General features: G+C 65.4%; 43 protein-coding genes (1 of these 43 cut by a window edge). 20 read left to right on the forward strand and 23 right to left on the reverse strand.

Features of this window, described 5'->3' with window-relative positions:
• From GPL20_RS23185 to GPL20_RS23195, 3 genes are all read right to left on the reverse strand, one after another.
• Window positions 1-1,172 carry the 5' portion of a GGDEF domain-containing protein gene (locus GPL20_RS23185; protein ID WP_157331918.1) on the reverse strand. Its footprint begins 52 nt before the window's first position, so the window shows 1,172 of its 1,224 coding nt (coding positions 1-1,172); it begins with the start codon at window positions 1,170-1,172; its stop codon lies off the left edge, out of view.
• A gap of 85 nt (window positions 1,173-1,257) precedes the next feature.
• A complete protein-coding gene (locus GPL20_RS23190; protein WP_254125589.1) occupies window positions 1,258-2,760 on the reverse strand; it encodes a class I adenylate-forming enzyme family protein in 1,503 nt (500 codons plus the stop codon).
• Between the two features lie 4 nt (window positions 2,761-2,764).
• Window positions 2,765-4,621 (reverse strand): extracellular solute-binding protein, encoded by a 1,857-nt coding sequence (locus GPL20_RS23195; protein ID WP_157332011.1) that lies wholly within the window; start codon window positions 4,619-4,621, stop codon window positions 2,765-2,767.
• Window positions 4,622-4,882: 261 nt separating this feature from the next.
• Between GPL20_RS23195 and GPL20_RS23200 the strand changes: the two genes are divergently transcribed.
• Window positions 4,883-5,701: an invasion associated locus B family protein gene (locus GPL20_RS23200; RefSeq protein ID WP_157331920.1), complete on the forward strand. Its 819-nt coding sequence runs from the start codon at window positions 4,883-4,885 to the stop codon at window positions 5,699-5,701.
• Window positions 5,702-5,768: 67 nt separating this feature from the next.
• Here GPL20_RS23200 and hspQ read toward each other — a convergent pair whose 3' ends face one another.
• Window positions 5,769-6,101, reverse strand: coding sequence for a heat shock protein HspQ (gene hspQ / locus GPL20_RS23205; protein WP_157331922.1), 333 nt, complete (start codon window positions 6,099-6,101; stop codon window positions 5,769-5,771).
• A 106-nt stretch (window positions 6,102-6,207) separates the two neighbouring features.
• On the opposite strand from hspQ, the gene GPL20_RS23210 reads away from it, so the two are divergent.
• The gene (locus GPL20_RS23210; RefSeq protein ID WP_157331924.1) at window positions 6,208-7,161 is read left to right on the forward strand and encodes an AEC family transporter; all 954 of its coding nucleotides are present in this window, start codon (window positions 6,208-6,210) and stop codon (window positions 7,159-7,161) included.
• Between the two features lie 6 nt (window positions 7,162-7,167).
• Here GPL20_RS23210 and GPL20_RS23215 read toward each other — a convergent pair whose 3' ends face one another.
• Window positions 7,168-8,352, reverse strand: coding sequence for a UbiH/UbiF family hydroxylase (locus GPL20_RS23215; protein WP_157331926.1), 1,185 nt, complete (start codon window positions 8,350-8,352; stop codon window positions 7,168-7,170).
• 86 nt (window positions 8,353-8,438) lie between these two features.
• Between GPL20_RS23215 and pcsA the strand changes: the two genes are divergently transcribed.
• The 3 genes from pcsA to GPL20_RS23230 all read left to right on the forward strand — a co-directional run bounded on the left by pcsA (window position 8,439) and on the right by GPL20_RS23230 (window position 11,005).
• Window positions 8,439-9,206 (forward strand): phosphatidylcholine synthase, encoded by a 768-nt coding sequence (gene pcsA / locus GPL20_RS23220; protein ID WP_157331928.1) that lies wholly within the window; start codon window positions 8,439-8,441, stop codon window positions 9,204-9,206.
• Window positions 9,203-9,937 carry a TerC family protein gene (locus tag GPL20_RS23225; protein WP_157331930.1) on the forward strand — a complete coding sequence of 245 codons (735 nt, stop codon included), beginning with the start codon at window positions 9,203-9,205 and terminating at the stop codon, window positions 9,935-9,937. Before pcsA ends, GPL20_RS23225 begins: the two co-directional genes overlap by 4 nt.
• Before the next feature lie 93 nt (window positions 9,938-10,030).
• A complete protein-coding gene (locus GPL20_RS23230; RefSeq protein WP_157331932.1) occupies window positions 10,031-11,005 on the forward strand; it encodes a quinone oxidoreductase family protein in 975 nt (324 codons plus the stop codon).
• A gap of 127 nt (window positions 11,006-11,132) precedes the next feature.
• Here GPL20_RS23230 and GPL20_RS23235 read toward each other — a convergent pair whose 3' ends face one another.
• The 3 genes from GPL20_RS23235 to GPL20_RS23240 all read right to left on the reverse strand — a co-directional run bounded on the left by GPL20_RS23235 (window position 11,133) and on the right by GPL20_RS23240 (window position 13,969).
• Entirely contained in the window at window positions 11,133-12,329 is a 1,197-nt protein-coding gene (locus GPL20_RS23235; protein ID WP_157331934.1) for an acetylornithine transaminase, read from the reverse strand.
• A 267-nt stretch (window positions 12,330-12,596) separates the two neighbouring features.
• Window positions 12,597-12,773 carry a hypothetical protein gene (locus GPL20_RS38935; protein WP_167533154.1) on the reverse strand — a complete coding sequence of 59 codons (177 nt, stop codon included), beginning with the start codon at window positions 12,771-12,773 and terminating at the stop codon, window positions 12,597-12,599.
• A 41-nt stretch (window positions 12,774-12,814) separates the two neighbouring features.
• Window positions 12,815-13,969 carry a tetratricopeptide repeat protein gene (locus GPL20_RS23240; RefSeq protein ID WP_157331936.1) on the reverse strand — a complete coding sequence of 385 codons (1,155 nt, stop codon included), beginning with the start codon at window positions 13,967-13,969 and terminating at the stop codon, window positions 12,815-12,817.
• Window positions 13,970-14,095: 126 nt separating this feature from the next.
• Here GPL20_RS23240 and GPL20_RS23245 point away from each other — a divergent pair, with 126 nt between their 5' ends.
• The gene (locus GPL20_RS23245; RefSeq protein ID WP_157331938.1) at window positions 14,096-15,037 is read left to right on the forward strand and encodes a hypothetical protein; all 942 of its coding nucleotides are present in this window, start codon (window positions 14,096-14,098) and stop codon (window positions 15,035-15,037) included.
• A gap of 76 nt (window positions 15,038-15,113) precedes the next feature.
• Here GPL20_RS23245 and rimO read toward each other — a convergent pair whose 3' ends face one another.
• Complete coding sequence (gene rimO / locus GPL20_RS23250) at window positions 15,114-16,439, reverse strand: 30S ribosomal protein S12 methylthiotransferase RimO (protein WP_157331940.1); 1,326 nt, start codon at window positions 16,437-16,439, stop codon at window positions 15,114-15,116.
• 110 nt (window positions 16,440-16,549) lie between these two features.
• Here rimO and GPL20_RS23255 point away from each other — a divergent pair, with 110 nt between their 5' ends.
• The 5 genes from GPL20_RS23255 (at window position 16,550) to GPL20_RS23275 (ending at window position 22,445) form a co-directional block, all read left to right on the forward strand.
• Complete coding sequence (locus GPL20_RS23255; protein ID WP_008564898.1) at window positions 16,550-17,140, forward strand: ANTAR domain-containing response regulator; 591 nt, start codon at window positions 16,550-16,552, stop codon at window positions 17,138-17,140.
• Window positions 17,137-18,300, forward strand: coding sequence for a CmpA/NrtA family ABC transporter substrate-binding protein (locus GPL20_RS23260; RefSeq protein WP_157331942.1), 1,164 nt, complete (start codon window positions 17,137-17,139; stop codon window positions 18,298-18,300). The genes GPL20_RS23255 and GPL20_RS23260 overlap by 4 nt, the downstream gene beginning before the upstream one ends.
• Window positions 18,301-18,637: 337 nt before the next feature.
• On the forward strand, window positions 18,638-20,419 hold the full coding sequence (locus GPL20_RS23265; protein WP_167533165.1) for a NirA family protein: 1,782 nt from the start codon (window positions 18,638-18,640) through the stop codon (window positions 20,417-20,419).
• On the forward strand, window positions 20,416-22,029 hold the full coding sequence (locus GPL20_RS23270; RefSeq protein WP_157331946.1) for a sulfite reductase subunit alpha: 1,614 nt from the start codon (window positions 20,416-20,418) through the stop codon (window positions 22,027-22,029). Before GPL20_RS23265 ends, GPL20_RS23270 begins: the two co-directional genes overlap by 4 nt.
• A 263-nt stretch (window positions 22,030-22,292) precedes the next feature.
• On the forward strand, window positions 22,293-22,445 hold the full coding sequence (locus tag GPL20_RS23275; protein ID WP_035666020.1) for a hypothetical protein: 153 nt from the start codon (window positions 22,293-22,295) through the stop codon (window positions 22,443-22,445).
• Window positions 22,446-22,531: 86 nt separating this feature from the next.
• Here the strand turns inward: GPL20_RS23275 and GPL20_RS23280 are convergent, their stop codons facing one another.
• Genes GPL20_RS23280 through pxpB form a run of 3 tightly spaced genes read right to left on the reverse strand, consistent with a single transcriptional unit; the run spans window position 22,532 to window position 25,100 of the window.
• Window positions 22,532-23,302, reverse strand: coding sequence for a LamB/YcsF family protein (locus tag GPL20_RS23280; protein ID WP_157331948.1), 771 nt, complete (start codon window positions 23,300-23,302; stop codon window positions 22,532-22,534).
• Window positions 23,303-23,334: 32 nt separating this feature from the next.
• Complete coding sequence (locus tag GPL20_RS23285) at window positions 23,335-24,372, reverse strand: 5-oxoprolinase subunit C family protein (RefSeq protein ID WP_157331951.1); 1,038 nt, start codon at window positions 24,370-24,372, stop codon at window positions 23,335-23,337.
• A complete protein-coding gene (pxpB, locus tag GPL20_RS23290) occupies window positions 24,369-25,100 on the reverse strand; it encodes a 5-oxoprolinase subunit PxpB (RefSeq protein ID WP_157331953.1) in 732 nt (243 codons plus the stop codon). Before pxpB ends, GPL20_RS23285 begins: the two co-directional genes overlap by 4 nt.
• A gap of 250 nt (window positions 25,101-25,350) precedes the next feature.
• Here pxpB and GPL20_RS23295 point away from each other — a divergent pair, with 250 nt between their 5' ends.
• A complete protein-coding gene (locus GPL20_RS23295) occupies window positions 25,351-26,049 on the forward strand; it encodes a ribonuclease activity regulator RraA (RefSeq protein ID WP_036012452.1) in 699 nt (232 codons plus the stop codon).
• A gap of 16 nt (window positions 26,050-26,065) precedes the next feature.
• Window positions 26,066-26,470, forward strand: a complete 405-nt coding sequence (locus GPL20_RS23300) for a (R)-mandelonitrile lyase (protein ID WP_157331955.1) — start codon at window positions 26,066-26,068, stop codon at window positions 26,468-26,470.
• A gap of 62 nt (window positions 26,471-26,532) precedes the next feature.
• On the opposite strand, the gene GPL20_RS23305 is transcribed toward GPL20_RS23300, so the two are convergent.
• The 3 genes from GPL20_RS23305 to GPL20_RS23315 form a co-directional block, all read right to left on the reverse strand.
• A complete protein-coding gene (locus tag GPL20_RS23305) occupies window positions 26,533-26,889 on the reverse strand; it encodes a hypothetical protein (RefSeq protein WP_157331957.1) in 357 nt (118 codons plus the stop codon).
• Window positions 26,890-27,066: 177 nt separating this feature from the next.
• Window positions 27,067-27,942: a DUF2147 domain-containing protein gene (locus GPL20_RS23310; RefSeq protein WP_157331959.1), complete on the reverse strand. Its 876-nt coding sequence runs from the start codon at window positions 27,940-27,942 to the stop codon at window positions 27,067-27,069.
• 210 nt (window positions 27,943-28,152) lie between these two features.
• Window positions 28,153-28,932: a transporter substrate-binding domain-containing protein gene (locus GPL20_RS23315; RefSeq protein ID WP_157331961.1), complete on the reverse strand. Its 780-nt coding sequence runs from the start codon at window positions 28,930-28,932 to the stop codon at window positions 28,153-28,155.
• Window positions 28,933-29,046: 114 nt separating this feature from the next.
• Here GPL20_RS23315 and GPL20_RS23320 point away from each other — a divergent pair, with 114 nt between their 5' ends.
• The gene (locus tag GPL20_RS23320) at window positions 29,047-29,544 is read left to right on the forward strand and encodes a DUF1993 domain-containing protein (RefSeq protein WP_254126427.1); all 498 of its coding nucleotides are present in this window, start codon (window positions 29,047-29,049) and stop codon (window positions 29,542-29,544) included.
• A gap of 3 nt (window positions 29,545-29,547) precedes the next feature.
• Here the strand turns inward: GPL20_RS23320 and GPL20_RS38940 are convergent, their stop codons facing one another.
• The 6 genes from GPL20_RS38940 to GPL20_RS23350 all read right to left on the reverse strand — a co-directional run bounded on the left by GPL20_RS38940 (window position 29,548) and on the right by GPL20_RS23350 (window position 35,648).
• Window positions 29,548-30,027 (reverse strand): hypothetical protein, encoded by a 480-nt coding sequence (locus GPL20_RS38940; protein ID WP_167533166.1) that lies wholly within the window; start codon window positions 30,025-30,027, stop codon window positions 29,548-29,550.
• A gap of 170 nt (window positions 30,028-30,197) precedes the next feature.
• On the reverse strand, window positions 30,198-31,187 hold the full coding sequence (locus GPL20_RS23330) for a hydroxyacid dehydrogenase (protein ID WP_157331965.1): 990 nt from the start codon (window positions 31,185-31,187) through the stop codon (window positions 30,198-30,200).
• 34 nt (window positions 31,188-31,221) lie between these two features.
• Window positions 31,222-32,322, reverse strand: a complete 1,101-nt coding sequence (locus GPL20_RS23335) for an ABC transporter ATP-binding protein (protein WP_157331967.1) — start codon at window positions 32,320-32,322, stop codon at window positions 31,222-31,224.
• Between the two features lie 6 nt (window positions 32,323-32,328).
• A complete protein-coding gene (locus GPL20_RS23340; RefSeq protein ID WP_157331969.1) occupies window positions 32,329-33,240 on the reverse strand; it encodes a carbohydrate ABC transporter permease in 912 nt (303 codons plus the stop codon).
• A complete protein-coding gene (locus GPL20_RS23345; protein ID WP_157331971.1) occupies window positions 33,240-34,178 on the reverse strand; it encodes a carbohydrate ABC transporter permease in 939 nt (312 codons plus the stop codon). Before GPL20_RS23345 ends, GPL20_RS23340 begins: the two co-directional genes overlap by 1 nt.
• Before the next feature lie 129 nt (window positions 34,179-34,307).
• Window positions 34,308-35,648 carry an ABC transporter substrate-binding protein gene (locus GPL20_RS23350; protein WP_157331973.1) on the reverse strand — a complete coding sequence of 447 codons (1,341 nt, stop codon included), beginning with the start codon at window positions 35,646-35,648 and terminating at the stop codon, window positions 34,308-34,310.
• A gap of 498 nt (window positions 35,649-36,146) precedes the next feature.
• Here GPL20_RS23350 and GPL20_RS23355 point away from each other — a divergent pair, with 498 nt between their 5' ends.
• Window positions 36,147-36,929, forward strand: coding sequence for a Spy/CpxP family protein refolding chaperone (locus GPL20_RS23355; RefSeq protein ID WP_157331975.1), 783 nt, complete (start codon window positions 36,147-36,149; stop codon window positions 36,927-36,929).
• Between the two features lie 111 nt (window positions 36,930-37,040).
• Window positions 37,041-37,418 (forward strand): response regulator, encoded by a 378-nt coding sequence (locus tag GPL20_RS23360; RefSeq protein WP_157331977.1) that lies wholly within the window; start codon window positions 37,041-37,043, stop codon window positions 37,416-37,418.
• Window positions 37,419-37,512: 94 nt separating this feature from the next.
• Here GPL20_RS23360 and GPL20_RS23365 read toward each other — a convergent pair whose 3' ends face one another.
• Window positions 37,513-37,731: a hypothetical protein gene (locus GPL20_RS23365; RefSeq protein WP_157331979.1), complete on the reverse strand. Its 219-nt coding sequence runs from the start codon at window positions 37,729-37,731 to the stop codon at window positions 37,513-37,515.
• A gap of 137 nt (window positions 37,732-37,868) precedes the next feature.
• Complete coding sequence (glk, locus tag GPL20_RS23370; protein WP_157332015.1) at window positions 37,869-38,837, reverse strand: glucokinase; 969 nt, start codon at window positions 38,835-38,837, stop codon at window positions 37,869-37,871.
• 234 nt (window positions 38,838-39,071) lie between these two features.
• Here glk and pncA point away from each other — a divergent pair, with 234 nt between their 5' ends.
• From pncA to GPL20_RS23390, 4 genes are all read left to right on the forward strand, one after another.
• On the forward strand, window positions 39,072-39,716 hold the full coding sequence (gene pncA, locus GPL20_RS23375; protein WP_157332017.1) for a bifunctional nicotinamidase/pyrazinamidase: 645 nt from the start codon (window positions 39,072-39,074) through the stop codon (window positions 39,714-39,716).
• Between the two features lie 17 nt (window positions 39,717-39,733).
• Complete coding sequence (locus tag GPL20_RS23380) at window positions 39,734-40,849, forward strand: alpha/beta fold hydrolase (protein WP_254126424.1); 1,116 nt, start codon at window positions 39,734-39,736, stop codon at window positions 40,847-40,849.
• A gap of 148 nt (window positions 40,850-40,997) precedes the next feature.
• Complete coding sequence (locus GPL20_RS23385) at window positions 40,998-43,031, forward strand: NAD(+) synthase (protein WP_157331981.1); 2,034 nt, start codon at window positions 40,998-41,000, stop codon at window positions 43,029-43,031.
• An 88-nt stretch (window positions 43,032-43,119) separates the two neighbouring features.
• Window positions 43,120-44,355 carry a DUF1236 domain-containing protein gene (locus GPL20_RS23390; RefSeq protein ID WP_157331983.1) on the forward strand — a complete coding sequence of 412 codons (1,236 nt, stop codon included), beginning with the start codon at window positions 43,120-43,122 and terminating at the stop codon, window positions 44,353-44,355.
• Window positions 44,356-44,515 lie beyond the last annotated feature (160 nt).

Consider the following 44,515-nt stretch of genomic DNA (forward strand, 5'->3'; position numbering starts at 1 on the left):
GCCGTATCCGATGGCGACAGCGAATCCACGCTGACCACGGGATCGCTGCGCATCTCGTGCTTGCCGTTCGAGGTATGCCGCATCACCGCCGAGAGGCGGCGGGCGATCATGTGCGCGGTGCGGAAATCCGTCTCCGCGAACACGACGATGACCGAGCCGTCTTTCTGTGCCGCGCCAAAATCCATCTGCCGCATCAGGCGGCTCAGGATGCGTGCGGCGTCGAGCTGGGCGCGGGAATTGCCGGGGTCGAACGCGAAGCGGGCAACGGAAAGGCCGCCGCCGCGGGCGAGCGTCTGCTCGACCGCCTTGGCGAAATCGCGCGCGAAAGCTTCCACGGTGAGCAGGCCGCTGCGCGGATCGAGCCAGCCGCCGGCATCGATCGAGCGCAGCGTGCGGCTCAGTTGCGCTTCCATGGCGTGCTGGCGGATCAGGGGCAACGCGTTGGCTGCGACTTTCGCCGGCTCGCCCGGGATCAACTCGAGATTGGGCAGGTCGTAGGTCTGCGTCAACTGATGCGCGGTGACGACCACGGGCAGGCTACGGAATCGGGTGTCCTCGGCCAGCACCGTCAGGAAGGCATCGGTGACGCGGGCCGTAAAACCCTCGGCGAGCACGACGCCATCGAGGTCGCGGGAGTTGAGATGTTTTGCCGCGGCCTCGATCGAGAGCGCGCCGACCACGCCGACGCGTTCGCCGAGCGCGACGGAGAGCGCAGGATAGGCTGCGCCGCGGCCGATCAGGAGCACGGTGGCATCGCGGACCGGATCGGACTCGGGCAGCGAGACCTTCACCTCCGGCAGCCGGCGCAGCACCGTGGCGTGCAGGGTGCGCACGCGCAGCGCGGCGCGCAGCCGCGCGATCAGGCGGTCCGGATTGCCGCCACGCGACGAAAAGGGCAGGGCATTGGGGGGAAGTATGCCCGGCGCATCCAGCGCAACGAAGGGCAGATAGGGCAGCTGGTCGGCGATCTTCCGCGCAAAGGGCGCGATATGCGGCTCATGCCCACCGGACATCGCGGCGAGGACCGCGGCGGGCTGCACCTGCTCGACCGCGCGCGCCGCGCTGGCCCAGTCGGTGTCGACCACGGGAAAGAGCCGGGCCTCGTCCAGCGCCGCAACGAAAGCCGGCCGTTCGGCATTGGACACAAACAGGATCGGGCCCGCCTGGGACATCGAGAAACTCTGATCACGCAATGACTGCTGCGCAATCTAGTTTGGCTGCCTTAATGCAGCGTCAACGCAAGCGTTGAAACTGTGCTCAAACCGGGCCGGAGCGGTCGCGAAAAGCCTCGACCATCAGAGGGTTAAGCCCGAGTTCGCTGAGTGCCTCGCGGGCGCGGGCATTGTCCTGGGCGCGTCCGGCCAGCCGGTGGCCGGAGAGGCGGTCGGGCAGCGCGGTGAGCAGCGCGCCCTGGCCAAGCCGGCGTGCCCATTCCTGGAGGTCGTTGGACAGGAAGCGGTAGCCGCCGACGGCCATGATGCCGGACGGCGGGGCGGTGATGCAGATCGCGCCGCTCGGACGGTCGAGCCGCGCCGCATAGCCGGTGTCGACATAGTCGCGCGGCGGCTGCGCCGTCAGCGTCTCGCCGACCGGCTGCGGCGGAGCGTAGGCCGCGATCGGCACCATCGGGCCGCGCAGGCCCAGCGTGCCCTTCGGCGTCAGCAGGATCTCGCCTGCGATCGACGAGCCGGACTGTTCGCGCGGGGCGCCGTGCGGGCCGGGCATCACGGCCACCGGCATGCCGTCCTCGCCGCGACGGGCGCCGAACAATCCGGCCTCGCCGAACAGATAGACGTCGGTCAGCGGCGCATGCGGCGCGATCCAGGCATCGCTCGCCGCCACCTGCTCGGGCGCGCGCCACAGGCCGATGACGTTGCGCAAGGTCGGCATCCGCGCCGCCAGATCGGCATCGCCGAGCCGCAGCGCGAGCTGGGCGGGCGCGATCAGCACCTCGCAGTCCTGCTCGTTGATCTGCTGCTCCAGCACATCGTTCTCGAAGGGATGATGCAGCGCCAGCGTACCGCCCGACAGCAGCCACACCGCCAGCGATGAGGCGAGCCCCGCGAACGACATCGGTGTGAACGCCGCCATCAACGTCGCGCCCTGCTTGACGTCGGCTTCGAGCGACATCGCAAGGCCGCCGGCAATCAGGCTGAAATGCGGGCGCGGCACCGGGCGAAAGCCTTCCGCGGTGACGTCGAAGGAGATCATCGCCGCCTTGCGGCCGTCCTGGATCACGGCGCGCGTGGTGCCGGGCGGACGGGCCAGGACGTCGTCGAGCGAGGCCATGCCTTCGGGCAGGTCGGTGCCGAAGCCGCAGACGTGACGGATCGAGAAGGCCTCGGCCGCGGCGTGCATCGCAAGGTCGGAATAATTGACGCCGTCGACCCTGCTCATGGTGACGATGGCACGCGCCGCGGTGCGGTTGAGTGCGGCGGTCAGTTCCGCATGGCGCCAGAGCAGCGGCAGCACGGCGACGACGAGGCCGGCGCGGTGGGCGGCGAGCACGGTCAGCACGAACTCGACGGTGTTCGGCAGCTGGATCGCGATGACGGAATTGGCCGGCAGGCCCGATTCGACGAAATGCGCCGACAGCGCCTCGATGGCGGTATCGGCCTCGGCATAGGTCATCTGCCGCGGTTGATGGCCGGTCACGCGGGCCTTGTTGAGAGGATCGAGCAGGGCGGGGGCGTGCGGCTGCCGCATCAGCGTGCGCTGAAACAGCGTGTCGAGCGTCGGCGATACGGCTGGCTGGTTCACGGCGTCACTTTGCTTGCGTGGCTTGCGGCTGCCCCTTCGACCACCAGGTCTCCGGCAGGTAGCCGGACAGCGCGGTGGCCTTCGGCCGTTCTATCCGATTCCAGCGTGCGATCCATTGCTCGGATACGTTAAACAGGGGGATTGTGTAGAAGCCCGCGATCAGCGCCCGGTCGAGCGCGCGCACCGCCGACACGAAGTCCGTATGTCCACGGGCCTCCAGCAAAGCCGCGATCATCGCATCGACCGCGGGATCCCTGGCGCCCATGTAGTTGCGGGTGCCCGGATTGTCGGCGGCGGCGCTGCCCCAGTAGAAATATTGCTCGTTGCCGGGCGACAGCGACTGGTCCCAGCGGTTCTGGATCATGTCGAACTCGTAGCCGAGGCGGCGCTGGTCGAACTGCACGGGATCGACCGCCCGCACGGTCGGCTCGATGCCGGCGCGCTTGAGGTCGCGCTGGAACGCGAGCGCGATGCGCTCCTGGTCGCGGGTCGTGACCAGCATCTCGAAGGTGAAGGGCGCCTTGGTCGCGCGGTTGCGCAGCACGGTGCCATCGAGATCATAGCCGGCCTCCGACAGGAGCTTGAGCGCGGCGCGCAGCGTGGTGCGGTCGCGTCCTGAGCCGTCGGTCACCGGCAGGCGGTAGCTGCCATCCATGACGTCAGGCGGAATCTGCGCGGCAAAGGATTTCAGCAGCTCGCGCTCGCGCACATCCGCAGGGCGGCCATAGGCCGACAGCTCCGAGCCGGCGAAATAGCCGGCGACGCGCGAATAGAGATTGAAGAAGTAGTTGCGGTTGACCAGCTCGAAGTCGAACAGCAGCGTCAGCGCCTTGCGCACGCGGATGTCGGCGAAGATCGGACGGCGGGTGTTGAACACCAGGAATTCGGAAGGTTGCGGCACGCCGGGCTTGATGGTGTCGCGGATCACCTCACCGCTTATCGCGGCCGGAAAGTCGTAGCCGTCGTGCCAGCGCAGCGGCTCGTGCTCGACGCGGAAATCATAGAGGCCGCGCTTGAAGGCTTCGAACTGGCCGTTGGCCTCGCGAAAATAGTCGAGCCTGATCTCGTCGAAATTGTAGAGCCCGCGATTGATCGCGAGGTCGCGGCCCCAATAATCGGGATCGCGCGTCAGGATCACGCTGGCCCCGGGCTTCACCGCCGTGACGCGATATGGGCCGGAGCCGACCGGGCCTGTCAGCGTCGTCTCCTCGAAGGTCGCAACGTCGACCGCGTGCTTTGGCAGGATCGGCATCAGGCCGAGGATCAGCGGCAGTTCGCGGTCGTTGGCGCCGGCAAGGTCGAAGCGGACGGTGAGGGGATCGGGCGCCTCGGCCCTGGCGACCTTGGCGTAATACTGCCGGAGATTGGGGCGGCCGTGGTCGCGCAGGAGCTGCCAGGAGAACAGCACGTCCTCGGCCCGCACGGGCTTGCCGTCGGAGAAACGGGCGCGGGGATCGAGGCGGAAGGTGACATAGCTCCGCGCGTCGTCGGTTTCGACCGTTCTGGCGAGCAGGCCATAGAGCGTGAACGGCTCGTCCTGGCCGCGTGCGAGCAGGCTCTCGACCACGTAGCTCCGCATCGGCTGCACGGCCAGTCCCTTGACGATGAAGGGATTGAGGCTGTCGAAGGTGCCGAGAATGCCCCAGGTCAGCCGGCCGCCCTTGGGCGCGTCGGGATTAGCGTAGGGCATGTGGGTGAAACCGGCGGGCATCGCCGGCTTGCCGTGCATGGCGATCGCGTGGGCCTCCTCGGCGCGCGCGCCGGCCACCGACAGACCGGCGATGAGGGCAAGGGTGAGGATAAGGGCGAGGATGCAAAGGCGAATGCCGGGGCCCTCGAAAAGGCGCGGGAACATGAACATCGGCACACGTTGATTCGAGGACCGGCTAGCCTTGAATCCTATCACAGGGATTTTCCCCGGGCGCAGGGCCCAATGTGGTCAAAGATGGTTGTCGGCATTGATCTTTTCGTCGGCCACGTTAAGAAGGCGGGCAATCGCGCAAGAGCGTCGAGCCCGTCACTTATCCGCCTCAATTGACGGGGAGAGAGCCGCGCCCAACGCGGCCAGGTTCGGCGCTTCGGAGCGGTTCGGGCACTTCCCGTTCAGAAAGGGTTTTCCGCAATGAATTTCCGTTACTTGGCCGCGTCCGTCCGGCCGCGCGGGCGGCTTCTCGCCTTGTTGACGGCGACGGCGTTGGTCGTTCCGTTTGCCGCCGGGGCCCAGACGCCGGCGCCAGCCCCCGGCGCGCCCAAGGCGGCTCCGGCCCCGAAAGCCGCTCCGAAGGCCGCCCCCAAGGGTCCGGCGCCCGCCCAGGCGCAGCCGGCGCAGCAGGCTCCCGCTCAGGGCGCCCCGGCGCAGCAGGGTGCGGCTCAGCCGGCTGATCAGCAGATCCAGCTCATTTACGCCCCCTGGACCAAGTTCTGCCTCAAGGGCCAGGACGCCAACGCCAAGCAGGTCTGCTTCACCGGCAAGGACGGCCGGATCGAGTCGGGCCAGCCGGTCATCGCGGCCGTCATCATCGAGCCGGAAGGCGAGCCGAAGAAGATCCTGCGCGTGACGCTGCCGCTCGGCATGCAGCTCGTGCACGGCACCCGTATCATCGTCGACAACAACGCGCCGTTGCAGAGCCCGTATGTGATCTGCTTCCAGAACGGCTGCATGTCCGACTACGAGGCCACGCCCGAGCTCATCAACAACATGAAGAAGGGCCAGAATCTCGTTGTTCAGGCGATCAACGCCAATGGCGCGCCGCTGACCCTGCCGCTGCCGCTGGCCGGCGAATTCCAGAAGGCCTATGACGGTCCGCCGACCGATCCGAAGGTGTTCGAGGAAACCCAGAAGAAGCTCCAGGAAGAGCTTCAGAAGAAGGCTGACGAGCAGCGCAAGAAGCTCGAGCAGCAGGGCACGCCTCCGGGCGCGGCGGCCTCCGGACAGAAGTAATCAGGACTTCGAGTCCAGACATGAAAAAGGCGCTCATGCGAGCGCCTTTTTTGCTGGCGGCGAAACGTCAGTTCAGCGACGGGTTGCGCGGACGGTAGCCGCCGCCCTTCTCCTTGATGAAGATCTCGGCGACCTGGGAGTGGCGGATCGGCTCGCCGGAATCGTCCGGCAACAGGTTCTGCTCGGAAACATAGGCGACGTATTCCGACTCCGCGTTCTCGGCGAGCAGGTGATAGAACGGCTGGTCCTTGTGGGGCCGCAACTCCTCGGGGATCGACAGCCACCACTCCTCGGTGTTGTTGAATTCCGGATCAATGTCGAAGATCACGCCCCGGAACGAGAAGATCCGGTGGCGCACGACCTGTCCGATCTGGAATTTGGCGGTCCGCGCTTTAATCATCCTCCGTCGATAGACCAGGATTGTGGCCGATGCTAGTGGCCTTACCCGGAATTAACCTCCGGTTCAGGGGCGGATAACCCCCAAGTCTTCAGAAAAAACTTCATCAATGGTCGATATCCTCAATCTGGCACTACCTTATTTCGGCCTGATCTTCGTCGGATTTGCCTGCGGCAAGGCCAAGTCCCTGCCAGAATCAGGCCTCGCCTGGATGAACTTCTTCCTGCTCTACGTGTCGCTGCCGGCGCTGCTGTTCGCGATCATGTCGAAGACGCCGTTTGCGGAGCTGAACAATCCGCCCTTTCTGGTCGCGACCACGCTGTCGACGGTTGCGGCGTTCACCATCGCGCTCGTAGTCGGCAAGGTCCTTGGCAGGCTGACGCTGCGCGAAGCGACGCTCGCCGGGCTCTCCGGCGGCTACGGCAATATCGGCTACATGGGACCGGGGCTCGCGCTCGCTGTGCTCGGGCCGAAGGCGGCGGCGCCGACCGCGCTGATCTTCTGCTGCGACAGCATCTTCCTGTTCACGATCGTGCCGCTGCTGATCGAGCTTTCAGACCGCGATCATCCCTCGCTGGTGCATGCCTTCGGCGTCGTGCTGAAGCAGATCGTGCTCAACCCGCTGATCATGTCGGCCTGCTTTGGCGCGGCGGTCGCGGCGCTGCATATCGAGCTGCCGGTCGCGCTCGACCGCACCATCACGTTCCTTCAGAACGCGGCCGCCCCGACCGCATTGTTCGTGCTCGGCGTGACGGTGGCGTTGCGGCCGTTCGATCGCGTGCCCTGGGAGGTGCCGGGGGTGATCGCGGTGAAGCTGCTGGTCCATCCGCTCACGGCGTTCGGGCTGATGCTGGCGTTCGGCCCGTTCGCGCAGCCCTGGGCCGCGACCGCCGTGCTAATGGCCTCGCTGCCGCCGGCACTGAACGTGTTCGTCATCGCCCGGCAGAACGACGCCTGGATCGAGTCCGCCTCCGTTGCCGTGCTGCTCGGCACCTTCGCCTCCGTAGTCACGCTGACCAGCGTGATGTGGGCGATCCAGACCGGCCGGCTGGCGTTTCCGTGAGGAGTCCTATCTGCGCCAAGTCGGCGTGAGGCCCTCGCGCATGGCGAAGCGCCGGAGCGGGCCGATGGCGCCGAGCAGGTGCATGCCGACGGCGCGGACCGGCTGGAGCGGCAGGAAATCGTTGAGCAGGGAACGGTTGGCGATGTCGATCGCAAAGGTCCGGCTCAAGATGTCCGGACGCCGCGCCCGGTCGTAGCGCCTGAGCACGTCGGGCGCACCGGGATCCTGGCGAGAGGCGATGGCCTCGCCCGCGAGCCGCGCGATGTCGGCGGCATCGCGCAGGCCGAGATTGAGGCCCTGGGCACCGATCGGGGGAACCACATGGGCGGCTTCGCCGACCAGCGCGATGCGGTCGCGGCCGAAGGAGTTTGGACGTTCGATCGCGAGCGGGAACAGGTTGCGGCCGGGCTCCACACTCATGCGTCCGAGGATCGAATGCGACTGCTTCTCGATCGCAGCGGACAGCTCCTCGTCGCTCAGGCCGCGCAGCCGCTCGGCTTCCGCGGGCGCCGCGACCCAGACGATGCTGGAGCGGTCGCCGGGCAGGGGCACGAACACGCAGGGACCGTGCGAGGTGTGGAACTCGGTCGAGACATTCCGATGCGGTCGCCCATGGCCGACGTTGAAGGTCAGCGCGGTCTGCGAAAGCTCGCGCCGCGTCACGGTGATGCCGGCAGCCTCGCGGCACAGCGAGTGCCGGCCGTCGGCGCCGACCACGAGCCGGGCCGAGAGGAATTGCGCCGAGGCCGTGCGGATGGCGACGTCGTCGGCTTCGATCACGATGCTCTCGGCCTCGTCGTCGAAACGGACGAGGTGGGGGAGCTCGGCTGCGCGTTCTTCGAGCGCGAGCATCAGCGAACGGTTGTCGATGTTGTAGCCGAAGGCGTCGAGGCCGATCTCGTGACAGGAGAACCGGACCTCCGGCGCGCGGAACAGCCGGCCGGTGTCGTCGACGAGGCGCATGACCTCGAGCGCGGCCGCCTTGTCCTTGCAGCGCGGCCAGACGTCGAGGCTCTCCAGGAGATCGACGGAGGCACCCAACAGGGCGGTGGTGCGGTTATCGGCATAGGGCACGCGCCGCGCCACCAGCGCGGTCCGCGCACCCGCCTGCGCCAGCGCGATCGCCGCCGCGAGCCCGGCCGGTCCGCCGCCGATCACGGCCGCGTCATGGAGTGTCGATGCGTCTGTCATGGAACGACATTTGACACGCCCCGCGACAAATTCAAGCCTGCTGATTTTCCCTGATTTTGTGACGAATTGCACGGCCGAGCGTCGCAATGCCGGATGTGCAAACCGGTCCCGTTCTGGTAGCAGAAGCCATGGATACGCAGCAGGATTCCCTGAAGCCGAGACCGGCGATCCGCGCCGCGGCCTTCTCGGTGCACATCTTCACCGCCTTCGGCGCGGCCATTGCGCTGCTGGCGATGCTGGAGGCCGTGCGCGAGCACTGGGCGGCGATGTTTCAATGGCTGGGCGTCGCCCTCGTCATCGACGCGATCGATGGCCCGATCGCGCGCCGGCTCGACGTCAAGAACGTGCAGCCGAACTGGTCGGGCGACGTGCTCGACCTCGTGGTCGACTTCGTCACCTATGTGTTCGTGCCGGCCTATGCGATCGTGGCGAGCGGCCTGCTGCTGCCGGTTGCGGCGCCGCTGCTCGGCGTCGCCATCATCGTCACCAGCGCATTATATTTCGCGGACCTGCGCATGAAGGCCGACGACAATCATTTCCGCGGCTTTCCGGCGCTGTGGAATGCGGCGGCGTTCTACCTGTTCCTGCTGCACTGGCCACCGCTGTTATCGACCCTACTGGTCGCAGGCCTGGTGGTGCTGACCTTCGTGCCGTTCCACGTGCTGCATCCGGTCCGGGTCGTGCGGCTGCGCTGGCTGACGATGTCGCTGATCGCGATCTGGGCGCTGCTCGGGCTCTATACGCTGGAGATGGACTTCCACGTCGGCACCGGCGTCACGGTCGCGCTGTGCGCGATCGCACTGTGGATCGCCTTCAGCGACGCATTGATCCGCCTGGCAAGATCCTTTGCATGATGCACCTGCTGACCAGCCCCGAGGCCTGGGCGGCGCTGCTGACACTGACGTCGCTCGAGATCGTGCTCGGCATCGACAACGTCATCTTCCTGTCGGTGATCGTCTCGCGCATTCCCGAGAAGCAGGCCCATCGCGCCCGCCAGATCGGGCTGGCGCTGGCGCTGGTCTTCCGCATCTTGCTGCTCAGCGTCCTGGTCTGGCTGATCGGCCTGACTGCGCCGGTATTTTCCTCTTCGGGTTACGACTTTTCCTGGCGCGACATCATCCTGATCGGCGGCGGCCTGTTCCTGATCGCCAAGGCGACGCACGAGATCCACGCCGAGGTCGAAGCCGATGAGGGCGAGGGCGATCAGGAGTCCGGCGGCAGCGCCTTCTTCTGGGTGATCGTCCAGATCATCGTCATCGACATCGTGTTCTCGCTGGACTCGATCATCACCGCGATCGGCATGGCGCAGGATATCGAGATCATGATCGCGGCCGTCGTGATCGCCTGCCTGATCATGTACATTTCGTCCGGCCCGGTGTCGCGATTCGTCGCGGAGCATCCGACCACCAAGATGCTGGCGCTGGCGTTCCTGGTGCTGATCGGCGTGGCGCTGGTCGCCGATGGCTTCCAATTCCACATTCCGCGCGGCTACATCTATTTCGCGATTGCGTTCTCGGCGGCGGTCGAGTTCTTCAACGTGCTGGCCAAGCGCAACCGCAGGAAAGCCGGCAGGCGGGCGGCCTAGCCGTTCCATCCGGCGTCGAGTTGACAAGGCGAGCGCGATGTCTTTCGCTTGTCCGCGGCAGGACCGCGAGCAGGAAAACGAGGAGGTCAGGCGATGACCAAAGCCGTCCGTGTGCACAAGGTCGGAGGCCCCGAGGCGCTGGTCTATGAGAGCGTCGAGGTGCCGGCACCGGGCCCCGGCGAGGTGCGTATCCGCCAGCACGCGGTCGGGCTGAACTTCATCGACGTCTATTATCGCACCGGCCTCTACAAGGCGCCGGGGCTGCCCTTCATCGCCGGCAACGAGGCCTCGGGCGAGGTCGTCGCGGTCGGGCCGGGCGTGACGCATTTCCATCCCGGCGATCGCGTCGCCTATTACCACAATCTCGGCGCCTATACCGGCGAGCGCAACATCCCCTGGGAGAAGCTGGTCAAGCTGCCCGATCACATCACCCACGAGCAGGGCGCCGTGCTGATGCTGAAGGGGCTCACCGTCTGGTACCTCCTGCACAAGACCTTCAAGGTCGAGCCGCATCATCGCGTGCTGATTCATGCTGCGGCCGGCGGCATCGGCCTGTTGGCCTGCCAATGGGCAAGCGCGCTCGGCGCCCATGTCATCGGCACGGTCGGTTCGCGCGAGAAGGCCGAGCTTGCGGAGGCCAATGGCTGCGACCACGTCATCCTCTACAACGAGGAGGACTTCGTCGCGCGCGTCAAACAGATCAGCCGCAACGAGGGCTGCGACGTCGTCTATGACGGCGTCGGCAAGGCGACGTTCCCGGGCTCGCTGTCCTGCCTGAAGCCGCGCGGCATGTTCGTTTCGTTCGGCAATGCCTCCGGACCCGTGCCGCCGTTCTCGATCGCCGAGCTCAACACTCACGGCTCGCTGTTTGCGACGCGGCCGAAGCTCAACGACTACATCGGCAAGCGCTCCGAACTGCTGGAAGGCGCCGACACGCTGTTCGCCGCAGTCATCAACGGCAAGCTGCACGTGCCGATCAACCACGCCTACGCGCTGAAGGATGCCGCGAAGGCGCACACCGATCTCGAAAGCCGCAAGACCACGGGCGCGTCGATCCTGAAGCCGTAGTTCTTTACGTCATTGCGAGCGAAGCGAAGCAATCCAGAGCTGCCTCCGCGGAAACAGTCTGGATTGCTTCGTCGCCAGCGCAAAATTGCTTCGCAATTTTGTCGCGGGTTCCTCGCAATGACGGGTCCTACGCCACCCGCCGTGCCGCGCCGGCCTTGGTCAAGATCCCGTCGAGACAATCGATCATTTCGGCGATCTCGGCCCGCGTGACGTTCAGCGCCGGCATGAAACGCAGCGTGTCGACCTGCGGCGCGTTGAGGAGCACGCCTTGCTCGAACGCTTGCGCGACGATGCCGGGGGCGATCGGCAGCTTGAGGTCGAGTGCCAGCAAGAGGCCACGTCCCCGCACGCCGCCGAGGCCGTGCCGAGCCGAGATCTTCTGCAACTCGCTTTCCAGCAGCAGGCCGGTCTCGGCCACCTGTTTCAGGAAGTCGGGCTTGCTGATCTCCTCGAGCACCGCAAGCCCCGCCGCGCACATGATCGGGTTGCCGTTGAACGTGCCGCCCTGATCGCCGTGCGCGAAGCAGGAGGCGCGTTCGGTCGCAAGCAGCGCCGCGAGCGGCACGCCGCCGCCGATGCCCTTGCCGAGCGTCATGATGTCGGGCGAGATCCCGGTGTGCTCGTAATGGAAGAGCTTGCCGGTCCGGCCCATGCCGGTCTGGATCTCGTCGAAGATCAGCAGCAGGCCGTGGGCCTCGGTGAGCGCGCGCAGCTCTTGCAGGAACTGATCGCTCGCCGGCCACACGCCGGACTCGCCCTGGATCGGCTCGAGCATCACAGCGACGGTGTTGTCGTTGATCAGCTTTGCGACCGAAGCGATGTCGTTGAGCTTCGCCTTCTTGAAGCCGGCGACCTTCGGCTCGAACAGCGGCTCGAACGCCTTCTTGCCCGAAGCCGACATCGTCGCCAGCGTCCGGCCGTGGAAGCCGCCTTCGAAGCTGATGATCTCGAACGCACCGTTCCGGTGCAGGCTGCCATATTTGCGCGCGAGCTTGATCGCGCCCTCATTGGCCTCCGCGCCCGAGTTGGCAAAGAACACCTGGTCGAAGGCGCTGTTGTCGACGAGCGCCTGCGCCAGCTTGAGGCTCGGCTCATTGTAGAACGCCGGGCTCGGCGTCAGCAGCCGCCTGGCCTGCGCGGCGAGTGCATCGGCAATGGCCGGTGGCGAGTGGCCGAGGCAGTTCACGGCCCAGCCCTGCACGAAATCGAGATAGCGCTTGCGGCCGTCGTCCCAGCGATAGGAGCCGGCGCCGCGGACGAACACGACCTGGGGCCGTGCGGTGATGTCCATCAGCGCGTCATACGGATGGGTGGCGGTGGTCATGTCGAACTCCTCTGGAGGCGGGTGGAAAAAGGCGCGCGAAAAGCAAGAAGGCCGCACTTTGCGGGTGCGGCCTTCTCGAAAACTCTGCTGAATTCAGGTGATCAGCGGTGTCGTCGGACATGGCGCAACCCATCATCGTCGCGGGTGCGACGACGGAAAGCTGCGCGGCGGTGGGTCCGAGAGTTGATCATGGGGCGCGTCCCTACAGCCGAACGGCAGGACTTGTCAAGCGGGCGTTTTGCAGAACACCCGCCTGGCGTGCATCGATCAGGTCAGATGCGCGGCTTCCTCGGTGTCCTCGCAGCCCCAGTCCGCATCCGCAATCGCAGTGTCGATGAGCTCGCCGCGCATCAGCTTGAGCGGCGATGTCCAGTACAGCGCGATGTTGCACCTTGAACACCCACACCAGTCCGGTCGTGACGTCGCGCGTGGGCGTGAATGCATTATAGTGTCACATCGTCAGCGCGTGACGCTGCAGGTGAGGATCACTCGACACCGTAATGCGCGAATGCATCGGCGATGCCGGCGTTGATCGTCTTGGCGGCCGCCATGTCGCGTTCTGCGCCTTCATTGTCACCCTTCTTCCGCTTCGCAAGCCCGCGACCGTAGAGCGAGCTGTCGTACTCCGGTTTTGCGCTCAGCGCCGCGTCATAGTCGGCAATGGCAGCGTCGAGATTGCCGAGCTTGAGATGGGTGAGGGCGCGGCTGTCCAGCGTGTAGGGATCGTTCGGCTCCATCCGCAGCGACTGCTCGCAATCGGCCAGCGCCTCTTGGAGGCGGCCGAGGATCGCGCGGGTCATGCAGCGCGAATTGAACACGCCGGAATAGCTCGCGTTGGCCTTGATCGCTCGATCGTAATCTTCGAGCGCCCGCGCATAATCGTGCGCGTCGAAATACATGTTCGCGCGGGCATAGAAATCGCGGTCGTTGTCCGGACTGAGCTGAAGCGATTTGGCGAAATCGGCCAGCGCGCGGGCCCGCTCGCCGCGGTCGCGGAAGATGCGCGCACGGTTGCCGTAGGCCGGGCCGTAGTTCGGGTCGAGCTTGATCGACAGATCGAAATCCGCAAGCGCGCGGTCGTCCTCGCCACGGTTGCTATAGGCGGTGCCGCGATTGAAATAGGCGAGCGCAAACTTCGGGTCGAGCTTGATGGCCTGATCGTAATCGGCCATCGCACGCCGGTAGTCGTTCTTGTGGATGAGGGAATTGCCGCGGTTGTTGTAGTAGAGCGGGTCGCGGGCATTCAGCCGGATGGCGCGCGTGTAGTCGGAAATGGCGTGATCGGCGTCGCCGAGATCGTCATAGGCGATGCCGCGATTGTACCAGAGATCGGGATGTTTCGGATCGAGATCGATGGCGCGGTTGAAATCGGCCAGGGCGCGCTCGGCCTCGCCCTTTCGCCGGAGCATCTCGCCGCGATTGGCAAGTGCGCGCACGTCGGAGGGATCGGCCTCTAGCAAGGCCGAGCAGCCGGTGATGCGCTGGTCCTCGTTGCCTCCGTCGACGCGGTAGCACCATTGACGTGCCTGTGCGGCTGACGGAGATCGTGCGGCGGCGGGAGCGGTCAGCGCGAGCAGGGCCATCGTGAGGCCGATTGCAGACAGCTTGAAACAAATTCCTGATGTTTTATCGTGTTTCATTTTGCATGCCGTGTAGAAACCATTGTGCCTCTAGCGCGTTTGTGATCGAAGGATGCAAATTGGTTCGAACCGGACAGACGGCGGCTCAGACCAAGAGTCGCGGGATCAACCAGACAGTTTTCAGCCTTGTCCGACACGCCTTACCCAATCGACCTCGACAGCATTCGCGGCGCATTTCCGCCGGGCATCGAAGCGCCGCCGCTGCTGGTCGACTTTGCCGCCTGGCTCAAGGGACGCCCCTGGGGCAGCGTCGGCTGTTTCTCCCTGCAGGGCCAGTTCTCCGATCATGCGCCGATCGTCGACGGCAGCCCCTTGCGCGACCGGTTTTCGCTGTTCATGCGGCTGCCTGACGGTTCGGCCGTCGGCGGCTGGTACGGCGCGGGCCTCGACCGCGACAATCCGCCGATCGTGGGGCTGGGCTCCGAAGGCGACTACGAGCTGCTGGCGCCGAGCCTCGACGGCCTGCTGGCAAAGCTGACATCGCAGCAATTCGACAAGGCCTGGAGCGATCTGAAGCCGCACGACGAGGTCGAGCCTCAAACGGTCGAGCTCGCGCAATGGCTCGCCGGACAGCCGGCCGGCGACAAGCCGGCGTGTGACGACGGCGCATTGGAGCTGCCGGACTTCCGCGGCTTCGTGGAGAAATGGAGCCGGGATCGCGAAGACTATTGGGCCAATCACCGCTTGATGGCCGAGCTCGGCTGGCGGCTGGCCGCGCATCTGCCCAGGGGCAAGAAGCCGTGGGACCAGACGCGCTTCGAGATCGCGATCGTCGGCGCGCAATACCAGGCGCGGGTCTTGTCGAACGGCCCGCAGCCGTTCGAGGAGGCCGCTTCGATCGAGTCCCTGCTGCGCGACTTGCGCGAGCAGATGCGTCGCGCCCAGCCCGAGCTCGGGCTGTGGTACACGATGCATTTCGGCCTCCATGCCGATGGCCGCATCATGCCGAACTTCGAATACGATTTGCGCCCGACCATTGACGGTGAGCCAGCGAAACTATCTGAGGCTCAGGCGGATCTCGCCCGCGCTCCGCGCCCGGAGCGCTGGGTGCCGAAATGGCTGGTGTGACCGCATCCACATCGTCATTGCGAGCCAACGGGGCCGCGCTTCGCGCGGACCCGTTGGCTCGCAATGACGGAGGACCTCAGAACCCCGCGACGCTGCCGTGCAGATCGTACGCGTCGGCGCGCTCGATCTTCGCCGTGACGATCTCGCCGACGCGCAGGGGGCGACGGCTCGAGAGATAGACCGCGCCGTCGATCTCCGGTGCATCGGCCTTCGATCGTCCCTTGGCGACGGTCGGGCCGACCTCGTCGATGATGATCTGCTGGCGCGTGCCGACCTTGCGCTTCAGCCTGCGTGCCGAGATCTTCTGCTGGCGCGCCATCAGCGCGTTGTAGCGCTCCTGCTTGATCTCTTCCGGCACGGGGTTCTCGATCGCGTTCGACGTCGCGCCGGCAACCGGCTCGTATTTGAAGCAGCCGACGCGATCGATCTCGGCCTCATCGAGCCAGTCGAGCAGATAGGCGAAGTCGGCATCGGTCTCGCCGGGGAAGCCGACGATGAAGGTCGAGCGCAAGGCGAGATCGGGACATTCCTCGCGCCAGCGCTTGATCCGCGCCAGCGTCTTGTCCTGCGCGGCGGGTCGCTTCATCGCCTTCAGCACCTCGGGGCTCGCATGCTGGAACGGGATGTCGAGATAGGGCAGCACCTTGCCCTCGGTCATCAGCGCGATGACGTCGTCGACATGCGGGTAGGGGTAGACATATTGCAGCCGGACCCAGGCGCCGAGCTCGCCGAGCTCGCGCGCGAGGTCGAGGAATCTGGCGCGGACCTGGCGATCCTTCCACGGGCTCCCGGCGTATTTGAGATCGACGCCATAGGCCGAGGTGTCCTGCGAGATCACCAGCAGCTCCTTGACGCCGGCGCCGACCAGGCGCTCGGCCTCGCGCAGCACGTCGTTGGCGGAACGCGAGACGAGATCGCCGCGCAGCTTCGGGATGATGCAGAAGGTGCAGCGGTTGTTGCAGCCCTCGGAGATCTTCAAGTAAGCGTAGTGGCGTGGCGTCAGCTTGATGCCCTGCGGCGGCACCAGGTCGAGATGCGGATTGTGCGCGGGCGGCAGCGCGCGGTGCACGGCGTCGAGCACGCTCTCGTATTGCTGCGGGCCGGTGATCGAGAGCACGCCGGGATAGGCCTGCTCGATCTGCTCGGGTTCCGCGCCCATGCAGCCCGTGACAATCACCTTGCCGTTCTCGGCCATGGCCTCGCCGATCGCCGAAAGCGATTCCTGCTTGGCGCTGTCGAGGAAGCCGCAGGTGTTGACGATGACGATGTCGGCCCCGTCATGCTTGCGGGCGAGCTCGTAGCCCTCCGCGCGCAGGCGCGTGATGATGCGCTCGGAATCCACCAATGCCTTGGGACACCCGAGCGACACGAAGCTGACCTTGGGCGCAGCCGTCTGATCCATATCTGATCTGCCTGATTGACCGGCCTGAGCTAGTCCCAATTGCCCATAATTACAACCCTTTGCATGGCCCGCGGGCGTGCTATGGATGAATCACCTGCCGTGAGTGAGCTATGAGCGCCGAACAGTCGCCCAAAATCGTGATCGTCGACGAAAGCCCGATCCGGGCTGCGATCCTCGAAGAAGGGTTGCGGGAGGCCGGATTCACGCAGGTCGTCCATATCCGCGAGATGCAGAGCCTGCTTGCCCGTATTTATGCGGTGGACCCCGACATCATCCTGATCGATCTGGAAAACCCCAGCCGCGACGTGCTGGAGGCGATGTTCCAGGTCAGCCGCGCCGTGAAGCGGCCGATCGCGATGTTCGTCGACCAGAGCGATTCAGCCTCGATCCAGGCCTCGGTCGAGGCGGGGGTGTCCGCCTACATCGTCGACGGGCTGAAGAAGGAGCGCATCAAGCCGATCCTCGACCTCTGCGTGTCGCGCTTCAACGCCTTCGCCAAGCTCCAGGAGGAGCTCGAGCGCACCAAGTCGCAGCTCGAGGACCGCAAGATCATCGAGCGCGCCAAGGGCATCTTGATGAAGGTGAAGGGCCTCACCGAGGACGAGGCCTATGTGCTGCTGCGCTCCACCGCGATGCGCGAGAAAAAGAAAATCGGCGAGATCGCCCAGTCGATCATCACCGCGTCGGAGATGCTGAAATGACCGCTCCCCTCCGCATCGGGTTCATCCCGCTGGTCGATGCCGCCGCCCTGATCGTTGCCGTCGACAAGGGCTTTGCCGCCGCCGAGGGCCTCGACGTCGAGCTGGTGCGCGAGGTTTCCTGGTCCAACGTCCGCGACAAGCTCAATATCGGCCTGTTCGACGCCGCGCATCTTTTGGCGCCTGTTGCGATTGCGTCATCGCTCGGGCTCGGCCACGTCAAGGTGCCGATCGCCGCGCCCTTCAGTCTCGGCATCAACGGCAATGCCATCACGGTGTCGCCGGCGCTCCATGCCGCGCTGATGGAGGAGATCGACGGTGACCGCTTCGATCCGCTCGCCACCGCAAAGGCGCTGGCAAAGGTGGTCGCCAAAAGGCGCAAGGCCGGCGCGGATCCCTTGACCTTCGGCATGACCTTCCCGTTCTCGACCCACAATTACCAATTGCGGTTCTGGATGGCGGCAGCCGGCGTCGATCCGGACGAGGACGTGCGCCTCGTGGTGCTGCCGCCGCCCTACATGGTCGACAGTCTCAAGAGCGGCCATGTCGATGCGTTCTGCGTCGGTGCGCCCTGGAATTCGATCGCGGTCGATCTCGGCATCGGCCATATCCTGCATTTCGTTTCCGACATCCTGGTCCGTGCGGCGGAGAAGGTGCTGGCGGTCCGCCAGGTCTGGGCCGACAAGAATCCGGATGTGGTCGCCAGCCTCGTGCGCGCGGCCGTGAGGGCCGCCGAGTTCATCGAGCATCCGGATAACCGGACGGAGGCGGCGCGGATCCTGGCGCAGCCCGAACGGATCGGCGTCGATGCCGAAGTCATTCAGCGGACGCTGACTGGACGCCTGAAGATTTCGCCGGACGGTACCTTCCGCGAGAGCGGCCGCTACCTTCTGGTGGGGCGCGAGGAGGCAGGGCGGCCCGATCCGGTCCAGGCGGCCTGGCTCTATGCGCAGATGGTGCGTTGGGGGCAGGCGGCCTTGAGTCCGGACGGCGTCAAGACGGCCATGGCGGTGTTCAGGCCCGACCTTTACGATGCGGCCCTCGGCCGCCGCCCGCCCGACCAAGCCCCTGCGGGGTTTGGGGCATTCGTCGGGCCCGCGTTCGATGCCGGCAACATTTTGGGGCATCTTGAGGCCTTCGAAGTCGGACGCTGGAAGGCCTGATTCGTCTCTGCATAATTTGTGAGCAATTGGATTCGTCGGCTAAATTTTGAGCCGACTGCTCGAATTTCATGAGGCCCTCCGGGACCGGCGTTTCCCGGTAACGCTGCTAATCTATTGAAATAACGACATCTTTTATTTCGTCAAAGCTGGCACGCAACTTGAATGTTGCACTGCGGCCAGCTTGTCACAGGTGCCTGCTGAGCCAAGTCCCGCAGCAACGAAGCTGATCGGACCGTTGGGTAACGAAAGCCGGCCTCAGGGCCAGCCCAGTTCCTCGCGGGTCGCGCCAATGTCCGTCGAAACCACTCAGGTGGCCGCAGGAGCTTCGTTACCGACCATGAAAATCGATACGCTCGCAGTCGACTTTACCGACGAGCAGAAACGCTATCTCGAAGGCTTCACGACCGGTTTGCAGATCAGCCGGGTCGGCCGCGGTCTCGGCGGCGGCGCCGCAAAGGCGAGCGCCGAACCCACTGGCCCCGATGCCGTGCACATCAAGGCGCAGGACAAGGTCATCGCCGCGGGCAAGAAGCTCGCCGACCAGGAGAAGTTCAAGCGCGACGAGCATCCCTTCGATGCCTATCCGCGGCTGCGCCAGCAGGCGCTCGACAACGCGCCGCCGAGCCCGGCGGATAATTTCCGCTGGCGCTATTACGGCATCTTCTACGTCGCGCCGACGCAAGACTCCTACATGAGCCGCCTGCGCATTCCGAACGGCATCATGAAGCACTGGCAGCTGTCCGGCCTTGCCGATCTCGCCGACGAGCTCTGCGGGCCCTACAGCCACGTCACGACGCGCGCCAATCTCCAGCTTCGCGAGATCCCGCCAAAGAATGCCGTGAAGCTGATCGAGGGCATCCAGGACCTCGGCCTGTGCTCGCGCGGCTCCGGCGCCGACAACATCCGCAACGTGACGGGCACGTCGACCGCCGGCATCGATCCCCAGGAGATCATCGACACGCGACCTTATGCGCGCGAGTGGCACTACCACATCCTCAATGATCGCTCGCTCTACGGCCTGCCGCGCAAGTTCAACGTCGCCTTCGACGGCGCCGGCCGGATCGCGGTGCTCGAGGAGACCAACGACATCGCCTTCACCGCGTACGAGGTGAAGGACGGGTTCGGCGTCGAGCCGGGGGTCTGGTTCCGCCTCGGCCTCGGCGGCATTACCGGACACAAGGATTTCGCGAAATATTCCGGCATCATCGTCAAGCCGGAGCAGGCGACCGCTGTTGCCGACGCCATCGTGCGCGTGTTCATCGACCATGGCGACCGCACCAACCGCAACAAGGCGCGGCTGAAATACGTGCTCGACGCCATGGGCCATGACGGCTTCCTCAAGCTGGTCGAAGAGCGCTTGAAGACGCCGTTCACGCGCGTGCCGGAAGAGGCGTTTGCGCCGCGGCCGGCCGCGGACCGCATGGCGCATGTCGGCGTGCACAAGCAGAAGCAGGACGGCCTCAACTGGATCGGCGTGTCGCTGACGCTCGGCAAGCTCACCGCTGAGCAGATGCGGGGCCTTGCCAAGGTCGCGCGGGACCTCGGTGACGGCGAGATCCGCCTGACCGTCTGGCAGAACCTCTTGATCCCGGGCGTGCGCGACGAGAATGTCGAGCTTGCGATCGCTGCGATCAAGCAGATCGGGCTCGCGGTCGAGGCCTCGCATATCCGCGCGGGCCTGATCGCCTGCACCGGAAATGCCGGCTGCCGCTTCGCCGCTGCCAATACCAAGCGCCATGCCGCCGAGATCGGCGACTGGTGCGAGCCGCGCGTCGACATGGACAAGCCGGTCAACATCCACGTCACCGGCTGTCACCATTCCTGCGCGCAGCACTACATCAGCGACATCGGCCTGATCGGTGCGCGCGTGCCGGTCGGCGAGGAGGACACGGTCGAGGGTTATCACCTCTTCACCGGCGGCGGCTTCGGGCCCGACGCCGCCGTCGGGCAGGAGGTCTATCACGACCTCAAGGCCGAGGACGCGCCGAAGACGGTCGAAGGACTGCTCAAGGCCTATATCGCCCATCGCTCGTCTCCCGACGAAACCTTCCTGTCCTTTGCGCGCCGCCACGACGGCGAAACGCTGCGCAAGCTTGCCGATGCACAGGTGTCCGCATGAACCAGATCACGCCTCCGCCGAAACTCGACATCATTCCCGCCAGCGCCCCGTTCTCCGACGCGCAGCGCTCCTGGCTGAACGGCTTCTTCGCCGGGCTGCTGTCGCCTGATCTCGCCGCGCCGCTGTCGGCGGAGCAGGGCGCCGCCGTCATGCAGGGCGCAGCCGGCGACGGCGACGACGGCGAAGCGCCGTGGCATGACCAGACCATGCCGATCGCCGATCGGATGAAGCTCGCCGAGGGCCGTCCCGTGCGCCGCAAGATGATGGCAGCGATGGCGCAGCAGGATTGTGGCCAGTGCGGCTACAATTGCCACGACTATTCCGAGGCGATCGCTGCCCGCAGCGAAGCGCGGCTCAATCTCTGCGTTCCCGGCGGCAAGGAAACCGCGCGGATGCTGAAGTCGCTGTACGAGGAGCTGGACAAGGCGCCGGCGGCCAAGGCGGCCGACAAGCCGGATGCGGTGGCCGCGCCGGCCGTGACCGTGACGATCGCGGAGCCGGGCCGCTCGCGCGACAACCCGGTTGCCGCGACCTTCCTGTCGCGGCGTCTTCTCAACAAGGGGAAGTCGGAGAAGGAAACCTATCACATCGAGTTCGATCTCTCCGAGAGCAAGCTCGACTACATCGTCGGCGACAGCTTCGGCGTGTTCGCCCGCAACGATGTCGGCCTCGTCGACCAGATCATCGCGCTGCTCGGCGCCTCCCATACCACCAAGGTCAACGGCAAGACGCTGCGCGAGGTGCTGATTGACGACGTGTCGCTGTCGCCTGCGCCGGACTCGCTGTTCGAGCTGATCTCCTTCATCACCGGCGGCGCGCAGCGCGAGAAGGCGCGGGCGCTGGCGCAGGGCGAGGATCCCGATGGCGATGCAGCGACCCTCGACGTCATGGCGGCGCTCCAGAAGTTTTCGGGCACGCGTCCGCATCCCGAGGCCTTCGTCGAGGCGCTGGAGCCGCTCCAGCCGCGGCTCTACTCGATCTCGTCCTCGCACAATGCGACGCCCGGAAAGCTGTCGCTGACGGTCGATTCCGTGCGCTACGTCATCGGCAAGCGCAAGCGGCTCGGCGTCGCCTCGACCTTCCTTGGCGAGCGCATCGGCGAGGGCGAGAAGCTCAAGGTCTATGTACAGAAGGCGCACGGCTTCGGTCTGCCACAGGACCCGAAGACGCCGGTCATCATGATCGGCCCCGGCACCGGCATCGCGCCGTTCCGTGCCTTCCTGCTCGACCGCAAGGCCACCGGCACGCCCGGCAAGAACTGGCTGTTCTTTGGCCACCAGCGCAGCGATTGCGACTTCTTCTATCAGGAGGAGCTCAACGCGATGAAGACGTCGGGCCTGCTCACGCGCATGTCGCTGGCGTGGTCGCGCGACGGCGAGAAGAAGTTCTACGTGCAGGACCGCATGCGCGAGGTCGGCCGCGAGCTGTGGACCTGGCTCGCCGAGGGCGCGCATCTCTACATCTGCGGCGACGCCAAGCGCATGGCCAAGGACGTCGAGCGCGCGCTGGTCGACATCGTCGCCCAGTTCGGGGCACGTTCGACCGACGAAGCCGTCAGTTTCGTCGCCGAGCTCAAGAAGACCGGCCGCTTCCAGGCGGACGTGTACTGAGGCGCGAGGACGTCGGGTGGATCGTCCCGTTGGCCAGACGAACTTCTGACGGTTCGGCTTTGACCGTCATCTCATTGTCATCCGAGCCAGTTCCAGCTGGCTCGGACTTTAACGAATAAGATTCTCGGAACCCGCGGGTGAAGAGAATTTGCACCTGCGATGTGGCGTCTTCAGAGAACCCGCATCGCTATTTCCGCGGCCGTCTTGCTTCCCGTCAGGGTTGATCCTTCATAATCCCGCAAATGGGGCGTTGGAGATCGACCATGCGCGAACTATCGGCGGAAGCTAGGCTGCACTTCTACGCGCGCTCGCTCTCACGTCGGACCGGGGCGAGCGCCCATCACCTTGCGCTCTACAGCGCCTTTGCCGTCATCGCGGCCATCGTGTTCGGCACGCTGTCAGTGCATCCGTTCTGAGTTGTCGTTCCGGGGCGGCGCAGCCGAACCCGGAACCTCGAGATTCCGGGTCTGATGCTTCGCATCGTCCCGGAATGACGACGGGCCTACGCCCCGCGCTTGAACGGCGCTACAGCGATCCCCGCATCCTTCAATGCCTGACGCAAGGTCCGCGCGATATCGACCGCGCCGTGCGTATCGCCATGGATGCAGACCGTATCCGTGCGCATCTTGATGACCTTGCCGGTCACCGACACCACCGCGCCATCCTGCACCATGCGCACCACGCGATCGGCAATCGCATTGGCGTCGTGCAGCACCGCACCCGGCTTCTTGCGCGAGACGAGGTTGCCATCGTCCTCATAGGCGCGGTCGGCGAACACCTCGTGCACCATCGGCAGGTTGGCGTCCTCGCCGGCCTTCACCAGCTTGGAATTGGCGAGCACGACGAAGATCAGGCTGGGATCGACCGCCTTGATGCCGGCGGCGATCGCCTTCGCCGTCATGTCGTCCTCGCAGGCGACGTTGGAGAGTGCGCCATGCGCCTTCACATGCGTCACCTTGTGGCCCGCCGCGGTCGCGATCGCCTGCAGCGCGCCGATCTGGTAGGCGACGAGGTTCTCGATCTCGGACGCCTTCAGCCCCGCGATCGGATGGCGGCCGAAGCCGTGCAGGTCGCGATAGCCGGGATGCGCGCCGACCGAGACGCCGCGCGCCTTTGCCAGTTCCACCGTCCGGCGCATGATGTCGGGGTCGCCAGCGTGGAAGCCGCAGGCGACGTTGACCGAGCTCGCCAGCTCGATCATGGCGGCGTCGTTGCCCATCTCCCACGCGCCAAACCCTTCGCCGAGGTCGCAATTGAGATCGATCGTCTTCATGGGGTGCTCTCCGCCTCTGGTCTCGTTGTCGGTTACGGCTCCGCCGCGACCTGCCAGGTCCCGGCATCGACGGCGCTCACCGCGTAGCCTGCGACGTTAGCATCGCTGAGCGCCTCGATGTTCAACGCGATGGTGTCAGAGGAGCGCAGGCGATCGGGCAGGTTCCGGATCAACTGTGCGAATTTGCGCGCCTCGTCCTGCGCCTCGGCCATGCCGACCTGCTTGAAGCGGAGCGCCGTTCCGGCCGAGGTCTGCGCCAGGCGGCCGAGATCGGCGGTGATCACGGTCGCGATCTTCGGATAGCCGCCGGAGGTGCCGCGATCCATCATCAGCGCGATCGGCGCGCCGTTGCCGGGTACCTGGATGCTGCCGTCGACGGTACCGTCGGAGACGATGTTGTGGCCGTGCAGATGCTTGATGGCAGGGCCCTCGAGTCGGTAGCCCATGCGGTCCGAAGTCGCCGAGATCTTCCACTCGCTGTTCAGAAACAGCGCCTTGTTGGCGTCGTCGAACTCGTCGTCCTGCGGCCCCAGCACGACGCGGATCGGGCCGCTGACGGGCTTGGGCAGTTCGATGCGCAACTCGGGCGCGCCGCTCGCGGCATCGACGCTGAATTCGTCGCCGGCCTGGAGCGGGCGCGGGTAGGGGCTGCCGAGGCCGGCGCGCGCATTGACCGCGAGACTGCCGAACACCGGCTCGCCCTTGATGGCACCTTCGATCGCGAGATAGGTGAAGGCGCCGCCGCGGGCAAAGCCGAGCGTCAGCGTCTCGCCGTCCTTCAGCGTCACCGATGTGTCCATGGCGACCGGACTCCCGGCAATGTCGGCATTGCGCGGCGCGCCCGCGATCGCGACGCGCACGGCGCCGTCACGCGCAGTGAAGCTGGCTCCGAAGGGACCGATCTCGACAGCGGCCGCGAACGGCTCGTTGCCGACAAGCGTGTTCGCCGCTGCCAGCGACAGCCGATCCATCGCTCCGCTGACCGTCAGGCCATAGCGCTGTGCGCCGAGGCGGCCGCCATCCTGGACGGAGCTTGCAGGCCCGATGCTGGCGACCACGAGCCGGCTCATGCGACCACCTGCTCGGCGATGAGTTCGCCGGCCTCGGCGGCGCGGTCCAGTTCCTCGAAGGTCTTGTGGTCGATGGCGAAAAACGTCACGCGATCACCGGGTTCGGTGAGGAAGGTCGGATTCCGGTGGAGCTGATAGGTCCGCACCGGCGTGCGGCCGAGCAGGTGCCAGCCGCTCGGCGCGGCCAGACATTGGATCCCGGCCTGGACGCCGCCGATCGAGATCGTGCCGGCGGGCGTCAGCAGCCGCGGATTCTGCCGGCGTGACATGTGGAGGGATTTGTCGAGGCCGCTGAGATAGGACCAGCCCGGCGTGAAGCCGATCATGGCGACCTTGTAGTCGCCGCCAACGTGACGGGCGACGATGTCGTCGGGCGTGGTGTTCAGCGCCTTGGCGACATCCTCCAGATCAATGCCGTGCTCGCCGCCATAGGCGACGGGAATGCGCCAACGACGCGCCTTCGTCGCCGGCGGCAGCTTCTGGCTCGCGAGCGCGAGCAGCCTGTCGCCGAGTGCGTCAAAGCCGATCTTGCCGGGATCGTAATGCACCAGCAGCGAGCGATAGGTCGGCACGGACTCGGTGATGCCATCAATGGGGCTCGCTGCGAGCGCCTTGTCGAGCGCCAGCACGCGCTGGTTGGCATCGTCGTCGATGGTGCGGCTGAACTCGACCGTGACGGCGCTGTCGCCACTGGGCAGAAGGCGGGGCGGAGGAAGCGTCGCGGCCATGAGCTGTCGATATCGGGGGCCTTTGGGAAACGCGGCCTCGAGCGTTCGAGTTCCGCCTTGTCCTGCTTCGCGTAAATGCGCCCGCAAGTCCAATAAATTAATGCAGGGGGAGGCGATAAAGCCTTGTTATCGCGTCGCATAACAGCCCAGCGGCCCTGCGTTATTGGTGGCCTCTTGGCCCTTGACGCAAAGCGCCCGGGTCGCAAGATGCGCGCGTTCTTTCCCGCCCATCCGGAGCTCGTCTGTTTCCATGTCGCTGTCCCCCGAAGCCCGCAAGACCCTCGCCGGCATCACCACCGCCACCATCACCACGGTCCTGCTGAAAAAGGGCCTGCGCAATGTGTGGATGCGCGGCGCGCGCCCGCTGCGCCCGGGTCTGCCGCGCCTGGTGGGGCCGGCCTTCACGCTGCGCTTCGTGCCGGCGCGCGAGGATCTGGCGACGCCGGAATCCTGGTCGTCGCCGATCTCGACCCGCACTGCGATCGAGGCCATGCCTGAGGGCTGCATCGCCGTGGTCGACGCCATGGGCATCACCGATGCCGGCATCTTCGGCGACATCCTCTGTGCGCGCATGGTCAAGCGCGGCGTTACCGCGCTCGTCACCGACGGCGTCGTGCGTGACGTCGAGGGCGTGCTCGGCACCAATCTGCCGGTGTGGTGCGACGGCTACGCCGCGCCGCCGTCGGTGGCTGGCCTCACCTTCGTCGGCTGGGGCGAGCCGATCGGCTGCGGCGGCGTTGCGGTGTTCCCCAACGACATCGTGGTTGCCGACCAGGACGGTTGCGTGCTGATCCCGCAGGCGATGCTCGATCACGTGCTCAACGAGGGCGTCGAGCAGGAGCGCATGGAGGCCTGGATCGTCAACGAGGTGAACAATGGCGCGGTGCTGCCGGGCCTCTATCCCATGAACGCCGAGACCAAGGCGCGCTACGCCGCCAGCAAGAAGTAACAGAAGCGAGGACCCCATGGAGATCACCGTCGCAGGCACGCGGCCGACCCGCCGCGCGCCCAAGGAAAATTTCACCGGCACCGTGTGGCAGGACCCCGTCATCATGGCGCCCGCGCCGGCACGGCTGAACTGCTCGCGCGTCGCGTTCGAGCCGGGCGCTCGCACCAACTGGCATCACCATCCGCTCGGGCAGACGCTTTACGTCATCTCCGGCGTCGGGCGCGTCCAGTCCAAGGGTGGACCGATCCGCGAGATCCGCCCCGGCGATACCGTCTGGATTCCGCCGGGCGAATTGCACTGGCACGGCGCGTCACCGGGCAACGGCATGTGCCACATCGCCATGCAGGAAGCGCTCGACGGCGTCTATTCGACCTGGCTCGAGCCGGTGACGGACGCCGAATACGGGGCAGCGGTCGGCTAAGACCTCGTGTCCCGGCTCAGCGTCGCGGCACTTCGCGCCGCGCCGCATCCGGGACGCAAGATCTACATCCGCTCCGCCGTCCACGTTCCCGTGCACATGGCGCCACGCCATGTGCCGGAGCCGGATGTCCCGCTCAGCCGGCCGAAGCCGACCGCCCGCTTGATGCCGGTGCTCAAGGTGACGTTGATGCTGCCGGCGTCGGCGACGCGGCCCGACGCCGTCACCGCGGCGCTGCTCGAAGCGATCTGACCGTTGTTGATGCCGATCGCGACGGTTGCGCCGTTGCCGCAGGTCCCGCTCGATGACGAGATGCGGACATTCCATGTGCCGTCGAACGTGCTTGTCGCTGCGCCTGCCTGCGTGAGCGGGAAGGCGATGGCGACCATGGTGGCGAAGAGACCTTTGCGAAAGTCGTTCATGACACGTCCCTGCGGTTGACGATGAGGGATCGTGGCAGGGACGCGGCCTGGGTGATGTGAGGGTTGTCACGCCAAGTTCGGCGCGTGTGAGACGGCGCACGCATTTTTCCGCCGTCATTCCGGGTTCACGCTTCGCGTGCCCCGGAATGACTCGGGATTGGAAAAGTTCGAGATGCTCTAGTTCACCCGCGTCCAGGTCTGGCCGCCGCAGAACATGCCGCCGAAGGCGCAGCCCTGCACGCGGAGGCGGTCGGTGCCCTTCATCGCGATCGTCGAATCGTAGGTCGAGCCGGAGTTGGGATCGAGGATGCGGCCGGACCATTTCTGGTCCTTGCCGGGCTTCATGTTGATCAGCACCTGCTCGCCGTTCTGGTTGGATTTGCTGTCGACCGAATAGCCGCAGAGATTGCTGCCGCACTGCTCGATGCGGACCTTGCCTTCCTTCTCCTCGGTGAGCCAGACGCCGAGCGGCGAATTGAGATCGCGCGTGGGCGCGGCTGCGGGCGCCGGCGTGGCCGCGGCGGCCTGCACGGGAGCGGGAGCGGGGGCTGGCGCGGGCGACGGAGGCGGTGCCGGCGGCGCGGCGGCGACGGTCGGAGCCGGCGGCGGTGTCACGGCGGGAGCCGCCTGTTGTTCGACCGGCGCAGGTGCCGGAGGAGGCGGCGCGGGCGGCGGCAGCACCGCGGTCTCGGCCGGCGCATTGTTGGCAGTCGCAGTCGGCGCAGGAGCCGGCGGTGCCGGAGGCGGCGCGACAGCCGCGGCCGCGGGCGCCTGCACGGCTGCGGGCGGCGGGGCGACGGGAGCGGGCGCAGGTGCAGCCGGTGTTTGCGGCTCGACCGTAGCCTGCTGCGGCGCCTGCTGGGCCGGGCTCGTCTCGTTCTTCTTGGCCTTCTTTGCCTTGCCCTGGCCGGTGTTGTCATACACGCCGGGGATCTGCACCGTGCCGCGGTCGGGATCGATGCGGATGGTGCGTCCGCCATATTCGAAGGTGTACTGCGCCTGGGCAGCGGTACTCGCCAAAAGGAATGCGGCCGTGGCCAACAGCTTCCTCATTTCCATCTCCTGAGCAGGTGGTCCCCGCACCGACGCTTACGCGCCGGCTCGATCGCGAAAAGTGATCTAGATCACTGTCGTCCGTATGAGTCGTCCCTCGGCGGTTCCGGGTTCAATACGCCCGGAGCCGGTCCAAAGTTTGGCCAAAGCAAGCGAAAGGAGGTCGCGTTTTCTCGACGCGAACCGATACCCGCTTCGCCCGAGAACGCTCTAGTCGAACCAGGCGGCGTAGATCTTCCTGTAGCTGCCGTCTTCCATGGAAATGTGCAGCCACTGGTCGACGAAGGCCTTCAGCGCCATGTCGCGCTGGAGCCAGTAGGCCTTCTCGGAGAAGTCGAACGGTTTTTCCGGATGCACCGCGCAGAGCACGCCGGCATGCTGCTTCTGCTGATAGCGCGTCTCTGAGGCGTCCGTCATCATCAGGTCGGCATTGCCCTTGGCGATCTCGTCGAAGATCACGGTGTTGTCGGAGAAGACGGTGATCTCGGCATCCCTGATGTTGGCACGCGCAAAGCGCTCATTGGTGCCGCCGGGATTGACGATGACGCGGGTGCCCTTCCTGTCGATGTCGGCAATCGTCTGGTACTTGCCGACGTCGGCGCAGCGCGCGATCGGCGTCTTGCCCTCGCGCATGATCGGGGTGGAGAAGAAGCCCTTCTTCTGCCGGTCGAGCGTGACCGAGACCCCGCCCATGGCGATGTCGAACTGGTCAGCCTCGAAATCCTTCATCAGCTTCGGCCAGGCCGTCGGCACGAATTCGACCTTGACGCCGAGCGCCTTGCCGAGGGCCTCCGCCATGTCGACGTCGAACCCGCTGAACTGCTGCGTCGCCTTGTCCAGATAGGTGAAGGGCTTGTAGTCACCGGTCATGCCGACGCGCAACGTGCCGCGCTTGACGATCTCGTCGAGGCGCGAGGGCGCCTGCTGCGCATGCGCCGAGACATTCACCAGCAGCGCCACGGCCAAAGCCGCCCAGATTCGAACGATCATCTCTTTTCCACCCATGCCCGAGCTGTCATTGTGCAGCTCTTGAGGTGTGGATTTAGACCAGATGCCCGTCGCTGGCGAGGCGGAATTGAAGGGAATCCAGAGGTGACGATCTCGATATATGACGCCTCGGTCGGCGTCTTCGTGCCGTATCTTCGCAACCTGTCCGGACTGCTCGACAAGGGTGTGGCCTATGCCGAGACCCGCAAGTTCAACCCGGCGGTCCTGCTCGGCATGCGGCTGGCGCCGAACATGTACGATCTGGCGCAGCAGGTCGGCGAGGCCTGCCGCCACGCCACGGTCGCTCCGGCCCTGCTGGCCGAGCGCGAGCCGGTGGCGCTGCCGGTGCTCGAGCACGACATGGCCGGGCTTCAGGCGCGCATCGCGACGTCAATCGAGTTCATCGAGAGTCTGCCGCGCGCTGCAATCGATGCCGCGGCGGAACGGCATGTCTTCTTCAGACTGAAGAACGGAACCGAGCTGCCGTTCACCGGGCGGACGCTGCTGCTGACGTTCAGCGTGCCGCAGTTCTTCTTTCACGTCACGACGGCGTACGACCTGTTGCGGCACGCCGGCGTCGAGCTCGTGAAGCGGGATTATCTTGGGCGGAAGTAGGCCTCAGGCTTCGCCCTTGCGCTCATAATCGGCGAGCGAGCTGCGGCCTGCGATCTCGCTGCGCAGCTCCTCGAAGCGACGGTGTGCCTCGTCCTCGTGCTCGTCGACGAAGCGCACCGCGGCCTCGCTCGTCATCGGGCCGCTGACCACGGGCGCGGACTGCTCGCCGATGGTCTCGTGGACGTAGAATTGGCCGTCGTCGCCGCGATGGACCGTCCATTTCAGGCGGATCGCCACCATCGGGCCGGGGCCGACCTTGCTGTAGCCGTCGGCATCGGTATGCTCCGGCACCAGCGGCTGCTCTTCGACCATCGGATGCTCGTCGACCACCGTATGCTCGTCGGCAGCGGGCTGCTCGTCCGCGGCGACGTGTTCAGCGGCGACCACGGTCTCGGTCTCGCGAACGACGAGAACGGGCTCGGGGCGCTCCAGGATGCTGGCAATGGTTGCCAGCGCGTGGTCGGTCGGGTCGATCTCTGACAAGGGTCCATCCTCCAGCTCGACGCGGCCGGCCAGTCTGTCCCACTGCCGCCGCGGGCGGCTTTATTACGCGGGTTTGATTAAGGCTGAGTTTGGGCCCGATCTGCACCAAAATGGGACGCATTCTGGCCTTCCGAAGGCGGGGCGGACGTACCGCCCGGCCGTTGGTTCGCTCAGCCCAGCACGTCCTGATTGATGACGTTCTGCCGGATGGGATCGCCGTCCAGCACACTCAGGATGTTGCGTGCGGTCTGCTCGCTCATGCGCTGGACCGCCTCGACGGTGACGCCGGCGACATGCGGGGCCATGATGACGTTGGGCAGCGCGAACAGCGCATTGCTGACCGGCGGCGGCTCCACCTCGAACACGTCGATTCCGGCGCCGGCGATCTTGCCCGAGACCAGCGCGTCGTACAGCGCCGCTTCCTTCACGATGCCGCCGCGCGCGGTGTTGATGAGATAGGATCTCGGCTTCATCCGGCCGATCCGCGCCGCATCGAACAGGCCGACGGTCTCGGGCGTCTTCGGGCAGTGAATGGTGACGAAGTCTGCCTGCGGCAGCGCGGCGTCGAGATCGCCGACCGGCTCGCAGCCGGCGGCCTTGATGTCGGCGGCGGGCTTATAGGGATCATAGACCTGCACGTTCATTTCCATCGCCAGGCAGCGCTTGGCGGTGCGACTGCCGATGCGGCCGAAACCGATGATCAACACGGTCTTGCCGTAGAGATCGAACGGCAGCATGCCGAGCCGGTCGGCCCATTTGCCGTCCTTGACGCAGGCGTGCATCTCGTTCGCGCGCTTCGCCAGCGTCAGCATCATGAACAGCGCCTGTTCGGCGACCGAGGGCGAGTTGGCGCTGCCCGCGACCATCAGCGGCACCTTGCGGCGGGAGAGGGCGGGCACGTCGACGGCGTCGTAGCCGACACCGATGCGCGTCACCACCTTCATGTCGCGGGAGGCCTCGAGCTCGGTCTCGCCGAAGGCGGTGGCGCCGAGCGCCACGCCGTGAACCGGCGCATGGCTCTTGAGCAGGGCCTCGAAATCCCCGGCGGAGATCAGGTTTGCAAACTCGACGAGCTCGATATCGTCCCGCTGGGTGAGGAGGGCGCGTGCCCCTTGCGACAAAGTTTGTGTAACGAAAATCTTCTTCTTGTTGGTCGCCATCGTCCCCTGCCTGCGCGAGTTTCTTGGACCGGCATCACAACACGACGCCGGTCGCCTCGTTTAGCAGGTGCATATTGTTGAGGTCCATCGCCAAACGCATGGGTGCCCCGTCCTTGGCGCCGGCATTGGGATCGACGCGGCCGCAGATCGGCGTGCCATCGAGCCCGAAATAGACCAGCGTCTCCATTCCCATCGGCTCGGTGACGTCGAGCACGGTCTCGAAAGTTTCGACGCCCGGCCCGAAATGCGCATGCGACTCGGTGAGATGCTCGGGCCGGATGCCGAGCAGCAGCTTGTCGGTGCGCGGCAGCGCGTTGTAGCGCGCGGCGCGGGCCGGTGGCAGCGCAAAGGCAATGCGGTCGGTCAGGCGGATCTGGAGCGTGCCGCCAGCGTCCTCGAGCCGGCACGGGATGAAGTTCATCGCGGGCGAGCCGATGAAGCCGGCCACGAACCGCGTCGCCGGTTTGTGGTAGAGTTCGTTCGGCGTGCCGATCTGCTCGATGCGGCCCTTGTTCATCACCACGACGCGGTCGGCCAAAGTCATCGCCTCGACCTGGTCGTGGGTGACATAGACCGTGGTGGTGCGCACCTTCTGGTGCACCTTCTTGATCTCGATCCGCATCTGCACGCGGAGTTTCGCGTCGAGATTGGACAGCGGCTCGTCGAACAGGAAGACCTTCGGATTGCGCACGATGGCCCGGCCCATCGCGACGCGCTGGCGTTGGCCGCCGGAGAGCTGCTTCGGCTTGCGGTCGATCAGGTCGGTGATGTCGAGAAGGCGGGCGGCCTCGGTCACCCGCGCCTTGATCTCGGCCTTGGGATAGTGCTTCAGGCGCAGGCCGAACGACATGTTCTCCGCGACCGTCATATGCGGGTAGAGCGCGTAGTTCTGGAACACCATGGCGATGTCGCGGTCCTTCGGCGGCACGTCGTTGACGATGTCGCCGCCGATCATGATGTCGCCGTCGCTGATGTCCTCGAGCCCTGCGATCATGCGCAGCGTCGTCGACTTGCCGCAGCCGGAGGGGCCGACCAGCACGATGAACTCATGGTCGGCAATGTCCAGGTCGATGCCGCGCACCGCCTCGACATCGTCGTAACGCTTAACTACCTTCCGCAAAGCAACGTCAGCCATGAGACATCAACCCTTTGTCGCGCCGGCGGTCAGGCCGGCAATGTAGTAGTCCATCAGGAAGGCGTAGATGATCAGCGGCGGCGCAGCGCCAAGCAGCGCGCCGGTCATGATCTGTCCCCAGTTGAACACGTCGCCCTTGATCAGCGTGGTGGTGATGCCGACCGGCAGCACGAGCTGGTCGACCGACGTCGTGAACACCAGGGGATAGAGGAACTGCGCCCAGGACACCGTGAAAGCGAAGATGGTCGCGGCGATCAGCCCGGGCAGCGCGACGGGGATGAAGATCCGCGTCAGGGTCTGGAGCCAGGAAGCGCCGTCGATGAGGGCGGCCTCATCGAGCTCCTTCGGGATCGAGGCGAAATAGCCGATCATGATCCAGGTGCAGAACGGCACCGTCAGCGTCGGATAGATGAAAAGCAGCACGTACCATCTGTTGAGTAGCGTGATGCCCGTGTAATCCTGGACCAACGCCAGCATCTTGAACAGCGGGATGAACAACAGGCTGTCCGGAATGAGGTAGGTGAGGAAGACGCCCGTCGCCAGCGTCGTCGAGCCCCAGAACTTCATGCGCGCCAATGCAAATGCAGCGGGAACGCTGATCAGCATGGTCACGAGGACGACCGCCAGCGACACGATCGACGAATTCCAGAAGAAGCGCAGGAACTGGTTGGAGGTCAGCAGCTCGACATAGTTCGACAGGGTCGGGTGAAACACCCACCATGGATTGGTCGCGGCCGAGATCTCCGCGCTGCTCTTGAGCGAGGTGATCAGCATGTACACCGGCGGCGTCAGGAAGAAGATCGCGAACAGCACCAGGAAGAAGTAGGACCAGCGCAGCGCCCAGGCGCGGTCGCGGCTCATGCTGCCATATTTGACCTTCCGCGACGGTCCGGCCTTGTCGATTGCAAGCGTGCTCATCAGGCTTCGTTCCCGCGTTTGGAGACATCGCGCAGGATGAAGATCGCTGCGATGGCGAGGATCGGCACCATGAACAGCGAGACGCTGGCGCCGAGTGGGATGTCGCTGCCCTCGATGCCGACCTTGAAGGCCCATGTCGCGAAGATATGCGTCTGGTCCAGCGGGCCGCCCGAGGTCAGGATGCGCACGATGTCGAAATTGGCGAAGGTCACGATCAGCGAGAACAGCGCCGTTATCGCGATGATGTTGCGCATCATCGGCAGGGTGACGTACCAGATCTTCTGCCACCAATTGGCGCCGTCGATTGCCGCAGCCTCGTAGAGCTGGTCGGGGACCGACTTCAGCGCGGCCAGATACATGATCATGAAGAACGGCGCGCCGTACCAGATGTTGACGAGGATGACGGAAAAACGGGCCCACAGATTGTCGCCGAGCCAGTTGATCGGGCCGATGCCGAAGAAGGAGAGCGTGTAGTTGAAGGCGCTGTAGGAGGGGTCGAACAGCCACAGCCAGGCCAGCGTGCTCATCGCTGGCGGGATGACCCAGGGCACCAGCAGCATGCCGCGCCATTTGCGCTGGCCCTTGGCCGGAATGTTGTGGACGAAATGGGCGACGATGAATCCGATCAGCGCCTTGAAGAACACGGCCGTGACGGCAAAGATGCAGGACTGCTTCACAACCATCCAGAACGTGTCCCGCTTGAACAGGAACAGGAAGTTGCCGAAGCCGACGAACTTCTGCATCGACTTGTTCAGCGTCGCGAGATGGACGGAGTAGACGGCGGGATAGAGTACGAGCAGCGCAATCAGCAGGATCAGCGGCAGCGTCAGGAAGAACGCGACCGTCGATTTTCGTCCCAGTGCATTGCGAAGGCTCGTCGACTTGCGCGCGCGCGCCGCACGGACTGTGGGACCTTGCTCAACGACGGCATCGGCCATGGCATAGCTTTCTCGAAAATTGTCGACTGGCGAAGCCGGCCCGATCGGTCGGCTTCCTGCGATAGGCGGCGGCACGTGATGTGTGGCGGCTCACGCATCAAGCGTGAGCCGCCTCGCACATACCCGGCATCAACTCCGCATGAAGCCCTCGCACTCGCCTTCGGCCCAGGCGAGCGTGGCCTCCATCTTTTCGCCCTGCGCATAGCGCAGTGCCATCTTGGTCAACGTCGCCTGGAAGTAGATCTGCTGCGCGACCTTGGGCGGCGCCGGAGACGCTGCGATCGACAGCGTCTGGTGGTTGTTGGGGTTCGGATAGTGATAGAGTGTCCCCTTCGGCGGCCCTTCCTCCGCCCAGGTCTTCAGCGTCGTCATGTTGGCGTAGGCGGGCAGGTCGTAGCCGCCGCTCGCCGCGACGAATTTCTCGATCGATGCCGGCTGCGACAGATAGGTCAGCAGGCTCTTGGCCGCCTCCTTGTTCTTGCTGAAGCTCCAGAGCCCCCAGAAGTACGGCAGGAAGGGTGCGAAGCGTCCCTTCGGGCCGGCCGGGAAGCCGTGCGTCCAGCACTGTTCGGCGACCTGCGGTGCGTCGCGCCTGGCGACCGCCCAGGCGCTCGGCGGGTTGAGGATCATCGCACCGCGGCCCGAGATCAGCCATTTGTTGTTGGAGGCGTCGTCCCAGGACGGAGCATCCGGCGGCAGGAAGGCGATCAGCTTCTTGTAGTATTCGAGGGCCTGTCGAACGGCATCGGTCTTCACGGTGACGTCGCCCTTGGCGTTGACGAGTTCCGCGCCGAATGACTGGAAGATCGCACCGGCCGTGTCGACACTGTCGGTGGTTTCGCCGAGGCCGATCCCGAACGGGTTGCCGCCCTTCTGGCAGGCCTCGGCCGCCTTCAGGAAGGTCTCCATCGTCCAATTGTCCGCCTTCGCAGGTGCGCCCGCCGGGTACATTTCCTGGACGTCGATGCCGGCGTGCTTCTTCATCAGATCGATGCGGGAGCAGGGGCCCTTGATCTGGCTTCCGGGGGTTGCGGGCACCGCAAGCCATTTGCCGCCGGCCTGACCAAGATATTTGGTGGTGCCGTTCACCTCGCCGTTCTGCTTGATGAGCGGCTCCATGACGTCGTTGACCGGCTCGAGACTCTCCGCATAGGCGTGCGGCCACCAGGTCGGCATCTGCAGGATATCGTGGCCAGATTTGGCCTGGGCTTCGGCTGCGACCGTGAGCTGGATCTTGTTGTTGTTGCTGGTGATGTAGTCGATCGAGACTTCGACCTTCTCCTTTTCGCCCCAGGCCTTGACCATGGTGGTGGAGGCGTCGTTGGCACCCGGCACCCAGTGGTCCCAGAAGCCGATCGAGATTTTGCCGGCGGCGTAGGCACCCCGGACATAGGGCGCCGTGATCAGCGCCGCGGAGGACATTGCAGTGGCAGCCACAAATTGACGTCGCGTCAGTGTCTTGCGTGACATCTCGTTTCCTCGCTTGGGTTTTTTTGTTCTGGTGTTTCCTCTGAACTCTTCCGAGTTTTTGCTTGGCTTTTCTTGTTGGAGTTTCTTGTCGGACGTTTCTTGTCGGTGCCGTCAGCTTCGATGGCAGATCGCGATACTCGGCAAATTGGTAGCGCGATCAGATCATGATTGACCGCGTCTGTCGAGAAAGCCGAAGGAGGATTGTCTAGAACTAACGTTGTGCCTGCAAATGTCGCGGCCGCTTTCCGTGTCGCGCGCCAACGTGAACCGCCGTCGCTCGTTTTGCGACGCACACTTCGAGCAAGCCTGGCCCGGAGGATCCGTGCGCAATTACGCCGCAGTTTCGAATAAGCCTGCATAACCGCTTCGCACGAAAGACTTTTCGGACGTGGACAGCGATTGGCTCCGGCTGGACCGCGAAGCGGCGAAAACGATAGAGTTGCAACAGCGGCTGGCTCCGACCCGGACAGGCCAGTCAGATCGACGATGGAGACGAGAATGATCAACCCGGCGCCTTCAGCACGGCTTCACATCCGGCGATGGCTCGCGCTGGGGTCCGTGCTCGCGTTGCTGTTCGGCGCAGCCGCGGTGGCGAACGCTCAGGGCTTGGTCAAGGGTGTTCAGGATGGCGCCGCAGCCGGGAACAAGGCGGCCGGTCCGGTCGGTGGCGTGCTCGGCGGCGCCATCGGCGGCGTGGTCGGGGTCTTCACCGGCGTGCTCGGCGTCGGCAACAACAATGCCAACCAGGCGCCGGCTGCCAAGGATTCAAGCAAGGATGCCAAGCAGTCGGGCGGCAAGGACAAGGATGCCAAGAGCGCCAAGGCCGGGAAGGGCGCCAAGGCGAGCAAGGAAGCCAAGAACGCGCCGCAGGACACCAAGGACAATAAGGACGTCACGGTCCTTACCCAGCCCGGCGCGCCGCAACAGACCGCCGAACAGATCGTCGCCAACAGCGATTCCTACATCGAGCGGATCAAGACCGAGTTGAACCTCACGCCTGATCAGGAGAAGCACTGGTACGGCTTCTCGAGCGCCATGCACTACCTGGGGCATAATGGTGCGGAGCGGCTCAACCTGCGAGTTGCGCGCGCCAAGCGGGATCCGCCCGACGACATCATCGAGCAGATGCGCAACGAGTCGCAGTTCCTGATCGACCGCGCCGCCGATCAGCGCAACGTTGCCGATGCCGCCGAACCGCTCTATTCGAGCCTGGACGACAAGCAGAAGCAGGTCTTCATCCAGGAGATGGTCCGTCTGAGCCACGAGCGTGGGCTGGATTGATCAAGTTGAATCGGATTGAGGCCGCTTGAATTAACGCCGGCTGCCACGAATTCGTGAATCCTCCCGCAGTTTGGGTTATGGTTAGCTTCACGTGATGGCTGCGGGGTTGATATGGCGGACGGACTCTCCGTTTTCCTGGTCGAAGACGAGGCGTTGATCCGGATGATGATCGCCGACATGGTCGAGGAACTCGGCCACCATGTCGTTGCGGAAGCGGACAATGTGCGGGACGCGAGCGCGTTTGCGATGACCGCGCAATACGATTTCGCCATCCTCGACATCAATCTCATGGGCCTCTACGTCGATCCCGTCGCCGACCTGATCGAGCGCCGCGGAAAGCCGTTTCTGTTCGCCACCGGCTACGGGCCGGAATTGCTGCCGTCCTTGCTCCGCCGCAGGCCTATCCTGCGCAAGCCGATTTCGATCGATCAGCTCAAGGCCATGATCGACTCGCTGTTTCCCGAAGCCACAGCGAAGACGCCGCACTGAGCGACGGCGAAGACGCTGCCGGCTTGCGAGGGATCGTTAACGGAATCGCGGTCGATTGCGCGGCTGCCGCGAGCAGCACGCGATCCCGCAAGTCTCAGTTGCGTCCATTCCTCAGCACGGTGGCAATGGTGAGGGCCGTCATGGCGGCGCGGTCCGAGGCACGTTGCGCGGCGAGCCTGTCGCGCGCCTTCTCCTCGATCAGGAGCTCGATCAGGGCCAGCCGCTTGTCCTCGTCGTCCGCCTCGGTCAGCAGGCGGTGATAGCGGTGATAGTCGAAGCCCGAATCCTGATTGCGCCCATCCGGTTTACGCATGTCACGCCCCCGCAACTTCACCACGCACGGTTGAATTGTTTCTCATCGGAAACGTGCAGGCAAGCACGATCGTGGGTGGAACCCTGCGTTTGCTGAATCAGCTGTGAATTGCCGGAACCGGCGGACGGAGGAGGCGATCAGGCCAGATTGTGGTCGGCGAACATCTTCAGGCCGACGAAACTTGCGTCGGGCTTCACGACGAGCCTGGTCGGGATGTTGCGCAAATAATCCTGGAAGCGCCCCTTGGCTTCGAAGCGTGCCCTGAACGCAGAGGCCGCAAGGAACTCGGGGAAGCGCGGGGCGATTCCGCCGGCGACATAGACGCCGCCGCGTGCACCGAAGGTCACCGCGAGATTGCCCGCAACCGAACCGAGGATGGCGCAAAACATCTCCAGCGTCGCGCGGCTGACCGCACAATCGCCGTCCAGGGCCGCCTTGGTGATGGCCGCTGCATCCCGTTGCGGCACTTTCGCGCCATCGACTTCGGCGAGTGCCTGATAGAGATTTTGCAGTCCGGAGCCGGACAGCGCGCCGCGTTCGATGGAGACGTGGCCGAGGCGTCGGCGCAAGGTGGCGATCACGCGTTCTTCGCGCTCGTTCTCCGCCGGCAGGGTCGCGTGTCCCGCCTCGGTGACGACGGCGAGCCGTGCGCCATGGCGCTCGACGAGACAGGAAACGCCAAAGCCGGTTCCGGGCCCGACCACCAGCAACGGCTCTCCGGGGAGGCCATCCTGTCCGCCGAGCGGGATCAGGTCGGCAGGCTGCAAGGCGGGCAGGGACCAGGCCACCACCTCGAAATCATTGAGCACGTGGACGCTGTCGAAACCAAGGGCGGGCTGAAGCTCGTTGCCGTCGATGACCCACGGGCTGTTGGTCATGACGCAGCGGTTGTTGGTCACCGGACCCGCGACGGCCAGCACGGCCCTGCTGGGGGGCTCGCCGCCGTGCCGTACCAGAACATCGGCGATGGCCTCCCGGACGGTCGGGAAGTCAGCGACCTTCACGTAATCGATCGGCCCGGTCTGGGCGGCCTGGCTTAGCGCGAAGCGCGCATTGGTGCCGCCGATATCGGCGAGAAGAATATGTCCTGTCCTGCCGATATTCATGTCCATCTGGCTGCCGCGGCCTTGCCGGCTCGCGGGAACCCTTTCCTCCGCTGCATCGACTTTTTAGAATCCGTCCTTGGGTGCAGCTAGTCAACACGGATTAGGTCAAACCGTTGCATTCCGAGGGCGACGGCTGCGCCGCTCGCGCGATCTCGCCGCATGGAGCGGTGGTTGCGAAGCCGCGCGGGAAGATCGACATTGGAGGGAGCGTTCGGCGCTCGTTCCGCCGGACGGATGGAATGGGGCCTTGCGATGAAGATTTCCAACCGCGACGTGCTGCTGGTGATCGACGTGCAGAACGATTTCTGCACCGGCGGGGCGCTCGCCGTTCCCGACGGCGAGAAGGTCGTGCCTGCCATCAACCGCATCGCCCAAAAATTCGCCAATGTGGTGCTGACCCAGGACTGGCATCCGAGGGATCACGTCTCTTTCGCGCCGAACCATGCGGGCAAGCAACCGTTCCAGACCATCGAGCTGAACTATGGCACCCAGGTGCTCTGGCCCGCGCATTGCGTGCAGGGCACGGCGGGCGCCGAATTCCATGGCGATCTCGACCTCACCCGGGCGAGCCTCGTGGTGCGCAAAGGCTTCCGCCGCGGCATCGATTCGTATTCGGCGCTGTTCGAGAACGACCACCGGACGCCGACGGGCCTACTCGGTTATTTGCGCGAGCGGGATCTGAAGACCGTCTTCGTCGCCGGTCTGGCGCTCGACTATTGTGTGCGATTCTCGGCGGAGGACGCCCGGAAGGCGGGGTTCGAGGTGGCCGTCATCGAGGACGCCTGCCGTGGCATCGACCTGGACGGCTCGGTGGCTGCGGCCCATCGGAGCTTTGCGGAGCTCGGCATTTCGGTGATCAGCTTCGAGGCATTCCTGTGAGGATCGCGAGATAGGGCGTGGTGGAGAAAACGGACAAGCAGCGAAGACGACCGGATCAGGCCCCCGACGATCCGCTGCTATGGCCGTTTGCGGCGGCGCGTTTCGCCATGGATGCCTGTTTCTGGTGGCTGGAGCGCGGACCCGCGGAGCAGGGGGACAGCAATCTGCCATGGACGACGTCCAACACGGTTGCGCTGGAGCTTGCGACCATGCGCCTGCGCGATTGCACACAGTCGCGGTCCGGTCAGCCGGCGCTGGTCTGCGCACCCTATGCGCTGCATCGGGCCCTGATCGCCGACTTCGCGCCCGGCCACAGCGTGGTGCAGTCGCTGCAGCACGGCGGCATCGGCCGGGTCTATCTCACCGACTGGCGGTCGGCTACGCCGGACATGCGCTATCTCTCGATCGACAGCTATCTCGGCGATCTCAACGTCGCCGTCGACGAGATCGGCGCGCCGGTCGATCTCGTCGGATTGTGCCAGGGCGGCTGGCTGTCGCTGCTCTATGCGGCGCGCTTTCCGGCCAAGGTGCGGCGGCTGGTCCTGGTCGGCGCGCCGGTCGATCTCTCCATCAACTCCGCACTGTCGCGGCTGACCCGCAACGCGCCTGAAATGGTCTACGACCAGCTCGTCGCGCGCGGCGGCGGCAATGTCAGCGGCGAGGAGATGCGGCGGCTCTGGTCGAAGACGCCGGGTCCCGACGATGTCGCGCTGGCATTGCAGAGAGACCTCTCGGACGAGGAGGGGAGAGCGTTGCTTGCGCGGTTCGATCGCTGGAACGCGGAGATGCTTGACCTGCCCGGGACCTATTATCTTGAGATCGTCAACCGGATTTTCCGGGAGAACCGGATCGCGGGCGGCAAGTTCGTTGCTCTCGGCCGCGAGATCGATCTGAAGGACGTCAAGGCGCCGGTGTTCCTGCTGGCCGGGCTCGACGACGACGTCGTGCCGGCCGCGCAGGCGCTCGCCACCGCGGGTCTGCTCGGCACGCCGCCGGCCTTCATTGCTGCGGCCTCCGAACCGAGCAACCATCTCGGCCTGTTCATGGGCGCGCGGACCCACGCGCATGCCTGGCCCCGGATCGCCAAATGGCTGCGCGACGATCTGTCCGGCGTGCTGGCCCGCCGCGCCTGACATCGCCACGCGCAGCGCAGGTCGGCGCGCAACTCCGTTATGCATGACGGCGGATGGTCTGCACGGGGCCAGGTCGATGGGTTACATATGGTCCAGAGCCGACGGCTGAGGCTGCCGGCTCGCGACGAGATTAAGGGTACAGCGCTCGATGACTTTCCACTCGATCTACGCCCATGGATTTGCGCGCGTGGCGGCCTGCGTCACCACCTCCCAAGTGGCCGATCCCTCGGCCAACGCAAGGGCAATCCTGGCGGCGGCCAGTGCCTGCCACGAACAGTCGGTGGCGGTCGCCGTCTTTCCCGAGCTGTGCCTATGCGGTTATGCGATCGAGGACCTGGTGAAGCAGGACCCACTGCTCGATGCGGTCGAGCGTGGGCTCGCCGCGATCGCCGAGGCTTCATCGGCGCTGATGACGGTCCTGATCGTCGGTGCACCGCTGCGTTTTGGGGCCCGCATCTACAATTGCGCCGTCGTCATTCATCGCGGCAACGTCCTCGGCGTGGTACCCAAAACTTACCTGCCGACCTATCGCGAATTCTATGAGGGACGGCATTTCGCCTCCGGCGCCGGCATGGTCGGTGAGACGATCGCAATCGGCGCTCTGCGCGCGCCGTTCGGCGTCGACCTGTTGTTCTCGGCCGAGGACGTCCCGGGCCTCACCATCGGCGTCGAGATCTGCGAGGACATGTGGATCCCGGTGACGCCGGCATCCGAGCTCGCGCTGGCGGGCGCCAGCGTCCTGATCAATCTCTCGGGCAGCCCGATCACGATCGGCCGGGCGCGCTCGCGCGCGCTGCTGTGCCAGTCGACTTCGACGCGCTGCCTCGCCGCCTATGTCTATTCCGCCGCGGGAGCAGGGGAATCGACCACCGATCTTGCCTGGGACGGCCAGACCTCGATCTACGAGAACGGTGTGCTGCTGGCCGAGGGCGAGCGGTTCCGCCGGGGGGGCCAGATCACGCTGGCCGACGTCGATCTCGACCTGCTCAGGCAGGAACGCGCGCTGATGGGCACGTTCGACGACAATCGCCGTCAGCGCGAGGCGTTCTTCCGCAAGGTCACGTTCGCCTTGCAACCGCCAGCCGCCGATATCGGTCTGTTGCGCAAGGTCGAGCGCTTTCCGTTCGTGCCGAGCGACGAGAGCCTGCTCGAGCAGGATTGCTACGAGGCCTACAACATCCAGGTTGCCGGCCTCGTGCAGCGCATGCGCGCGACCGGCACTAGGCGCGTCGTGATCGGCGTGTCGGGAGGGCTCGATTCCACCCACGCGCTGATCGTGGCCGCCAAGGCGGTCGATCTGCTCGGCCTGCCGCGCGAAAACATCCTCGCCTACACCATGCCGGGTTTCGCCACCGGCAGCGAGAGCAAGACCAATGCGCTGGCTTTGATGAAGGCGTTGCAGACGAGCTCGCAGGAGCTCGACATCCGCACCACGGCCACGCAGATGCTGAAGGATATCGGCCATCCCTTCGGTAAGGGCGAGAAGGTCTACGACGTCACCTTCGAGAACGTGCAGGCGGGCCTGCGTACCGACTACCTGTTCCGCCTCGCCAACCATCATGGCGGCATCGTCATCGGCACCGGCGATCTCTCTGAACTGGCGCTCGGCTGGTGCACCTATGGCGTCGGCGACCAGATGGCGCATTACAACGTCAATGCCGGCGTGCCGAAGACGCTGATCCAGCACCTGATCCGCTGGGTGATCGCCTCTCGACAGTTCAGCGACGAGGTCAACCGGACCTTGGGCTCGATCCTGGCGGCCGAAATTTCGCCCGAGCTGGTGCCGGTGCAGCCCGGCGAGAAGCCGCAGAGCACGGAAGCGTCGGTCGGGCCCTACGAGCTCCAGGATTTCAACCTGTTCTACACGCTGCGTTTCGGCATGCGGCCGTCCAAGATCGCCTTCATGGCGCTCCATGCCTGGAAGGATGTCGCCAAGGGCGAGTGGCCGCCGGCATTCCCGAGCGACCGGCGCAGGGCTTACGAGCTTCCAGACATCCGGCGCTGGCTCGAGGTGTTCCTGCGTCGCTTCTTCGCCTTCAGCCAGTTCAAGCGCTCGGCCATGCCGAACGGACCGAAGGTCTCGGCCGGCGGCTCATTGTCGCCGCGCGGCGACTGGCGCGCGCCATCGGATTCGAGCGCGGCTGCCTGGCTCGAGGATCTCGAGCGGAACGTGCCGAACTGACACCCGCCGGCTGCCGTTCCTGCTCAGGAACATTCGCATCCACAGGACGTTCGCCTGTGATGTTTGCGAGTTCTTGAGGAGAGGGACCATGCGTAAACACTTGATGTTGTCGACTGCCGCGATCGGACTGATGCTGGCCTCAGGCTTGGCCTACGCACAGGCGCCGGGCGAGCGGAGAGACGAGCCGAAACGATCCGAGGAACCGGCGAGAGGCGCAACGCAGCAGCGCGGTGGATCGGCTCAGGAACGGGTTCAAGAGCGCGCGCAGGGCGCTCAGGAAAGACTGCAGGGCGCGGGCCGCGAGGACAAGGGCGGGGCCAGGCACCAGGCCGGCGATGAGAAGAACCAGCCCGCGACCGCTGCCGAGCGCAATCAGCCGAAGGCCAAGGAGAAGGCCAAGGATCAGGCGCAAGAATCCCGCGAGCCTGCGCGCGACCGCAACCGTGAGGTCGAGCGCGCCAAGCAGGGTCGCGAGCGCGACAAGAGCAGCGCCGAGACCAAGCAGGACAAGTCTGCGCCGCAGAAATCAACGGCCGAGTCCGAGAAGTCGAGGACCGGTCCCGCGGCCCAGCAGAACGAGCGCAACCAGAACCAGCCTCCGCGCAACGCGGCGGAGCAACAGCGGCCGGCGCAGCAAGACAACCGGCCGGCTACCGCGACCGATACGAGCCGGACGGCTCCGTCCACCAACGCGCAGACCGCGCCTCCTGCGAGCACGCAGACCAATCAAGCCAATCAGACGACCCGGACCGACACGCAGGTCAACCAGCAGGCCCAGGTGAATTCCGAGAAGCAGGTGCGGATCTCCGAGACGGTGAGCCGCGCACGCCTGGCACAGCCGGAGCGCAATCTGAACATTTCGATCCGGGTCGGCGAGACGATTCCTTCACGCGTGCGACTGCACAGGCTGCCGCCCGAGATCGTGTCGATCGAGCCTGGATATCGGGACTACGAGTACTTCGCCACGGATGAAGACGTCGTCATTGTGGAGCCGCGGACACATCGCATCGTCAGCCAGGTGCCTCGCGATCCCTCGCGCGCCCGCGCGCAGATGGGCGGCAGCGCCTCGTCGAGCATGGCGGCGGCCGGCGCGAGCAATGTGAATTGCCGTATCATGCGGCGTGATGCCTCGGGTAACGTGGCCGAAGCCGAACCCTCAACCGTCGGCTCAACCGCGCGGACCGAGTCCCTGAGCGTGACGGTCCAGATGCCTGGCGGCGGCTCATCCGCGCCGATTGCCCTCGGCACCGCCGCGGGCGACATCGTGGTCGCGACGCAAGGGCAGGGCGACTGCACCGTGACGATCGAGCCGCAAACGCGCTGAGCGCCGAAGCGGGCGACGACGCCGAAACGACAACGCGCCGTCCGGCTGAATCCAGCCGGACGGCGCGTGTCGCGTTCAATCTGAAAAGTTTCGAGGTCCGGAGTGCCTAGGAGTCCGGACCTCGTCACCTTGCCCCAGCCTTCAATCCCCCGCCCCATGT

The sequence above is a fragment of the Bradyrhizobium cajani genome (assembly GCF_009759665.1).
Classification (GTDB): domain Bacteria; phylum Pseudomonadota; class Alphaproteobacteria; order Rhizobiales; family Xanthobacteraceae; genus Bradyrhizobium; species Bradyrhizobium cajani.

Bases quoted from the DNA above. Each gene is read 5' to 3' on its own strand.
- GPL20_RS23355 (WP_157331975.1), top strand. From the start codon at position 36,147: ATGATCAACCCGGCGCCTTCAGCACGGCTTCACATCCGGCGATGGCTC.
- GPL20_RS23330 (WP_157331965.1), bottom strand. From the start codon at position 31,187: ATGGCGACCAACAAGAAGAAGATTTTCGTTACACAAACTTTGTCGCAA.
- GPL20_RS23240 (WP_157331936.1), bottom strand. From the start codon at position 13,969: ATGAAACACGATAAAACATCAGGAATTTGTTTCAAGCTGTCTGCAATC.
- GPL20_RS23275 (WP_035666020.1), top strand. From the start codon at position 22,293: ATGCGCGAACTATCGGCGGAAGCTAGGCTGCACTTCTACGCGCGCTCG.
- GPL20_RS23260 (WP_157331942.1), top strand. From the start codon at position 17,137: ATGACCGCTCCCCTCCGCATCGGGTTCATCCCGCTGGTCGATGCCGCC.
- GPL20_RS38935 (WP_167533154.1), bottom strand. From the start codon at position 12,773: ATGCATTCACGCCCACGCGCGACGTCACGACCGGACTGGTGTGGGTGT.
- pcsA (WP_157331928.1), top strand. From the start codon at position 8,439: ATGCCGGATGTGCAAACCGGTCCCGTTCTGGTAGCAGAAGCCATGGAT.
- GPL20_RS23305 (WP_157331957.1), bottom strand. From the start codon at position 26,889: ATGAACGACTTTCGCAAAGGTCTCTTCGCCACCATGGTCGCCATCGCC.
- GPL20_RS23360 (WP_157331977.1), top strand. From the start codon at position 37,041: ATGGCGGACGGACTCTCCGTTTTCCTGGTCGAAGACGAGGCGTTGATC.
- GPL20_RS23285 (WP_157331951.1), bottom strand. From the start codon at position 24,372: ATGAGCCGGCTCGTGGTCGCCAGCATCGGGCCTGCAAGCTCCGTCCAG.
- glk (WP_157332015.1), bottom strand. From the start codon at position 38,837: ATGAATATCGGCAGGACAGGACATATTCTTCTCGCCGATATCGGCGGC.
- GPL20_RS23225 (WP_157331930.1), top strand. From the start codon at position 9,203: ATGATGCACCTGCTGACCAGCCCCGAGGCCTGGGCGGCGCTGCTGACA.
- GPL20_RS23265 (WP_167533165.1), top strand. From the start codon at position 18,638: ATGAAAATCGATACGCTCGCAGTCGACTTTACCGACGAGCAGAAACGC.
- hspQ (WP_157331922.1), bottom strand. From the start codon at position 6,101: ATGATTAAAGCGCGGACCGCCAAATTCCAGATCGGACAGGTCGTGCGC.
- GPL20_RS23255 (WP_008564898.1), top strand. From the start codon at position 16,550: ATGAGCGCCGAACAGTCGCCCAAAATCGTGATCGTCGACGAAAGCCCG.
- pncA (WP_157332017.1), top strand. From the start codon at position 39,072: ATGGAATGGGGCCTTGCGATGAAGATTTCCAACCGCGACGTGCTGCTG.
- GPL20_RS23210 (WP_157331924.1), top strand. From the start codon at position 6,208: ATGGTCGATATCCTCAATCTGGCACTACCTTATTTCGGCCTGATCTTC.
- GPL20_RS23340 (WP_157331969.1), bottom strand. From the start codon at position 33,240: ATGAGCACGCTTGCAATCGACAAGGCCGGACCGTCGCGGAAGGTCAAA.
- GPL20_RS23230 (WP_157331932.1), top strand. From the start codon at position 10,031: ATGACCAAAGCCGTCCGTGTGCACAAGGTCGGAGGCCCCGAGGCGCTG.
- GPL20_RS23345 (WP_157331971.1), bottom strand. From the start codon at position 34,178: ATGGCCGATGCCGTCGTTGAGCAAGGTCCCACAGTCCGTGCGGCGCGC.
- GPL20_RS23215 (WP_157331926.1), bottom strand. From the start codon at position 8,352: ATGACAGACGCATCGACACTCCATGACGCGGCCGTGATCGGCGGCGGA.
- GPL20_RS23390 (WP_157331983.1), top strand. From the start codon at position 43,120: ATGCGTAAACACTTGATGTTGTCGACTGCCGCGATCGGACTGATGCTG.
- GPL20_RS23310 (WP_157331959.1), bottom strand. From the start codon at position 27,942: ATGAGGAAGCTGTTGGCCACGGCCGCATTCCTTTTGGCGAGTACCGCT.
- GPL20_RS23235 (WP_157331934.1), bottom strand. From the start codon at position 12,329: ATGACCACCGCCACCCATCCGTATGACGCGCTGATGGACATCACCGCA.
- GPL20_RS23315 (WP_157331961.1), bottom strand. From the start codon at position 28,932: ATGATCGTTCGAATCTGGGCGGCTTTGGCCGTGGCGCTGCTGGTGAAT.
- GPL20_RS23295 (WP_036012452.1), top strand. From the start codon at position 25,351: ATGTCGCTGTCCCCCGAAGCCCGCAAGACCCTCGCCGGCATCACCACC.
- pxpB (WP_157331953.1), bottom strand. From the start codon at position 25,100: ATGGCCGCGACGCTTCCTCCGCCCCGCCTTCTGCCCAGTGGCGACAGC.
- GPL20_RS23335 (WP_157331967.1), bottom strand. From the start codon at position 32,322: ATGGCTGACGTTGCTTTGCGGAAGGTAGTTAAGCGTTACGACGATGTC.
- GPL20_RS23195 (WP_157332011.1), bottom strand. From the start codon at position 4,621: ATGTTCATGTTCCCGCGCCTTTTCGAGGGCCCCGGCATTCGCCTTTGC.
- GPL20_RS23280 (WP_157331948.1), bottom strand. From the start codon at position 23,302: ATGAAGACGATCGATCTCAATTGCGACCTCGGCGAAGGGTTTGGCGCG.
- GPL20_RS23350 (WP_157331973.1), bottom strand. From the start codon at position 35,648: ATGTCACGCAAGACACTGACGCGACGTCAATTTGTGGCTGCCACTGCA.
- GPL20_RS23365 (WP_157331979.1), bottom strand. From the start codon at position 37,731: ATGCGTAAACCGGATGGGCGCAATCAGGATTCGGGCTTCGACTATCAC.
- GPL20_RS23200 (WP_157331920.1), top strand. From the start codon at position 4,883: ATGAATTTCCGTTACTTGGCCGCGTCCGTCCGGCCGCGCGGGCGGCTT.
- GPL20_RS23300 (WP_157331955.1), top strand. From the start codon at position 26,066: ATGGAGATCACCGTCGCAGGCACGCGGCCGACCCGCCGCGCGCCCAAG.
- GPL20_RS23385 (WP_157331981.1), top strand. From the start codon at position 40,998: ATGACTTTCCACTCGATCTACGCCCATGGATTTGCGCGCGTGGCGGCC.
- GPL20_RS23270 (WP_157331946.1), top strand. From the start codon at position 20,416: ATGAACCAGATCACGCCTCCGCCGAAACTCGACATCATTCCCGCCAGC.
- rimO (WP_157331940.1), bottom strand. From the start codon at position 16,439: ATGGATCAGACGGCTGCGCCCAAGGTCAGCTTCGTGTCGCTCGGGTGT.